At 66.8% G+C, this 55,976-nt stretch carries 54 protein-coding genes (1 of these 54 cut by a window edge); 27 read left to right on the top strand and 27 right to left on the bottom strand.

Annotated elements, in window-relative coordinates; all coding sequences use genetic code 11:
- Positions 1–330: 330 nt before the first annotated feature.
- The gene (locus CXQ90_RS08145; RefSeq protein WP_258064414.1) at positions 331–801 is read right to left on the bottom strand and encodes a hypothetical protein; all 471 of its coding nucleotides are present in this window, start codon (positions 799–801) and stop codon (positions 331–333) included.
- Positions 802–1,356: 555 nt separating this feature from the next.
- Positions 1,357–1,905, bottom strand: a complete 549-nt coding sequence (locus tag CXQ90_RS08140) for a YceI family protein (protein ID WP_104138292.1) — start codon at positions 1,903–1,905, stop codon at positions 1,357–1,359.
- 205 nt (positions 1,906–2,110) lie between these two features.
- On the opposite strand from CXQ90_RS08140, the gene CXQ90_RS08135 reads away from it, so the two are divergent.
- The 5 genes from CXQ90_RS08135 to ccsB are packed head-to-tail and all read left to right on the top strand — an operon-like array spanning position 2,111 to position 7,074.
- The gene (locus CXQ90_RS08135; protein ID WP_104138291.1) at positions 2,111–2,776 is read left to right on the top strand and encodes a histidine phosphatase family protein; all 666 of its coding nucleotides are present in this window, start codon (positions 2,111–2,113) and stop codon (positions 2,774–2,776) included.
- Between the two features lie 3 nt (positions 2,777–2,779).
- Positions 2,780–3,391 (top strand): TlpA disulfide reductase family protein, encoded by a 612-nt coding sequence (locus CXQ90_RS08130; protein ID WP_181038486.1) that lies wholly within the window; start codon positions 2,780–2,782, stop codon positions 3,389–3,391.
- Between the two features lie 16 nt (positions 3,392–3,407).
- Positions 3,408–4,163, top strand: coding sequence for a cytochrome c biogenesis CcdA family protein (locus tag CXQ90_RS08125; protein WP_104138289.1), 756 nt, complete (start codon positions 3,408–3,410; stop codon positions 4,161–4,163).
- Positions 4,163–5,962: a cytochrome c biogenesis protein ResB gene (locus CXQ90_RS08120; protein ID WP_104138288.1), complete on the top strand. Its 1,800-nt coding sequence runs from the start codon at positions 4,163–4,165 to the stop codon at positions 5,960–5,962. Before CXQ90_RS08125 ends, CXQ90_RS08120 begins: the two co-directional genes overlap by 1 nt.
- Entirely contained in the window at positions 5,962–7,074 is a 1,113-nt protein-coding gene (gene ccsB / locus CXQ90_RS08115) for a c-type cytochrome biogenesis protein CcsB (RefSeq protein ID WP_104138286.1), read from the top strand. Before CXQ90_RS08120 ends, ccsB begins: the two co-directional genes overlap by 1 nt.
- 501 nt (positions 7,075–7,575) lie before the next feature.
- On the opposite strand, the gene CXQ90_RS08105 is transcribed toward ccsB, so the two are convergent.
- The gene (locus CXQ90_RS08105; protein ID WP_104138284.1) at positions 7,576–8,010 is read right to left on the bottom strand and encodes a PLD nuclease N-terminal domain-containing protein; all 435 of its coding nucleotides are present in this window, start codon (positions 8,008–8,010) and stop codon (positions 7,576–7,578) included.
- Positions 8,011–8,288: 278 nt separating this feature from the next.
- On the opposite strand from CXQ90_RS08105, the gene CXQ90_RS08100 reads away from it, so the two are divergent.
- Positions 8,289–8,597: a DUF4229 domain-containing protein gene (locus CXQ90_RS08100; protein WP_181038485.1), complete on the top strand. Its 309-nt coding sequence runs from the start codon at positions 8,289–8,291 to the stop codon at positions 8,595–8,597.
- Positions 8,598–8,710: 113 nt separating this feature from the next.
- On the opposite strand, the gene CXQ90_RS08095 is transcribed toward CXQ90_RS08100, so the two are convergent.
- The 5 genes from CXQ90_RS08095 to CXQ90_RS08075 all read right to left on the bottom strand — a co-directional run bounded on the left by CXQ90_RS08095 (position 8,711) and on the right by CXQ90_RS08075 (position 13,246).
- Entirely contained in the window at positions 8,711–9,592 is an 882-nt protein-coding gene (locus CXQ90_RS08095) for a 1,4-dihydroxy-2-naphthoate polyprenyltransferase (RefSeq protein WP_104138281.1), read from the bottom strand.
- Positions 9,593–9,731: 139 nt separating this feature from the next.
- Positions 9,732–10,916 (bottom strand): AMP-binding protein, encoded by a 1,185-nt coding sequence (locus CXQ90_RS08090; RefSeq protein WP_104138280.1) that lies wholly within the window; start codon positions 10,914–10,916, stop codon positions 9,732–9,734.
- Positions 10,917–10,976: 60 nt separating this feature from the next.
- Positions 10,977–11,930 carry a 1,4-dihydroxy-2-naphthoyl-CoA synthase gene (locus CXQ90_RS08085; protein WP_104138278.1) on the bottom strand — a complete coding sequence of 318 codons (954 nt, stop codon included), beginning with the start codon at positions 11,928–11,930 and terminating at the stop codon, positions 10,977–10,979.
- Between the two features lie 21 nt (positions 11,931–11,951).
- Entirely contained in the window at positions 11,952–12,392 is a 441-nt protein-coding gene (locus tag CXQ90_RS08080; RefSeq protein WP_104138277.1) for a VOC family protein, read from the bottom strand.
- Between the two features lie 92 nt (positions 12,393–12,484).
- Positions 12,485–13,246 (bottom strand): CPBP family intramembrane glutamic endopeptidase, encoded by a 762-nt coding sequence (locus CXQ90_RS08075; RefSeq protein ID WP_104138276.1) that lies wholly within the window; start codon positions 13,244–13,246, stop codon positions 12,485–12,487.
- An 88-nt stretch (positions 13,247–13,334) separates the two neighbouring features.
- On the opposite strand from CXQ90_RS08075, the gene CXQ90_RS08070 reads away from it, so the two are divergent.
- The 4 genes from CXQ90_RS08070 (at position 13,335) to CXQ90_RS08055 (ending at position 18,227) form a co-directional block, all read left to right on the top strand.
- Complete coding sequence (locus tag CXQ90_RS08070) at positions 13,335–14,369, top strand: metal ABC transporter substrate-binding protein (protein ID WP_258064413.1); 1,035 nt, start codon at positions 13,335–13,337, stop codon at positions 14,367–14,369.
- A complete protein-coding gene (locus CXQ90_RS08065) occupies positions 14,366–15,199 on the top strand; it encodes a metal ABC transporter ATP-binding protein (RefSeq protein WP_104138274.1) in 834 nt (277 codons plus the stop codon). Before CXQ90_RS08070 ends, CXQ90_RS08065 begins: the two co-directional genes overlap by 4 nt.
- 2 nt (positions 15,200–15,201) lie before the next feature.
- Entirely contained in the window at positions 15,202–16,077 is an 876-nt protein-coding gene (locus tag CXQ90_RS08060) for a metal ABC transporter permease (RefSeq protein ID WP_181038484.1), read from the top strand.
- Positions 16,078–16,373: 296 nt separating this feature from the next.
- Positions 16,374–18,227 (top strand): ABC-F family ATP-binding cassette domain-containing protein, encoded by a 1,854-nt coding sequence (locus CXQ90_RS08055; protein ID WP_104138273.1) that lies wholly within the window; start codon positions 16,374–16,376, stop codon positions 18,225–18,227.
- Between the two features lie 164 nt (positions 18,228–18,391).
- On the opposite strand, the gene CXQ90_RS08050 is transcribed toward CXQ90_RS08055, so the two are convergent.
- Both CXQ90_RS08050 and CXQ90_RS22080 read right to left on the bottom strand, forming a co-directional pair.
- Positions 18,392–20,326, bottom strand: a complete 1,935-nt coding sequence (locus CXQ90_RS08050) for a hypothetical protein (protein ID WP_104138272.1) — start codon at positions 20,324–20,326, stop codon at positions 18,392–18,394.
- Positions 20,323–20,790, bottom strand: a complete 468-nt coding sequence (locus CXQ90_RS22080; RefSeq protein ID WP_146068861.1) for a hypothetical protein — start codon at positions 20,788–20,790, stop codon at positions 20,323–20,325. Before CXQ90_RS22080 ends, CXQ90_RS08050 begins: the two co-directional genes overlap by 4 nt.
- A gap of 371 nt (positions 20,791–21,161) precedes the next feature.
- On the opposite strand from CXQ90_RS22080, the gene CXQ90_RS08040 reads away from it, so the two are divergent.
- A complete protein-coding gene (locus CXQ90_RS08040) occupies positions 21,162–22,622 on the top strand; it encodes an amino acid permease (protein WP_104138268.1) in 1,461 nt (486 codons plus the stop codon).
- Between the two features lie 186 nt (positions 22,623–22,808).
- Here the strand turns inward: CXQ90_RS08040 and CXQ90_RS08035 are convergent, their stop codons facing one another.
- Positions 22,809–22,985: a CsbD family protein gene (locus tag CXQ90_RS08035; protein WP_104138267.1), complete on the bottom strand. Its 177-nt coding sequence runs from the start codon at positions 22,983–22,985 to the stop codon at positions 22,809–22,811.
- 121 nt (positions 22,986–23,106) lie between these two features.
- Between CXQ90_RS08035 and CXQ90_RS08030 the strand changes: the two genes are divergently transcribed.
- The 7 genes from CXQ90_RS08030 (at position 23,107) to CXQ90_RS08000 (ending at position 28,519) form a co-directional block, all read left to right on the top strand.
- Positions 23,107–23,565 carry an SRPBCC family protein gene (locus tag CXQ90_RS08030; protein WP_104138265.1) on the top strand — a complete coding sequence of 153 codons (459 nt, stop codon included), beginning with the start codon at positions 23,107–23,109 and terminating at the stop codon, positions 23,563–23,565.
- On the top strand, positions 23,565–24,254 hold the full coding sequence (locus CXQ90_RS08025; RefSeq protein ID WP_104138264.1) for a pentapeptide repeat-containing protein: 690 nt from the start codon (positions 23,565–23,567) through the stop codon (positions 24,252–24,254). The genes CXQ90_RS08030 and CXQ90_RS08025 overlap by 1 nt, the downstream gene beginning before the upstream one ends.
- A gap of 120 nt (positions 24,255–24,374) precedes the next feature.
- A complete protein-coding gene (locus CXQ90_RS08020) occupies positions 24,375–25,586 on the top strand; it encodes an acetyl-CoA C-acyltransferase (protein WP_104138262.1) in 1,212 nt (403 codons plus the stop codon).
- Entirely contained in the window at positions 25,586–26,422 is an 837-nt protein-coding gene (locus CXQ90_RS08015) for an enoyl-CoA hydratase/isomerase family protein (RefSeq protein ID WP_104138261.1), read from the top strand. The genes CXQ90_RS08020 and CXQ90_RS08015 overlap by 1 nt, the downstream gene beginning before the upstream one ends.
- Entirely contained in the window at positions 26,419–27,273 is an 855-nt protein-coding gene (locus tag CXQ90_RS08010; RefSeq protein ID WP_104138259.1) for a 3-hydroxyacyl-CoA dehydrogenase family protein, read from the top strand. Before CXQ90_RS08015 ends, CXQ90_RS08010 begins: the two co-directional genes overlap by 4 nt.
- 343 nt (positions 27,274–27,616) lie before the next feature.
- On the top strand, positions 27,617–27,808 hold the full coding sequence (locus tag CXQ90_RS22075) for a hypothetical protein (protein WP_146068860.1): 192 nt from the start codon (positions 27,617–27,619) through the stop codon (positions 27,806–27,808).
- Between the two features lie 102 nt (positions 27,809–27,910).
- A complete protein-coding gene (locus CXQ90_RS08000) occupies positions 27,911–28,519 on the top strand; it encodes a GNAT family N-acetyltransferase (protein WP_104138256.1) in 609 nt (202 codons plus the stop codon).
- Between the two features lie 158 nt (positions 28,520–28,677).
- Here CXQ90_RS08000 and CXQ90_RS07995 read toward each other — a convergent pair whose 3' ends face one another.
- Entirely contained in the window at positions 28,678–29,544 is an 867-nt protein-coding gene (locus tag CXQ90_RS07995) for a GDSL-type esterase/lipase family protein (RefSeq protein ID WP_181038483.1), read from the bottom strand.
- 257 nt (positions 29,545–29,801) lie between these two features.
- Between CXQ90_RS07995 and CXQ90_RS07990 the strand changes: the two genes are divergently transcribed.
- Positions 29,802–30,515: a tyrosine-protein phosphatase gene (locus tag CXQ90_RS07990; protein WP_258064412.1), complete on the top strand. Its 714-nt coding sequence runs from the start codon at positions 29,802–29,804 to the stop codon at positions 30,513–30,515.
- Complete coding sequence (locus tag CXQ90_RS07985; protein WP_104138251.1) at positions 30,512–32,818, top strand: S1 family peptidase; 2,307 nt, start codon at positions 30,512–30,514, stop codon at positions 32,816–32,818. Before CXQ90_RS07990 ends, CXQ90_RS07985 begins: the two co-directional genes overlap by 4 nt.
- An 85-nt stretch (positions 32,819–32,903) precedes the next feature.
- Here the strand turns inward: CXQ90_RS07985 and CXQ90_RS07980 are convergent, their stop codons facing one another.
- From CXQ90_RS07980 to CXQ90_RS07970, 3 genes are all read right to left on the bottom strand, one after another.
- Positions 32,904–34,235: a hypothetical protein gene (locus CXQ90_RS07980; RefSeq protein ID WP_104138357.1), complete on the bottom strand. Its 1,332-nt coding sequence runs from the start codon at positions 34,233–34,235 to the stop codon at positions 32,904–32,906.
- Between the two features lie 274 nt (positions 34,236–34,509).
- On the bottom strand, positions 34,510–35,259 hold the full coding sequence (locus CXQ90_RS07975; protein WP_104138250.1) for an ABC transporter permease: 750 nt from the start codon (positions 35,257–35,259) through the stop codon (positions 34,510–34,512).
- Between the two features lie 90 nt (positions 35,260–35,349).
- Positions 35,350–35,787, bottom strand: a complete 438-nt coding sequence (locus CXQ90_RS07970; RefSeq protein ID WP_104138248.1) for a PaaI family thioesterase — start codon at positions 35,785–35,787, stop codon at positions 35,350–35,352.
- A 184-nt stretch (positions 35,788–35,971) separates the two neighbouring features.
- Here CXQ90_RS07970 and paaZ point away from each other — a divergent pair, with 184 nt between their 5' ends.
- Both paaZ and CXQ90_RS07960 read left to right on the top strand, forming a co-directional pair.
- Complete coding sequence (gene paaZ, locus CXQ90_RS07965; RefSeq protein WP_104138246.1) at positions 35,972–38,083, top strand: phenylacetic acid degradation bifunctional protein PaaZ; 2,112 nt, start codon at positions 35,972–35,974, stop codon at positions 38,081–38,083.
- An 83-nt stretch (positions 38,084–38,166) separates the two neighbouring features.
- Entirely contained in the window at positions 38,167–38,574 is a 408-nt protein-coding gene (locus CXQ90_RS07960) for a VOC family protein (protein ID WP_078027559.1), read from the top strand.
- A 190-nt stretch (positions 38,575–38,764) separates the two neighbouring features.
- On the opposite strand, the gene CXQ90_RS07955 is transcribed toward CXQ90_RS07960, so the two are convergent.
- The 6 genes from CXQ90_RS07955 to CXQ90_RS07930 all read right to left on the bottom strand — a co-directional run bounded on the left by CXQ90_RS07955 (position 38,765) and on the right by CXQ90_RS07930 (position 44,300).
- Complete coding sequence (locus CXQ90_RS07955; protein ID WP_104138245.1) at positions 38,765–39,607, bottom strand: DUF427 domain-containing protein; 843 nt, start codon at positions 39,605–39,607, stop codon at positions 38,765–38,767.
- A 144-nt stretch (positions 39,608–39,751) separates the two neighbouring features.
- Positions 39,752–40,369 carry a TetR/AcrR family transcriptional regulator gene (locus tag CXQ90_RS07950; protein ID WP_104138243.1) on the bottom strand — a complete coding sequence of 206 codons (618 nt, stop codon included), beginning with the start codon at positions 40,367–40,369 and terminating at the stop codon, positions 39,752–39,754.
- Positions 40,370–40,486: 117 nt separating this feature from the next.
- Entirely contained in the window at positions 40,487–41,845 is a 1,359-nt protein-coding gene (gene paaK / locus CXQ90_RS07945; protein WP_104138242.1) for a phenylacetate--CoA ligase PaaK, read from the bottom strand.
- Positions 41,846–41,854: 9 nt separating this feature from the next.
- Positions 41,855–42,316, bottom strand: a complete 462-nt coding sequence (locus CXQ90_RS07940; RefSeq protein WP_104138240.1) for a hotdog fold thioesterase — start codon at positions 42,314–42,316, stop codon at positions 41,855–41,857.
- Between the two features lie 36 nt (positions 42,317–42,352).
- Entirely contained in the window at positions 42,353–43,351 is a 999-nt protein-coding gene (locus CXQ90_RS07935; RefSeq protein ID WP_104138238.1) for a CPBP family intramembrane glutamic endopeptidase, read from the bottom strand.
- The gene (locus tag CXQ90_RS07930; RefSeq protein WP_146068859.1) at positions 43,329–44,300 is read right to left on the bottom strand and encodes a type II CAAX endopeptidase family protein; all 972 of its coding nucleotides are present in this window, start codon (positions 44,298–44,300) and stop codon (positions 43,329–43,331) included. Before CXQ90_RS07930 ends, CXQ90_RS07935 begins: the two co-directional genes overlap by 23 nt.
- 264 nt (positions 44,301–44,564) lie before the next feature.
- Between CXQ90_RS07930 and pta the strand changes: the two genes are divergently transcribed.
- From pta to CXQ90_RS07915, 3 genes are read left to right on the top strand one after another with little or no spacing between them, the layout of a single operon-like run.
- Positions 44,565–46,775, top strand: a complete 2,211-nt coding sequence (gene pta, locus CXQ90_RS07925; protein WP_104138235.1) for a phosphate acetyltransferase — start codon at positions 44,565–44,567, stop codon at positions 46,773–46,775.
- An 8-nt stretch (positions 46,776–46,783) separates the two neighbouring features.
- The gene (locus tag CXQ90_RS07920; protein WP_104138234.1) at positions 46,784–47,938 is read left to right on the top strand and encodes an acetate kinase; all 1,155 of its coding nucleotides are present in this window, start codon (positions 46,784–46,786) and stop codon (positions 47,936–47,938) included.
- Between the two features lie 27 nt (positions 47,939–47,965).
- Positions 47,966–48,526, top strand: a complete 561-nt coding sequence (locus CXQ90_RS07915) for a GNAT family N-acetyltransferase (protein WP_104138232.1) — start codon at positions 47,966–47,968, stop codon at positions 48,524–48,526.
- A gap of 61 nt (positions 48,527–48,587) precedes the next feature.
- Here CXQ90_RS07915 and CXQ90_RS07910 read toward each other — a convergent pair whose 3' ends face one another.
- Genes CXQ90_RS07910 through CXQ90_RS07900 form a run of 3 tightly spaced genes read right to left on the bottom strand, consistent with a single transcriptional unit; the run spans position 48,588 to position 51,603 of the window.
- Positions 48,588–50,123, bottom strand: a complete 1,536-nt coding sequence (locus tag CXQ90_RS07910) for a bifunctional diguanylate cyclase/phosphodiesterase (protein ID WP_104138230.1) — start codon at positions 50,121–50,123, stop codon at positions 48,588–48,590.
- Positions 50,113–50,547: a hypothetical protein gene (locus CXQ90_RS07905; protein WP_104138229.1), complete on the bottom strand. Its 435-nt coding sequence runs from the start codon at positions 50,545–50,547 to the stop codon at positions 50,113–50,115. Before CXQ90_RS07905 ends, CXQ90_RS07910 begins: the two co-directional genes overlap by 11 nt.
- Positions 50,548–51,603: a tol-pal system YbgF family protein gene (locus CXQ90_RS07900; RefSeq protein ID WP_104138227.1), complete on the bottom strand. Its 1,056-nt coding sequence runs from the start codon at positions 51,601–51,603 to the stop codon at positions 50,548–50,550. It abuts the gene before it with no gap.
- 199 nt (positions 51,604–51,802) lie between these two features.
- Here CXQ90_RS07900 and CXQ90_RS22350 point away from each other — a divergent pair, with 199 nt between their 5' ends.
- Positions 51,803–51,952, top strand: coding sequence for a hypothetical protein (locus tag CXQ90_RS22350; RefSeq protein WP_181038482.1), 150 nt, complete (start codon positions 51,803–51,805; stop codon positions 51,950–51,952).
- A gap of 132 nt (positions 51,953–52,084) precedes the next feature.
- Here CXQ90_RS22350 and CXQ90_RS07895 read toward each other — a convergent pair whose 3' ends face one another.
- Positions 52,085–53,731: an ATP-binding protein gene (locus CXQ90_RS07895; RefSeq protein ID WP_104138226.1), complete on the bottom strand. Its 1,647-nt coding sequence runs from the start codon at positions 53,729–53,731 to the stop codon at positions 52,085–52,087.
- A gap of 137 nt (positions 53,732–53,868) precedes the next feature.
- On the opposite strand from CXQ90_RS07895, the gene CXQ90_RS07890 reads away from it, so the two are divergent.
- The gene (locus CXQ90_RS07890; protein WP_104138224.1) at positions 53,869–54,246 is read left to right on the top strand and encodes an STAS/SEC14 domain-containing protein; all 378 of its coding nucleotides are present in this window, start codon (positions 53,869–53,871) and stop codon (positions 54,244–54,246) included.
- On the opposite strand, the gene CXQ90_RS07885 is transcribed toward CXQ90_RS07890, so the two are convergent.
- Both CXQ90_RS07885 and CXQ90_RS07880 read right to left on the bottom strand, forming a co-directional pair.
- On the bottom strand, positions 54,243–55,064 hold the full coding sequence (locus tag CXQ90_RS07885; RefSeq protein ID WP_104138223.1) for a class I SAM-dependent methyltransferase: 822 nt from the start codon (positions 55,062–55,064) through the stop codon (positions 54,243–54,245). The genes CXQ90_RS07890 and CXQ90_RS07885 overlap by 4 nt on opposite strands.
- Before the next feature lie 113 nt (positions 55,065–55,177).
- A protein-coding gene (locus CXQ90_RS07880) for a hypothetical protein (RefSeq protein ID WP_104138221.1) crosses the window boundary here: on the bottom strand, positions 55,178–55,976 show its final stretch. The gene runs 1,760 nt beyond the window's last position; only the last 799 of its 2,559 coding nucleotides appear in the window; the start codon falls outside the window, past its right edge — the gene reads right to left on this strand; the stop codon is at positions 55,178–55,180.

Raw genomic sequence — 55,976 nt, 5'->3', positions numbered from 1 at the left:
GCGGTCCTTTGCGAATTGACGTCGGGATCGGCCACCGGGTTCAGAAGCCTGCCCTGCCCCCAGCATGGTTCACTTCCACCGTACCCCTCTGCGGGCACGGTGAAGATCATTCCGCAGAGGTATTCTTGCGGCGCGTCCGCACGCCGGGAGGCCGGACGAGCGACCCGCGTAAGGGGGCTTCAAACGAAGCCCGACGGCGTAACACCCCGCTGCTTTCACGGAGACTTGAGCGCCGCATGGCACCGGCCCCGGCAGTGCATCGCACGGGTGACGGCCCGAGCCCCGACGGCGCCTGCCGCCGTGACTCTGACTGCAATCGTCTGGCTGCACTCAGACCGATCCCCGTGCGGCGGCAAACCAGTTCTGGGATTTCGGCACCCACATGAGCACGGTTGCCACGAGGCTGATCAGGAATCCCAGCCAGTTTCCGTCTTGGCCGGCGGCGAAACTCGAATTGATGACTGCCAGCAGCAGCGACACGCCTGCGACAATTGTCAGCGCCAGCCGGGCCCACTCCCGGCCTTCCTTCATCTTCATGGCAAGGACAATCTGCGCAGCGGCCAGCGCAATTGCCATCAGCACCAGCAACAGCACCAGGATGGCCACGCCCGGAAGGATGGCAAAGAGCACCAGGGCTCCGAACAATCCGATCACGCCGCCCAAGAGTCCGAGCAGGCCGCCGATCACCCAGATCCAGTAGGACACCTTCAGCTCCGTGGGGAGACCTGCCACTTCGAAGATGCCGGAGAAGCCGCCATTGGGCATGACTTCGTAGAAGCTGCGCGGGCGGTCGGCGGGCATCTCGAAGCGTCCGGCGCCGCCTTGCGGCCCCGCCTGCCAACCCTGCTGTCCGGACGGCTGCCCGTCCGGGTGCCCTGTGTCCTGCCCGTAGCCATATGTCGGTTGCGCGCCGTCCTGCTGCCCCGGCGGCTGGAATCCTTCGGCAGGCTGGCTACCTGTTGGAGGTTGCGACCCCGCCGGCTGTGACCCCGCCGGCTGTGAACCTGCTTGCTGTGACCCGGTTGGCTGCTGTCCTGCTGCAGGCTGCGGACCGGCTGGCTGCTGACCCGCAGGTGCGGGATGGTCCTCAGGCGGCGGCTCGGAGCCCGGCTGTTGAGGCTTCGGTTCATCGCTTGGGTTGCTCATGGCTCTCACTGTAGACCCGCGATTTGGCGAATTCTAGGAGGTCCAGGGCCATGTCCGAGCCGCCTCGGAACGCCAGTTTGGAGACGGCTATTGTGCCCGTTCCCGCATGCGAAATCCCCGGCCCGCGGCAACGCAAAACGCCCCGCCCGTGGTGTTCACGGGCGGGGCGTCGGCTTTGCATTACGTGGCTGGGAACCCAGCCGCGGCAACCTAGGCCGCGGGGGCGATGAAGGCCAGTTCCAGGTTGATGGCAACCTTGTCGCTGACCAGCACGCCGCCGGCTTCCAGCATGGCGTTCCAGGTCAGGCCGAAGTCCTTGCGGCTGATGGTGGTCTCAGCCGAAACACCGGCGCGGGTGTTGCCGAACGGGTCCACGGCTACGCCGTTGAATTCGGTCGCGAGGGCCACCGGGCGGGTAACACCCTTGATGGTGAGGTCGCCCTGGAGTTCGTAGCCGTCGCCGGCGGCAACCAGCCCGTTGGATACGAAGGAGATTTCCGGGAACTTCTCGACGTCGAAAAAGTCTTCGCCGCGGACGTGGCCGTCGCGGTTCACATCGCCGGAGTCGAAGCTCGCGGTCTGGATGGTGGCGTTGATCTGGGAATCAGCGACGTTCTCAGCGAGGTCCAGGGTTGCGGCCGCGTCCTTGAACTGGCCGCGGACCTTGCTGATGCCTGCGTGCCGAACAGTGAATGCGATTTCGCTGTGCGAGTTGTCGAGGGTCCAGGTGCCGGGGGTGACGTTGGTGGGAAGTGCCATGATGGTTCTCCTTGGATCTGTGGACGAAGCGGGACGATCTAGAGTTGAAGCTCCATTGGTTGAAGTATCAACTAACTGCTGCATCCAGTATAAACATGCATTTGCATCTTTTATTCCATCGCCGGGGAACATTTCGGAAAATTCATGAGTTCTACTAGATGTAGAAGATTTCCGATCGTCCGACATCTTTGAGAAACTGGTACTCATGCCCCAAGCCACTGTTCATTTGCTCCGCCACGGCGAGGTCTACAACCCCGAGGGCGTCCTGTACGGCAGGCTGCCTGAGTTCCACCTCTCCGAGCTTGGCCAGCAGATGGCGCAGACCCTCGCGGAGCACTTCCGCGACCGTGCCTCTCACGGTGCAAAGATTGTCTATCTCGTCGCCTCCCCGCTGACCCGCGCGCAAGAGACGGCCGAGCCCACGTCCCGGGCGCTCAGCCTGGACATTCATACAGACCAGCGCATCATCGAGGCTGAAAACCACTTCGAAGGCCTCAAGGTCACCAAGGCCGAGCTGCGCAGGCTCAGGCATTGGCCCAAGCTCGTGAACCCGCTGAGGCCGTCATGGGGTGAGCCGTACAAGGATCAGGCCGCCCGAGTGAGGGAAGCGGTCCAGGACGCCCGGGCCAAGGCAATAGAACTCGGCGGCGACGGCGCGGAGGCCATCATGGTCAGCCACCAGCTTCCCATCTGGGCCACCCGGCTCAGCGCTGAAGGCAAGCCCCTCTGGCATGATCCGCGCAAGCGCGAGTGCACGCTGACCTCGCTCACCTCCCTGATTTTCGACGGCGACGGGACCCTCCTGCGCGTCGAGTACAGCGAACCGGCCGCAGCCCTCCTGCCGGGCGCCTCCACCACTCCCGGAGCCTGAACCATGCCCAACAGCCCCATAAGTTCCCGGCGCAGCGTGCTTGCCGCCGGCGGCCTAGCCCTGACGGCGCTCACGCTGGGGCTGTCCGCGTGCGCGCAGGAAGACGCCCTGGCGAAGCAGGCCAGGGCCGGGGATAACAAGAACTATGTGGCTGGCGACGGCTCCGTGACGGAATTCGCCGCGACCGACCGCAAGTCCGCCGTCGACATCGAGGGCAAGCTTTTCGACGGCACCGCCGTGACGGCCAAGGACTTCCTGGGCAAGGTGACCGTGCTGAACTTCTGGTTCGCTGCCTGCGCGCCGTGCCGGGTGGAAGCGCCCTCGCTCGAGGCCCTTCACCAGGAATTCAAGAGCAAGGGCGTGCAGTTCTTCGGCGTGAACCTGCGCGACGAGAAGGCCACCGCTGACGCCTTCGACAAGACCTTCGGCCTCACGTACCCGAGCTTCAACGACAAGGACGGCGCCGTGCTGCTGGCCGTGTCCGGACTGGTGCCTCCGGGGGCGGTCCCCACCACGCTGGTGGTGGACAAGCAGGGCCGGGTGGCCTCGCGCGTGCTGGGGGAGATCCAGAAGGGTACCCTCAAGGCCCTCATCCAGTCCGCCGTGGCAGAGTAGCGGCGGTCTCCCCAACGTGAACAGCCCCTTCGCCGAAGCCATCCTGAACGGTTCACTCCTGCTTGCCATCCCGGTGGCGCTCCTGGCAGGCTTCGTGTCCTTCCTCTCGCCCTGCGTGCTACCACTCGTGCCCGGATACCTGGGCTATGTCACGGGGCTGACCGGCGTGGACCTGCAGAAGCAAAAGCGCGGCCGCATGTTCGCCGGAATCGGCTTGTTTGTTCTCGGATTCTCGGTCATCTTCGTGCTGCTCGGCGGGGCCTTCGGCCAGCTGGGGACGCTGATCACCGGTTCGCAGAACGCCTGGATCACGCAGTTGCTGGGCGTCCTCGTGATCATCATGGGCGTCGTGTTCATGGGCGGTTTCGGCTGGCTTCAGCGCGACGCCAAGATTCACGCCAAGCCGCCGGCAGGCCTTTGGGGCGCACCGCTGCTCGGGATCACCTTCGGCCTCGGCTGGGCGCCCTGCATCGGACCCACATATTCGGCCGTGCAGCTGCTAAGCCTCTCCGGCGGCTCCTCTGCCGCGAAGGGTGCGTTCCTGGCGTTCGTCTACAGCCTGGGCCTGGGCATCCCGTTCCTGCTGATCGCCCTCGCGGTGCGCCGCGGCGCCGGCGTGCTGTCCTTCTTCCGCACTCACCGGGTGGCCATCCAGCGGACCGGCGGCGGAGTCCTGATAGCCCTCGGCCTCCTGATGGCCACGGGAGTCTGGGGAGCCTGGGTCACCGAGTTGCAGTACTGGTTCCAAAACGATGTGAAGTTGCCGATCTGATGAGCGAGCGTGTGAAGCCAACCAAGAAATCCCCCGGAGCGGCCGGCCCTAAGGCTGCGCCCGAAGGTCCCCGCAAGGACCCCGTCAAGGCGGCCAAGGCTGACGCGGCGCTCCCTGCGCTCGGGATCCTCGGCATGCTCCGCTGGGCGTGGACCCAGCTGACCAGCATGCGCACCGCCCTGTTCCTCCTGCTGCTGCTCGCGGTGGCGGCGGTGCCCGGATCCCTGTTCCCGCAGCGTCCCGCCAACCCGTCGGTGGTCACGCAGTACATCAAGGACCACCCCGACTACGGCAAGATTCTTGATTCGCTCCAGCTCTACGACGTGTACTCGTCGGCCTGGTTCTCGGCCATCTACATCCTGCTGTTCATTTCGCTGATCGGTTGCGTCGTTCCCCGCGCCATCGCGCACTACCGGGCCATGCGCTCCCAGCCGCCGCGCACCCCGAAACGCCTCTCCCGCCTGCCGGAGTACGGCACTCTGGTGGTGCCCGCGGAAGCCGGCGTCCCGGCGTCGGACGCCATTGAAGACGCTGCCGCGCTGCTCAAGAAACGCGGTTACCGCGTTGAAGTACGGCACGACGACGGCGCGCGGCCGTCTTTGGGGGCGGAGCGCGGCTTCCTCAAGGAGGTGGGCAACCTCGTCTTCCACACCTCGCTGATCGGCGTGCTCGTGTCCGTGGCCCTCGGCGGACTGTTCGGCTACAGCGGCCAGCGGATCCTCGTGGAGGGCGATACTTTCGTGAACACGCTGGTGGGCTACGACCAGTTCACGCCGGGCACCAACTTCCAGAGCAGCCAGCTCGAGCCCTATTCCATCCAGCTGGACAAATTCCAGGCGACGTTCGACCGCGAATCAAAGGGCAAGTTCGGCCAGCCCATCGACTTCACGGCGGATGTCACCACCAAGGAAAACCCCGGGGCGCCGGCCAAGAAGGAAGTCCTCAAGGTCAACGATCCCGTGACCCTCGGCGGGACCAGCATCTACCTGACGGGCAACGGCTACGCCCCGGTGGTGACGGTCCGGGACGGCAAGGGCAACATCGCCATGCAGGGTCCCGTGGTGGCGAAGCTGCAGGGCGAGAACTACTACTCGTCCGTGGTGATCAAGGTTCCCGACGCCAAGCCGGAGCAGCTCGGGTTCGCCGGCTTCTTCCTTCCCACGGCGTTCGTGACGGACAAGGGAATCTCCTTCAGTGGGGACCCGGACCTCATCAACCCGCAGCTGAGCCTGAACTCGTACTACGGTGACCTCGGCCTGGACAACGGCGCCCCGCAGAACGTGTTCGAACTCGACGTGAAGGACCTGAAGCCCCTTAATAGCCGGGACCTCGCGGCCGGCGGCATCACACTGGCACCGGGCAGCACCTACACCCTGCCGGACGGCAAAGGCTCCATCAGCTTCGACGGTGTGAAGAAGTACATCGGCGTCGACATCCATCATAATCCGGGCCAGCTCTCGGCTCTGATCTTCGCGCTGCTGGCGGTGGCCGGGCTCGTCGTGTCGCTCTACGTCAACCGGCGGCGCGCCTGGGTCCGCACCGGCACGCACGAGGACGGCAGGACCATGGTGGAATACGGCCTCCTGGCCCGCGGTGAGGACCACCGGCTGGCAGGCGAGGCCGTGGCGATCCGCGGGCTGCTGGCAGGCGCGTGGGGCCTGGACTCCCAGAAAGCTGCCAGCGGACGGGCGGATAATGGGCCGGCGGACACCTCTGGCGCCGACGGTCCCGCGGGAAAGCCCTCAGAAGACTTCATCCAGTCAACAGCAGGCTCACACGAGTCAAAGAAGGACCAGTAATGCCTCCCATCAACGAAACCATGGGCCAGTACAGCGAGCTCTTCATGTTGCTGGCGGCCGGCACGTACACGGTGGCGTTCATAGCCTTCGCGTGGGACCTCGCCAAGAGCAGCAAGGCGCTCCGGACCGTGGACCTCAAGGCTGCCGCGGCTGCAGGGACGCCGGCCGCCGGCACAAAGGTCCCGGTGGCCGCCGGCTCGGTCCGCGGTGCGGCCGCGGACGCCGACCGTGTAGCGGGGCACCTGGCCGGGCCTGCGGGCCGTGCCGAGCGGCCGTCGTCGTCCGTTTCTGCGGGAGGGCCCGGCAGCGGAGCGGGGCAGACCGCCGATGCCAGCATGAAGTACGACGCCGAGCGCCGCGTTCCTGCCCGCGTGGCCGTCGCGCTGACAGTGCTGGGCGCCGCCATCCACGCTGCCGGCGTCCTGACCCGTGCCGTGGGCGCAGGCAGGGTGCCGTGGGGCAACATGTACGAGTTCCTGACCACCGGTGCATTCGTGGCCGTGGCGGTGTTCCTTGTGGTGCTGATTCGCCGCGACCTGCGCTTCCTGGGCACGTTCGTGGTGGGTCTGGTGATCATCATGCTGGTGGCTGCCTCCGTGGCCTACTGGACTCCGGTGGGACACCTGGTGCCTGCGCTGCAAAGCTACTGGCTGGTCATCCACGTTTCCATCGCGGTGCTCTCCTCCGCACTGTTCACCCTGACGTTTGCCATGTCCGCGCTGCAGCTCGTGCAGTCGCACCGGCAGAAGACCATCGCAGCCGGGGGAGCGGACAAGCTGGGCTTCATGCGCTTGGTGCCGTCCGCCCTGAGCCTGGAGAACCTGTCCTACCGGATCAACGCCATCGCCTTCATCGGCTGGACGTTCACCCTCATGTTCGGCGCCATCTGGGCTGAGAAGGCCTGGGGCCGCTTCTGGGGCTGGGACACCAAGGAAGTGTGGACGTTCGTGATCTGGGTGGTCTACGCCGGCTACCTGCATGCCCGAGCCACCCGCGGCTGGACCGGGACCCGCGCGGCCTGGCTGTCGATCGTGGGCTACCTGTGCGTGGTCTTCAACTTCACCATCGTGAACCAGTTCTTCAACGGCCTGCACTCCTACTCGGGGCTGTAGCGCAGGCGGGGCTACTTGCTCCGTTCGCCCATTCGACCGTTGGACCGGTCGCCAGAAGTGGCCGCTCAGCACATGCATTGGGCGGCCATTTTCGGCGATTCGGCGGGGCGGCACACGGTTGGGCATCGGATCGTGGCTTCTCCTGGCGGACTTGCGACGTGAACTTCCTCTGCGGGCCTAGCGTTTGCAGGCCTAGTGCCCGGGCTTCCAACCCCGGCGAATCAGCGCCTGCCGCACCCTGGTCGCGGCGTTGGGCTCCATGCCGGGAGCGAACGGGTCCAGATCCCACTGAGTTAGGACCACCACCAGCCAGCCGAGCCCGCGCGCGTTCTCGTCACGGAAAATGTCGCTCCGCCGCTGGGTGGGGGGGTGGCATGGTGGCCGCCGTCGTACTGGATGGCGATCTTGTACTTCTCATAGGACATGTCGGGGTCCTGGATCCAGCCGGCGGTTTCATCTAGCAGCGGCAGGTCCTGGCCGGTCCGTACTAGCTGGTAGTTGCTACTTGATCTCGGGGTTGCCCTCGGCGCTGGCATCTCCAGCGCCAGGAGTGCCGGGGTTCCCGGTGCTGGGGCTACCGGTTCCATGCGGGCCGGCGCCGGGCTTGGGCTTCTTCGAGTCGAGGTCGTCCTTCAGCTTCCTGAGGCGCTCGGCTTCGGCCTGGTTGCGGCGGCGCAGCTCCAGGTTGCGGAGGAAATCGGGGTCGTCGTCTGGCGCAGTGGGGTGGCGGTACGTCTGCTGCTGTGCCGGGACCGAGTAGCGGGGGCGTCCGATCAGGAACCACAGCGCGGCACCAACGATCGGCAGGAAGACAACAATGATGATCCAGGTTGTTTTGGAAAATCCCCGGGTGAGATGCGCATCAGTCCGGATCACGTCCACAAGTCCGTAGACGTATATGGCAAGAATGGCGACTGCAATGGCAACACGGAGCATGCAATCAGTCTAGCCTCCGGACGCCCCAGCGGAGATTACAGTATGCCCACAGAACCCGCCACCAAATAGCCGGTGAACTTTGTCCGGACCGCGGACGCAAGAGGTCAAGGGCCGGGGCCGGCTTTGCGACCCGGGGCATAGGAAGAGCCGACACCAGCCTTACAAGCGCCTAGGGCGCCGGGGGATCGCAGTGGATGCCCGGTGACAGTGAGGCGGCTTGCTCAGGAAGGGGCACCGGGGCGGAGCGTACGTTCAGGGACGACGGCTAAACTTGGATAGTGGCTTTCTTGAAATACTCCCTGATCCGGCTCGCCCTCTTCGTACCGCTGTTTGCGCTGTTCGTCTTCCTGCAGCTGGGATGGCTCCTCGCCGTCATCTGCGCGGGGCTGATTTCCTTTGCCATCAGCTACCTCTTTTTCCAGAAGCAGCGCGATGCCGCTGCGGCCTCCCTGCACGCCCGCTTCTCTGGCCGCGCCAAACCCCTGCGTACCGCGGGTGAAGTGGACGACGCCGAAGCCGAGGATCACCTGGTCGATTCCAACCCGGACATTACAGTCCGCAATGATCTCCGGAACAAGGAAGCCTAGCGAGCCACCGGCACCGGCCTCAAAGCCCGCACGGACCTCAAAGTCCGCACCAGCCCCTAAGGTCCGGCGCCAGCCCTAAAGCTCGCGCAGCCCCTAAGGCCCCGCGCCGTTCCCTAGATCCCGTGGCTCAGCACGAGTCCGAGGGAGAACAGCAGCGCATAGCCGAGGTTGATGAGGCCAGTCTGCTTCAGGACCGGGATGAGGCTCTTGCGCTTCCGGCCGTTGATCATGAGCCACGCTGGCATCAGGCAGGCCGGGATGAGCAGCAACACGATCAGCATCCAGGGCCGGCTGGGCGCGAGGATCACCACCAACAGGATGGCGACGGCGAGCATCAGCACGTAGCTTTCACGGGCGTGCTTGTCGCCCAGCCGCACGGCCAGCGTGCGTTTCCCGGCCTGGACATCGGACGGGATGTCGCGGACGTTGTTGGCCATCAGCAGGGCGCACGCGATCAAGCCTGTGCCGATCGCCCCCACAACGGCCGGCAGGCTGATCTGGCCCGCCTGCGTGTATGTAGTGCCTAGCGTGGCCACCAGCCCGAAGAAGACGAACACGAATACGTCGCCCAGGCCCATGTAGCCGTAGGGATTTTTGCCTCCCGTGTAGCCCCAGGCGGCCATTACGCAGCCGAGTCCCACCAGCAGCAGCCACCATGTCTGCGTGATGATGATGAGCATCAGCCCGAACAGCATGGCCACGGCGAACGCACCGAACGCGGCGTATTTGACGTGCTCCGGGCTAGCGGCGCCCGATCCCACGAGCCGCAGCGGCCCCACGCGGTTCTCGTCCGTGCCGCGGATCCCGTCCGAGTAGTCGTTGGCGTAGTTGACGCCCACCTGCAGCAGCAGTGCCACCACGGCCGCCAGGATGGCGTTGAGCGGGCGGAAGGCGGCCATCTCATAGGCCGCCGCAGAGCCGATCAGGACGGGGGCGATCGCGGCCGGCAGGGTGCGGAGCCGGGCGCCTTGGATCCATTGTGCGGCTGTGGCCACGGTGAGTACCTCGTGTTGGTTCGGTGGAGCGTTCGGTTAAGCGTTGGGTGGAGCGTTCGGCGCAGACAATGCCCGTGCTGGAAGCGTAGCTTCGGTGATTCAATGCGCGCCGCATCAACGGGGCGCGGCGGGAACCAGTCTATTTTCCCCGATGGAGGGCGTTGAGCCGTTCAATCATCGCGAGCCGGTCAGGTTTCCCGTTCGGCAGCATGATCAGCTCGCTGGCCGGAAGGACGGTCTTGGGGGCCATTAGTCCCAGCGTGCGGTGCCAGCGCTCAACCCAGGCCACCCCGTCGGCGGCAGTCGATAAGGCACCGGCAGAAGAAGAAGAGGCAGCAGAAGAAGAAGAAGAAGACCCGCCGGCCACGGCCACATAGGCTGCCACGGCCTGGCCCCACTTCGCAGACTCGACGCCGGCCACGAACGCCGCGGTTACGCCGTCGGACTTTTCCAGCTCGGCCTGCACGTGCGCGGCGGAGACTTTGACCCCGCCGGTGATGATGACGTCGTCCGCGCGGCCGAGGACGGTGAGGCGGCCGTCGGAGTCCAGCGCGCCAAGGTCGTTGGTGCGGTACCAGCGCACGCCGTCTTCCTCGGTGAATGCCTCCCTGGTCAGGCTAGGTGCGTCCAGGTAACCGGCGGACAGCGTGGCCCCGCCCAGGTGGATGCGGCCGTCTTCGGACAGCCGGACTCCGACGCCCTCTAGCGGAAAGCCGTCGTACACGCAGCCGCCGCAGGTCTCCGCTGCGCCGTAAGTCGTGATCACGCGGATCCCGGCCTCGCGGGCGGACTCGAGGAGCGCAGCAGGGGCCGGTCCGCCGCCGAGCAGGATGCCGTTGAAGCGCCGCAGCACCGCCAGGGTGTCGGCCGACGGCTCCTCCAGCAGCCGCTGCAGCTGCGCGGGAACCAGGGACGTGAAGCGGATCTTGTCCGTCAGCTCCAGGGCCGCGGCGGTGAAGCCGTCCGTGGTGAACCCGTTGGACAGGTCCATGGCCCAGGGCCGCGTTCCGGCGAAGAGCGACCGCACCAGCACCTGCACGCCGGCCACATACTGCACCGGCAGCGCCAGGAGCCACTGGCCTTCCCCCTTGAGCGCGAACGCGGTGGCCATGGAGGACGCCGCCAGGGCGTCCACCGTCAGGACCGTCGCCTTGGGCGTGCCTGTGGACCCGGAGGTGCGCACCACCACTGCGGCGTCGTCGATCCCGGGGGTTTCGACAAGCCGGACCACCGGTTCGCCGTTGTGGCCGGAGGAAAGTTCGACGGCGGGACCTTCACCGTGGAGGGCCGCCGCGAGCGCCTTGAGCGCGGGTTCGATGTTCACTTCGCCTGCCTTGGAAACGTGGGCCTGGGAATCATGGGCTGCCTTTGGCTAGTGGGGTGCTCAGAAGTAATGCGGGAACCTGGACCAGTCCGGATCGCGCTTTTCAAGGAAGGCCTCCTTGCCCTCCACGGCTTCGTCCGTCATGTAAGCCAGCCGCGTGGCTTCGCCAGCGAAGACCTGCTGGCCGGCGAGGCCGTCGTCGGCGAGGTTGAAGGCAAACTTCAGCATGCGGATGGCCTGCGGGGACTGCCGGGCGATGTCCGCGGCGTACTCCAGGGCCACTTCCTCGAGCCGTTCGTGGTCCACGGCCTCGTTCACGGCGCCCATCCGGACCATGTCGTCGGCCGAGTATTCGCGGGCCAGGAAGAAGATTTCCCGGGCAGATTTCTGGCCGATCTGGCGGGCGAGAAGCGCTGAGCCGTAGCCGGCGTCGAAACTGCCCACGGTGGCGTCGGTCTGCTTGAACTTGCCGGATTGGCGGGAGGCGATGGTGAGATCCGAGACGACGTGCAGGGAATGGCCTCCGCCGGCGGCCCAGCCGTTCACGACGGCGATGACCACCTTGGGCATGGTCCGCATGAGCCGCTGCACCTCCAGGATGTGGAGCCGGCCGGCGCGGGCGGGGTCGATGGTCTCCTGGGTTTCACCGTCCGCATAGCGGTACCCGTCCCGGCCGCGGATCCGCTGGTCCCCGCCGGAGCAGAACGAGTGCCCGCCGTCTTTGGGCGAGGGGCCGTTCCCTGTGAGCAGGACCGTGGCGACGTCCGGAGTCATCCGGGCGTGATCCATGGCGCGGTACAGCTCGTCCACCGTGCCGGGGCGGAAGGCGTTCCGGACCTCGGGGCGGTTGAACGCGATCCGGACGGTGGGCAGGTCCCGGACCACGGCGCCGTCCTCGGAGCGCTCCACCTGCCGGTGGTACGTCATGTCCTGGAAGTCGTCGAAGCCGGACACGGTGCGCCAGCGCGACGGGTCGAACACATCGGATACCTTGGCGGGGATTTCGTTGCTCACCGTCCAAGTCTAGTAATCGCGTCAGCTGATGCAGAACTCGTTGCCCTCGGGGTCCGCCATGGTGTGCCATTCATGCGGGCCTTCGTTGGCGGTCCAGAGGAACGTGGCGCCGCGGGCCTCAAGCTCGGTGCGGACCTCGTCCTTGTCCCGGCCCTCAAGGCGCACGTCCCAGTGCACCCGGTTCTTGACGGTTTTCTGCTCCGGAACCGTCTGGAACAGGATGCGGCGCGCAGGCTGCTTGGCGTCGAGCTCCTCATCTGGGCGAATCGCTGCACCGGTAGCCCAGACGAGCTTGCCGTTGTGGGTCGTGGTTTCAGCCTCCGTGGCGTAGCCCTGCTCAATCATGGAGCGGATGAAGGCCTCGTCCTGGGGTTCCGGGGACCAGCCCAGCGTTTCTGCCCACCAGTCGGCGAGATCATGTGGATTCTTACAGTCGACGACGATCTGAATCTTGAGTCCCATGGGACAAAGCTACGACGACGGCGGCCTCCCTGAACAGGGTGGTGCTGAACAGGGTGGTACAGAACAGGCAGCGCCCGTGGCGTCGCGGGAGGTTACCCCGGGACCTGCTGCAGCTGGTCGAGCAGTTCCGGCGGGATCGTGTAAAGGAAGATCGCGGCCAGCAGGTTCTTGGCCGCGTGGACGAAGTAGGAGAACATCAGGTTCCGGCCGGTCCACACATACACGAACACCAAGGTTGCCCCCATGGCCAGGTACGGCATGAGTGCGGCGACGGTGAGGGCTTCCTGGCCCACGATGTGCAGCGCGGCGAAGAGCAGCACGGACAGGGCGCAGCAGATCCAGATGTTGATGCGCCTGCTCAGTTTGCCGATCAGCAGGTGCCGGAAGATGTATTCCTCCACGAACGGCCCCACCACAACCACGAGCGGCACCATCAGCCAGGCCGGCACCTGCCGCATGAGCGCCTGCAGCCCGGCCTGGTTGGCGGACGTCTCCGTGGTGCCGCCCACCATCACCAGGACGGCGGTGAAAATCATCATGGCAATCACCGAGACCGGCACCATTGCGGCTGTGAACCACGGCCTGGTGGCCAGCACCTTGAGGTCGCGTGCCACCACGTGGCGGGCGGCGAACAGCGCCAGGATGCCCAGGCAGCCGTAGAACAGAAGGTTTATTCCATACGACGCGACGGCGGGGGACGGGGCAATCTGCCGGAGCAGAGGCAGGAGCAGGTTCCCGGCCACGGCAAAGAAAGCGGCCAGAGTCACGTAGAGGCCCACCGTCGTGAAGTCCAGCGGCGAAAAACGGTAGAGGTCCGGGCGCGGCGGGGGAACGGTGCGTCGGATAGTCGCCATGCTTCTAGCGTAGTCCGGCAGGACCGCGCGGGAGCCCGACGGCGGACCCGCGTTGCAGGGGCCTGTCGCCGCCGGTAGAATATTCGGCATGCCTAACTTTGTGTTTCGGTGCGCCAAAGTAGTCCGCCGAACCTTCGCCCGCCGGCGTGCGACGACGCACGCTGGGTCCCACCCGTCCGTTTCCCGCCGTTCAGCGGCCGCCCGCGGGACTTCCCGCGCAACGGGTGCCGCCGCCGTCGTGCTTCTCTGCCTGGCCCTGGCCGCCTGCGGCGGCAACGCCTCCGGCAGGGGCGACGACGGCCGCCCCGTGGTGCTGACGACGTTCACGGTGCTGGCGGACGTCGCCCAGAACGTTGCCGGGGACAAGCTCCGGGTCGAGTCCATCACGAAGGCCGGTGCGGAAATCCACGGGTACGAACCCACTCCGGGGGACATCCGAAAGGCATCGCAGGCTGACTTGATCCTGGACAACGGGCTCAACCTCGAGGCGTGGTTCGGGCAGTTCGTGGAGGGCGTGGACGTGCCGCATGCCGTGGTGAGCGACGGCGTAGACGTGATGCAAATCAGCGAGGACTCCTACAAGGGCAAGCCGAACCCCCATGCGTGGATGTCGCCGGTCAACGTGCAGATCTATGTGGACAACATGGTGAAGGCCTTCTCCGAGCTGGATCCCCAGAACGCCGCGGTCTTTGAGGCGAACGGCAAGGCGTACAAGGCCAAGCTGCAGGCTGTGCAGGACGAGATGAAGGCCAAGCTGGCCGCTGTTCCCCAGAACCAGCGGGCGCTCGTGACCTGCGAGGGCGCGTTTTCTTACCTGACGCGCGATGCCGGCCTCGAAGAGGTGTACATCTGGGCGGTCAACGCGGAGCAGCAGGCAACCCCGCAGCAGATCACCGAGGCGATCGGCTTTGTCCGGGCCAACAAGGTACCGGCCGTCTTCTGTGAGTCCACCGTGTCCGACGCCCCGATGCGGCAGGTGGTGGAAGCCACCGGCGCCAAGTTCGGCGGCGTGCTCTATGTGGACTCGCTGTCCGAATCGGATGGCCCCGTGCCCACGTACCTTGACCTCATCCGGCACGACTCCCAGCTGATCACCACTGCGCTTACGGGGGCGGGCTCATGAGCGCCTCCGCGACCCACCGGCGGGCCACGGCTGAGCCGGCCGCCCCGCATCCCGCCATCCTGGTGGACAACGTCACCGTGCACTACGGCGAGGTCCTCGCCCTGGATGCCGCTTCACTGAGCCTCGACCACGCCCGGATCTGCGGGCTGATCGGCATGAACGGCTCGGGAAAGTCGACGCTGTTCAAGGCCATCATGGGCATGATCAAGCCGGATGCCGGCCGCGTGCTGATCGACGGAAAGCCGCCGTCCAAGGCCCGCAAGGAAGGCGGCATCGGCTACGTCCCGCAGAGCGAGGACGTGGACTGGCAGTTCCCGCTGTCCGTCCGGGACGTGGTGATGATGGGCCGCTACGGGCACCAGGGATTCACTCGCCGTCCGTCCAAGTTGGACCGCGCCGCCGTCGACGATGCTCTGGAGCGAGTGGAGCTGGCGGAGTTTGCCGGCCGGCAGATCGGCCAGCTGTCCGGCGGGCAGAAGAAGCGCGCGTTCGTGGCGCGGGGCATCGCCCAAGGGGCCACCATGATGCTCCTGGACGAGCCGTTTGCCGGCGTGGACAAGCGCTCCGAAGCCACCATCACCCGCCTGCTGCGGGAGCTTGCCGCGGACGGCTGCACCATCCTCATTTCCACCCACGACCTCCATGCCCTCCCGCAGCTCTGTGACGAAGCCGTGCTGCTGATGCGCAAGGTGCTCATGCACGGCCCGCCCGAGGTGGTGCTGCAGCCGGAGAACCTTGCCATGGCGTTCGGGCTCGACGTACTGAACCGGGACATTCCGGACCCGGACGTCCCCCGCCGTGCGGTTTCGAAGCAACAGGGCAGGAGCTGACCATGGACCTCCTGGATATCCTGCTTGAGCCGTTGAGCTATGACTTCATGGTCCGCGCCATCCTCACCACCGCGCTCGCCGCCATTGTCTGCGCGGTGCTCAGCTGCTGGCTGGTGCTGATCGGCTGGTCGCTGATGGGTGATGCCGTCTCCCATGCCGTGCTTCCCGGCGTGGTGCTTGCCTACATCGTGGGCGCGCCCTTCGCCCTCGGTGCCCTGGTGTTCGCCCTGATCGCGGTGACCCTCATCGGAGTGGTCCGGAACACCAGCCGGGTCAAGGAGGACGCGGCCATCGGCATCGTGTTCACGTCGCTGTTCGCCCTGGGCCTGGTGCTGATCTCCGTGACGCCGAGTCAGACCGATCTCAACCACATCATCTTCGGGAACCTGCTGGGGGTCAGCATTCCCGACCTCATCCAGGTCCTCGTGCTGGGAGTCGTGGCCTTCGCCATCCTGATCCTGAAGCGGCGCGACCTCACCCTCTACGCCTTCGATCCCACCCACGCCCACGCCATCGGGCTGTCGCCGAAACGGCTCGGCGCGCTGCTGCTGGGGCTGCTGGCACTGACGTCCGTGGTGGCCCTGCAGACGGTGGGCGTGGTGCTGGTGGTGGCCATGCTCATCATTCCGGGCGCCACCGCGTACCTGCTGACGGACCGGTTTTCGCGCATGCTGGTGATCGCTCCGACGGTCTCCGCGGTGTCCTCCATCGCGGGCATTTACTTCAGCTATTACCTGGACACGGCATCCGGCGCCATGGTGGTGCTCACGCAGGGCGCCGTGTTCGCCGTCGTCTATCTCTTCAGCCCGCGGCAGGGGCTGATCGGCACCCGGCTGGCAAAGGCCCGCCGCCGCAAGGCAGCTGCGCTCGCCGTCTAAGCCGCCTGGGTTGGTCAGGCCCGACGGCGGCTCTCGCCTTCGGTTGAGGTCAGGTCCGACGGCGGTGCGCGCCTTCGGTCGGGGTCAGGCCCGACGGCGGTGCGCGCCTTGACGGCACCGCCGCCGCCGGGCAGGCTTGACGCATGAAGTCCTAATTCGTGGCGCCGGCAGCTGGCCGCGCCGCATCCCGCCGACCGGGCCCCGCAGAGCAACAGTTCCGCAGCGGATCAGTTCCCCATGGACCAGGTCCCTTGGGACCGCCTCCGGGGCCGCCCTTCGGATTGCGAGGACTTCCCATGACTGAACACACGGCCCGCGCTGAACAGCTGCGCCTTTCCACTGTCTCCCACGGTTACGGGGACCGTGAACTCTTTGCCGGCGTCGAGTTGGCGATAGCCCCTGGAGAGCACGTGGCGATCGTCGGCGAAAACGGCGCAGGCAAGTCCACCCTGTTGCGCATCCTGGCGGGACGTGAGGCGCCGGACTCAGGCACGGCAGTCCGCCAGGGCCGGGTGGGATACCTTGCCCAGACCTCCGGGCTGCCAGCGGGGTTGACCGTTGGCGACGCCATCGACGACGCCCTCCGTGCACTGCGTGACATGGAAGCCGAACTCGAACGGCTGGAGGCGGGGCTGGCCACGGCCGGGCCGCACGAACTCGACGCATACGGGAGCCTGCAGACCCAATTCCAGCTGCGTGAGGGCTATGCCGCGGAATCGCGGGTGGAGGCGGCGCTGGACCGGCTGGGCCTGGGCGGCGTGGAGCGCGGCCGCATGCTGGGGTCGCTGTCGGGCGGGGAGCAGGAGCGCGTTGCGCTGGCGTGCCTGCTGGCCGATCCGGCGGACATCCTGCTCCTGGACGAGCCCACCAATCACCTCGACGCCAGCGGCACGGCCTGGCTGGAGAACCGCCTCGCGGCGCACCGCGGGACCGTGGTGGTGGTCTCGCACGACCGCGTGCTGCTGAGGAGAGTCGCGTCCACGGTGATTGAGGTGGATGCCGAACGCCGCACCGTGAACCGCTACGGCAATGGCTACGACGGCTACCTCAAGGAGAAGAGGGCCGAACGCCAGCGCTGGGTGCAGCAGTACCACGGGTGGATTGACGCCATGGCTGCGGAACAGCGGCAGGCCGCGACGGTGGCCACCAAGATGGGCTACGCCCGCCAGCGCGACGGCGACAAGATGGGTTTCGACTTCAAAGCCGGCACATGGGAGCGGGCCGCTACGAGCAAAATCCGCAACGCCCAGGAACGCCTCCGCCGCCTGGAGGCCAACCCGGTGGAGCGTCCGCCCGAGCGGCTGAAACTGGACGCGGGGCTGGCGGAAGGGCCGGCGGCCGGTTCGGACGCCTACGGCCTGTCGTCCCACGGAATGTCTGCCGACGACGGGGCGGGCGCGGGTTCGGCCGCTGGTGCGGGGGGTCGGGCGGGAGGCGGTGACACGTCCAGCATGGTGCTTAGGGCGCGCAAGGCCCGGCTGCCGGGCAGGCTGGACCTGTCCGAGTTCCGCGTGGACCGGGGCCAGAAGATTCTGATCACCGGCCCTAACGGTGCGGGGAAATCCACACTGCTTTCCCTCTTGGCCGGCACGCTGGAGGTCCCCGTGGGCGAGGTGGAACGTCGAGGGCGGATCGGCTATCTCCAGCAGGAGCTCGAGCCGCCGCAGTATCCGGCGCTGCGCCTGCTCCCGGCATTTGCCGCCGGCCTGGGTGGCAACATTGACGAGCATGCCGAGGCGCTGCTGCGTCTGGGGCTCTTCCGCGCCAGCGAGTTCCATGTGCCGGTGGGCGGCCTTTCTGCCGGGCAGCAGCGAAGGCTGGCGCTGGCCAGGCTGCTGCTCGGCCATAACGATGTCATGCTGCTCGACGAACCCACCAACCACCTGGCACCGGTGCTCGTGGAGGAGCTGGAGACGGCGCTCGCCGGATTCGGCGGAACACTGGTGATGGTGAGCCATGACCGCGCACTGCGCCAGTGGTTCACCGATTGCGCGGACCGGTCCAGGGAGGACCGGTCGAGGCAGGACCCGTCCCGGGACCGGCCGGGCGAGGGGGGTCACCCCTTGGGACTGGTGCCGCCGCCCCGCGGCACGTGGCTGAGGTACACCATGGACGGCGGAATTCTCGAGTCGGCACCCGCGTCTGCCTAGGTCGCAGGCACGGACGGCGGCCGGACAACCGCGAACTCGGCCGGCAGGACGTCGGCAGCGCAAGAACCCGTCCGTCAACAGCTGACGCCAGGTGCCGGCGGCTGGCGGCCGCCGGCACCTGGCGTCAGGGTGCCTTACTACCTTTGCGGGAACTACCGTCCGGTTTACCGGAAGATGTCGTTGTAGGTTCCCATGATGATCCGGTCGCCGGGTGTCGACTTCCTGATGTAGTCAACAACTGCCCAGTCGTCCAGCGAGATGCATCCCGCCGTCGGGACCTTGTTCATATGCAGGAAGATTGCGAAGCCAGCGTCCTGGACTATCGTGGGGCGGTTGTAGTTGACCACCACGCCCTGACGGTAGTCGTGGGTTCCGCGGGTGGCGAAGTACCACATGTTCTCGTCCCAACCCACCCACGAGGAGGATTCGAAGTACTTGTTGTACGTCGCGGTCCAGGGGTTTCCGCCCCAGCGGGAGCGGGGGTTCAGCGTGCGGTAGGCAAGCTTGGTTCCCGGGTTGCCCAGGCCGAAGGCTTCAGTGACCGAGTAGGAGCCGGTGGGTGAGTAGAGGTTGCGGGTGGGCCCGGACGGGACTCCCGGCGGCTTGAATCCGGATGCGCCCACGTAGCCGTCGGTCTTCCAGTCCGGGACGTACGTGCCTGCGATCCGGACGCAGTAGATGTTGGTGGCGTAGGACAACCCGTAGCCCTGCGTGAACGTGAGGAGAACGCGGTTGGCGCCGTACGTGGAGTACTTGGACCGCCCGTTGTTCAGTTTCTGGCACTCGGTGATGCCGTACGTCCGGGTGCCGGCCGCTGACGTCCAGCTGATGAAGCCGCGCTGGAACGACTGGATGCACTGTCCGGCCGAGCACCTCTCGTTGGCCGTGGGATAGCCGAGCGTGCCGCCGGCTCCACCGCTGGCAGCGAACTTGCTGGCGATTCCGCCCCGGACAATCCAGGCGCTGGTCGCAGCGGACCAGTGAATTGTGCCGCCTTGGAATCGCTGGAGGCAGCCGCCGGCCGGCTGGCCGCAGGCCTCGTTGGCCACCGGGTATCCGAGGTAACCGCGGTTTGCGCCAGCAGAGGCGTAGCGGCTGCCGATGCCGGCCCGGGTGATCCACGTTCCCGTGGCGGGCGACCAGTAGATGGTTCCGCCCTGGAACCTCTGGCTGCAGCCTCCGGCAGCCTGGCCGCAGACCTCGCCGGCGGTGGGATAACCAAGGACGCCATTTTGGGCTCCTGCCGCGCGCCAGCGCCCGGCGATGCCGCCACGGACGGCATGCGCACCGGTCTGCGGTGACCAGAAGATTGCTCCCTTGTCGAAGGCCTGCGAACAGCCGCCGTTCCTCAGCCCGCAGATTTCAGCGGCCAACGGCAGGCCCAGCACGGCTTCGGCTCCGGACGCCGCCCAGCTGCTGCCGATGCCGGTCCTGGTGGAGAAATTCAGGATCTGGGTGCCGGACCATACCAGCACTTTTCCGCTGGAGAACTTCTGCAGGGACTTGGCGCCGATGACTGTTTCATCCGTGATCGGATACCCGAAAGTGGGCAGCGCGCCGGCCGTATGCCACTGCGGCCCGGTGCGGCCGGAGGTCCGGAGGACGGGATGGGCGCCGGTGCCGGATGTCCAATAGATTGAGCCGCCCGTAAACGTCTGGACGCAAAGGCCTGCCGAGCACTGTTCGTTGGCCGTCGGCGCACCGAGAACGCCGTCCTCGCCGCCAAGGGCGAGCCACTTGGTGCCGATGGCGCCGCGGGTGACGAACTCCGGAGCGGGGTCGGGTGCGGGCGGCTCGTCGGCGGGAGCCGGGTCGGGCGCCGGGTCTGGGGCAGGCGCGGGGTCGGGCGCCGGATCGGTCAGCTGGGTGTCCGTGGTTTCCCCTGCTCCGGGCGTCTCGGCAGGGGCTGCCGGGGTGCCGGGCTGCGGGGTGGTTTCGTCCGTTGCGGGCAGGCTCCCCGTGTCTGTGCTCGGTGCTATATTCGCGCTCTCTACCGCCGGCGTAGTCGGCACGCCCTCATCGGCGAGGGCGGGTGAGGGCGCAAAGGATCCGGCCGCGAAGCTCAGGAGCAGGGCAGCCGCAAGTATTGTTTTTTTCACGAAGCGTCCTCCACCGAGACAACGGGTTCACACGTGCCCTGTTGGCCCGCGGTTTTCGCAAAGTTCACGGCTGATACGTCCGCCGACTTACCCGGCTGGACTGTTTCCGTGATCAGTGCGTGGCCCTGGACTGCGGCGCCGACGGTGACCGCGAGGGCCACCGTGTAGGTCTTTGCCTTGTCCGAGGAGTTGACCAGCGTTCCCTTGAACGTCCACGATCCGTCCGCGCCGGCCACGCAGGTGTGCTCCTGCAAGTCGTCGATCGCGTTAAGCGACGTGGACACGTCGGTGGGCAGGGAGGGGGCAGTGGTGGGAGGTGACGTTACTGACGGCGTCTGGGGCGCCGCCGTCGTGCTTGATGGTGAAACGCTGGGGCCCGTTCCGGTAGGGTTCGTGGCCCCGCCGGAACACCCCGCAACTGCCAGCAGTAAAGCAGCTGGCAGCAGTAGTGCTCTCTTTCTCATAGTCCCCCCTGAAAAATGGCGCGAGTGCCGGCGCCCGCATGAGACGGTGCGGACGCCATGGCCGGGAACGCCGGCCATGGTGCTTAGGGTAGCGGCAATCCGGCCTGCAGAGCAGTCTTTTGTCCATTCGAATTACTTTGTTTCGGGAATGTCCGCGGTTCCGCCCGAGGGCGGGAATGTTGCCCGCGTCACGGAGCACTCCGGAAATCTTGTAAGATGGATGAGCCGCGCGAACCTTCGATGCTTCGCGAGTTTTTGTATACATACGGCCCTTATAAGGGCCGTAGCGCGAATTATCGGTACAAAAACTCCAGGTTCCGGAACCGGCAGTGCCCCACCTTTGGCATCCCCCCGACCTACAAGGAACAGCTGTGCCTACTAGTACCCCCACCGAACTTAGGAGCCCGACGGCGCAATCCGCCGTCGTCGACTCCACCCTCAGCGCCGAGGGCTACAAGAAGTCCCTGAGCGGCCGCCAGGTCACCATGATCGCCATGGGCGGCGCCATCGGCGTCGGCCTCTTCATGGGTGCCGGCGGACGCCTGGCCTCCACGGGCCCCGCGCTGATCTTCTCCTACGCCATTGCCGGCGTCATCGCTTACCTGCTGATGCGCGCACTGGGCGAACTCATCATGTACCGCCAGACGTCGGGTTCCTTTGTCAGCTATGCCGGCGAAATGTTCGGCAAGAAGGGCGCCTACCTGTCCGGCTGGATGTACTTCATCAACTGGGCAATGACCGGCATCGCCGAACTCATCGCGATCGGCCTGTACTTCCAGTTCTTCTTCCCCAACGTGCCTGTTGAACTGTCCGCCATCGCAGCGCTGCTGCTGCTCGTTGGCGTCAACCTCCTGAGCGTCAAGGCGTTCGGCGAATTCGAGTTCTGGGCCTCCTGCCTCAAGGTGGGCGCCATCGTGATCTTCCTGGCCGTGGGCACCTTCATGGTGGTCACCAACGCCCAGGTGGGCGACGGAAACGCTTCCGTCAGCAACCTCTTCGCAGCCGAAGGCGGAATGTTCCCCAAGGGTGCGCTGGTCATGATCCTGGTTCTGAACGCCGTAATCTTCGCCTACAACGGCATTGAGCTCGTGGGCATCACGGCCGGCGAAATGCAGGACCCGGCCAAGGAAGTTCCCAAGGCGATCCGCGCCGTCGTCTTCCGCATCGTGGTGTTCTACGTCGGTTCCGTGACCCTCCTGGCCATGCTGCTGCCCTCGGACCAGTACGTGGCCGGCACCTCTCCGTTCGTGACCGTGTTTGGCCAGATGGGCCTCGGCTGGATGGGTGACGTCATGAACATGATCGTCATCACCGCCGCGCTGTCCTCTTGTAACTCGGGCCTGTACTCGATCGGCCGGATTTTCCGCACCATGGCCAACAATGGGCACGCTCCGGAGTGGCTGACCCGGATGTCCAAGAGCCACGTGCCGTACGCTGCCATCCTGGCCATCGGCGCCGTGTACCTCGTCGGCATCCTGCTGAACATCTGGCTGGGCGGCTCACACGCCTTCGACCTCGCCCTCAACTCCGCATCCATCGGCGTGATCTTCACGTGGGGCGCCATCTTCGCTAGCCAGATCGCGCTGCGCAAGCAGAAGGGCAAGGTCTCCGCCCTGCCCGCGCCCGGCGGAACCTGGAGCAGCTGGGCCGGCCTAGTGGCCCTGCTGGCCATCACGGTGCTGATCGGCTTCGACACCATGACCAGTAAGACCGGCGAGGTCTTCCACCTCGGCCTCTGGACTTTGGCCACCATCCCGTTCTTCGCCCTGGTGCTGTGGCTCGGCTGGCAGAAGGTCAAGAACAACGAACCCAAGAGCGAGCTGTTCAGCTAGTTCCGTTTAGCTAAGCAGCCCGACGACGGCGGTCACCTTCTGGAGGTGGCTGCCGCCGTCGTCGTTCTGCTGTCAAGTTCTGAGGGCGCACATCTTGCAGACGCAAACAACGACGGCGGGCTCCCCCCAAGGAGAGTCCGCCGTCGTTGCATGTGCAGATCCGTGAGGACCTGGTGTCCGTGGGCGCTAGTCCCGCTTGAACTCGTCTTTGACGTCTTGGCCGACTTTCTTGGCGTCCGCAACAACCTGGTCCTTCTGGCCCTCGGCCTTGAGACGATCGTTGTCCGTGGCGTTGCCGGCGGCTTCCTTCGCCTTGCCGCCGAGGTCCTGGGCGGCGTTCTGAATCTTGTCTCCGATACCCATGACGGGGACCACCTTCCGTTGCCGGTTGATCTGACAAAGCCGTTTCAGCCTAACACGAAGCATGCTTACTAATTCAAGGTTGGGCGTGCTCATTGTCGGTCCCCGGCACTAGGCTCGGAGCATGGATCACAGCACCAGCCTGACGCAGCATGTAAACGCAAGCCCGGAAAAGGTCTGGGCGGTGATTTCGGACATCCCGGGCTCGGCGGCCACCCTTTCGGGCGTCGAATCCATCCAGATGGTCAGCGAGGGCACCTATGGCGAAGGGACCCGCTGGAAGGAAACCCGGTCCATGATGGGCCGGCGCGAGACGGTTGAATTGTGGGTGTCCCAGGCCGACCCGCCGCGCAGCACCACGGTGAAGGCGCTGCAGGGCGGAGCCGACTACACCTCCAGGTTCACGCTGGCGGAGCGCGACGGCGGTACCGACCTCACGCTGACCTTCGGTGCGGAGGTGCTCAGGCCCACCGTCCTCAGCCGGATCATGATGGCCTTCTTCGGCAAGATCGGCATGAGCATGACCCGGAAGGCGCTTGCGAAGGATCTCGCCGAGATCGCAGCGAAGGCAGAGTCGCTGTAGTGGCGGGGCGGCCGGCGGGAAAACCGGCGCACGGCAAGGCTTTGAAGGTCACCCCGCCGCGGCTCACGGCTGTCCGCCTGGACGGGCTGCGGGATGACGACGCGCCGGATTTCCGGCGCGGGGAAAGATACGACGGCGTTCGCTACAGCAGGGCGGACGCGGACGGCCTGGAGCTGAGCGGCATTATCTTTGCGGAGTGCGAATTCGCCGGGGTTTCGTTCAACGAGGCGCAGCTGCGCGGCGCCAGCTTCCGCGACTGCATTGTGAACGAGGCCTACGCCCCGGTCCTCAGGGCGGCCCGGTCCACCCTGCATGACGTCGAGTTCAGCAACCCCCGCTGGGGCTCGGCTGAACTGTATGAAGGCGGGTGGCAGTCCGTGAAGATCGACGGCGGCAAGCTGGACTACCTGAACCTGCGCGGGTCCCGCTTGGCGGACGTCATGATCACCGACTGCATCATCAACGAACTGGACCTTGGTTCTGCCACGGCGGCCCGGGTCGCGCTGAAGAACTGCACCATCGGAACCCTGGACCTCAGCGGGGCCAAACTAAAGGACTTCGACCTCCGCGGCACGGATTTCCGGACCATTAGCGGCCTCGGAAGCTTGGCGGGCGTGGTGATCGACGACTATCAGCTCGGCCTGATCGCCCCGCTCCTGGCGGCGCATATGGGGCTGGTGGTGGCGTAACCGGGAGCGTCGTTGGAGGGCGCTGGTTGACCGTCCGGGCTTGCCGTGTAATCTTTATAGAACGAACGGTCGGTAATTTATTCGTGTTCCGGCCCAGCTCCCTGCGAAAAGGATGTTCTCATGGTCGAGGCTTTTCTGGTTGGCGGTGCCCGCACCCCGGTAGGGCGATACGGCGGTGCGCTCTCGGCGGTCCGGCCGGATGACTTGGCCGCGCTGGTGGTCCGCGAGGCCGTGGCGCGGGCGGGGGTCGATCCGGACGCGATCGACGAAGTGATCCTCGGCAACGCCAACGGCGCCGGCGAGGAAAACCGCAACGTTGCGCGGATGGCCACCATCCTGGCCGGGCTTCCCCTGCACATCCCGGGCATCACCGTGAACCGGCTGTGCTCCTCCGGGCTGAGCGCCATCATCATGGCCAGCCAGATGATCAAGTCCGGCGCCGCGGACATCGTGGTGGCCGGCGGCGTTGAATCCATGAGCCGCGCGCCGTGGGTGCAGGAAAAGCCGCAGGCGGCCTTTGCGAAGCCGGGGGAAATTTTCGACACCTCCATCGGCTGGCGCTTCGTGAATCCGCTGTTCAAGAAGGGCGAACTGTCGCGGGACGGCAAGATGACGTTCTCCATGCCGGAAACCGCGGAAGAAGTGGGCCGGGTGGACGGCATCTCCCGCGAGGACGCTGACGCCTTCGCCGTCGGCTCGCACGAAAAGTCCCTTGCAGCCATCGCGGCGGGCCGCTTCAAGGACGAGATCGTCCCGGTGACGGTCAAGACCCGGAAGTCGGAAACCGTGGTGGACACGGACGAGGGCCCCCGCGCCGGCACCACCATGGACGTGCTCGCAGGTCTCCGGCCGGTGGTTCCCGGCGGCTCCGTCGTCACGGCAGGCAACTCCTCCACGCTCAACGACGGCGCCTCGGCCATCATCGTTGCCTCCGAAGCGGCCATCCAAAGGCTCGGCCTCACGCCGCGGGCCCGCATCATTGACGGTGCCTCCGCCGGCTGCGAGCCGGAAATCATGGGCATCGGCCCGGTCCCGGCCACCCAGAAGGTGCTCAAGCGGAGCGGGCTCAGCGTCGGCGACCTTGGCGCCGTCGAACTTAATGAAGCTTTTGCCACGCAATCGCTGGCCACCATGCGGCGGCTCGGCCTGGACCCGGAGATCGTGAACAACGACGGCGGCGCCATCGCTTTAGGGCATCCGCTGGGTTCCAGCGGATCGAGGATCGCCATCACCCTGCTGGGCCGGATGGAACGCGAGGATGCGCGGATCGGCCTGGCCACTATGTGCATCGGCGTGGGCCAGGGCACCGCGATGCTGCTGGAGCGCGTCTGATGGCGGGTCCGGACGGCGCGAACGGACACTTGAGCACACTGGATTTCACCACCCTCCTGGTCGACGAGCGCGAGGACCGCGTGGTGGTGCTGCTGAACCGCCCCGAAGTCCGTAACGCCATCGACCAGCAGATGGTGGACGAGCTCCATGCTGTGTGTGCCGCGCTGGAGCAGGATCCGAAGGTCCTGATCATCGCCGGCGTCGAGGGCGTGTTTGCCTCCGGCGCGGACATCGCGCAGCTGCGCGAACGCCGCCGGGACGACGCCCTGCAGGGCATCAATTCCACCATCTTTGTCCGGATCGCCAAGCTGCCCATGCCCGTGATCGCGGCGCTGGACGGCTACTGCCTGGGCGGCGGTGCCGAGCTGGCCTATGCGGCGGACTTCCGGATCGGCACGCCGAGCGTGCGGATCGGCAACCCCGAAACGGGCCTGGGAATCCTTGCCGCAGCTGGTGCCAGCTGGCGGCTGAAGGAGCTGGTGGGGGAGCCCGTTGCCAAGGAGATCCTCCTGGCGGGCCGCGTCCTGCGTGCGGAAGAGGCGCTCAGGGTCAACCTGATCAGCGAAATCCACGAGGCTCCGGTGCTCATGGATGGAGCGCACCAGCTCGCGGACCGCGTGGCACGGCAGGATCCGCTGGCAGTGCGGATCACCAAGTCCGTGTTCCACGCCCCGGCGGAAGCCCACCCGCTGATCGACCAGCTGGCGCAGGGCATCCTCTTCGAATCGCAGGCCAAGTTCGACCGCATGCAGGCGTTCCTCGACAAGAAGGCGACCGGTAAAGAGGCAGCCGGCAAAAACTCAGACAAAGACAGCACAGACAGGACCAAGCCATGACCGCCATTCCCCAGCACGTCGGAGTTCTCGGCGGTGGCCGAATGGGCGCGGGAATCGCCCACGCTTTCCTCATCAAGGGCGCCAAAGTTGTGGTGGTGGAGCGCGACGACGACGCTGCCGCCGGTGCCCGCACGCGCGTGGCCGACGCTGTTGCGAAGTCCGCAGTCCGCGGGGTGCTTGACGGGTCCGCCGAGGACGTCCTATCCCGGTTCAGCACGTCCACTGACTACGGGTCATTTGCCGGCTGCGACCTGGTGGTGGAGGCCGTCCCGGAGGACTTTGAGCTGAAGGTGAGCGCGCTGAAGGCTGTGGAGGAGCAGTTGGCTCCGGGAGCGTTCCTGGCCTCCAACACGTCGTCGCTGTCGGTGACGGACCTCGCGGCCCAGCTGCAGCGGCCCGCGGACTTCGTGGGGCTGCACTTCTTCAATCCGGTGCCTGCGTCGACGCTGATCGAAGTCGTGCTGGCCAAGGAGACGTCTCCCGCCCTGGCCACCGCGGCGAAAGGCTGGACGGAAGCGCTGGGCAAGACCGCCGTCGTCGTCAATGACGCTCCGGGGTTTGCTTCCTCACGGCTGGGCGTGGCGATTGCCCTGGAGGCCATGCGCATGGTGGAGGAGGGAGTGGCCTCCGCGGAGGACATCGACGCCGCCATGGTGCTCGGCTACAAGCACCCCACCGGTCCGCTCAAGACCACCGACATCGTGGGTCTGGATGTGCGGCTCGGCATCGCGGAATACCTGCACTCGACCCTGGGCGAGCGCTTTGCGCCGCCGCAGATCCTGAAGGACAAAGTGGCCCGCGGTGAATTGGGCCGGAAGACTGGCAAGGGCTTCTTCGACTGGGCGGACTGACAGGGTCGGGCTCGGTAGCTGGGGCCGGCGGGCCGTGAGCAGGGTGCCGTTACGGAAGGCTCAGCGCACTTAGACTCAGGGGATGTCGGCGTCAGAGAGCAGTCCCGTGTCCTGGCCCCTCGCATCTGTTCGCCGGCCTGATCGATGCAGTGGTTTTCTGGGCTGGGCCCGTGCTCGCCGCGACGCTGGGGGCAGAACGGTATGGGCAGGGTGCCGTGCTCCTCGCAGCGACGTCGTGGATGGTGCTTCTGCTGGCTTTCTGGCTGATGCACGCGAAGGGACGGACGCCGGGCTCTGCCGTGTCGGGTTCCGCTTCCTGACCTGGAAGAACCGGCTTCCGGGCGTGAAGTATGGACTTGTGCTCGTGCTCGGGCGGGTCGTGGCTCCTCCGCTGTGGGTGGCGGTCGCCGTGATCGTGTCGCTGCCTGGCAACGCGCCGCTGCCCGGTCCCGAGGGTTTCCCCATCATCGGCGAACGGACGGGCCGGCGGCGGTTCCTCGAGGCCGCGGACGATTACTGGGCGCGCTGGAGCTAGCCGGGCACAGGTTGCCGGGGCGTCCTTGACGGTGCCGCCGTCCTGGAAGGTGCTGCTGCGCGGCTCATGCGATGCCGCCCGGCGAGTGCGAGGATGGTGCGGGTGAACGCGATCCAACCAATCACCCTGACCGGCACCTACGTCACCCTCGAGCCGCTGGACCACAGCCACCATGATGGCCTTGTGGACGCAGCCCGGGACGGCGATCTCTGGAAGCTCTGGTACACGTCCGTGCCCGCACCCCATCAGATGGCCGCCGAGATTGACCGCCGGCTGGCGCTCCAGGAGCAGGGTTCCATGCTGCCGTTCACCACGCGGCTGGCGGACCCGGCCGCTGGCGGCCCGGGGCGGGTGATCGGCATGACAACCTACATGAACATCGACCCCGTCACGCCCCGTCTTGAGATCGGCTCAACATGGAATGCGGCGTCAGCGCACGGCAGCGGCAGCAACCCGGATTCCAAGCTGCTGCTCCTGCGTCATGCCTTTGAAACCCTGGGATGCCCCGCCGTCGAATTCCGCACCCACTGGCTGAACCACCAGTCCCGCGAGGCGATTGCTCGGCTGGGCGCCAAACAGGACGGCGTGCTCCGCAGCCATTCCCGGACAGCGGACGGCGTGCTGAGGGACACCGTGGTGTTCTCGATCCTCGAACACGAGTGGCCCATGGTCCGTAACGGCCTTGAATTCAGGCTTGCCAGGCAGCGGTAGCTCCCCGGTTGTTGGCCCCGACTTTTGGCACGTCCGGCCGGACTGGGCCCGGTTTTCACCCCCGAAGGCGCAAAAACCGGGCCAGGTCCACGCTCGGCAGAAATGAAATCCGCGCCAGTTCGGCAGGAACCTCGCTAACCCCGGCAGCAAAGCCAGCGCTAGGGCGCCAACGCCGCAGCTACGGCCGCCCTGTAACCGGAGGTGTACCCGGTTGCGGTTGGGTGGAACGTGTCCAGCGGCCGGGTTCCCGGCGCGCAGGTGACCGTGAGCTGACATGCCGGCTGAAGCCCCACAATCCAGGGATCGGCAGAGCCCACCCCGTGGTTGGTGAACTGGTTGGTGACACTGACGTACTTCGTCCGGGTAGCCAGTGCCGAGAAGGCAATGGTGGCATTCAGCAGGTCGGCTGCGGAGTTCATGGTCTTGGCCGCGGCCTTCTGATCAGCCGTCATGAAATTGCTGACCGTGAACAGCCGGGGGTAGCCGGTGAGCACTACCTTGGCGCGGGGAGCCTTCTGCTTGATCAGGGCAACCATGGCCTTGATCTTCGCGGGCAGCTTGGGCAGCTTCACCGCCAGCGAGTTGAACAGCGCGGCCTTGCACCCGGCGGTGGCTGTGGACGGGACGCAGTTGGCTGCCACCGCTCCGGTGTCGATGTCGTTGCCGCCCACGGTCACGGTGATGACGGACGCATTCGCCAGGACTGGTGCGGTAGCCGGATCGAGAGAGGCGCCGGTTACCACGGCGGAGACGCCCTCTGTGGTGTAGCCAAAGCAGCCCCAGTTGGCGCCGCGCAGCTGGGTGGAGTAGGCCGAGACCGTCTGGCGGCAGTCGGTGGGAGCGGGGAACGAGTTGGGCAGGTATTCCCCGCCGCCGGTTCCGGCGGCGTAGGAGTCGCCCAGCCCGATATAGATCGGCTCCGGTTCAGCAGCGGCCGGAGCGGCAAAGCCTGCCGTGAGCGCCAGCGCGGCGAGGACACCGGTAAATCGGGCGGTACGACGCCGAAGCGGAATTTTGGTTAACACAATGAAACCCCCTCATTCAGGGAAAACCATGGCACACAGGCGCAGGGAATGCTGCGGGAGATCGGCAAGCGATGACGAGTGCCCACCCTGAGGCAGGCACGGAATCTGACGGCGCGGTGCGGCGCTCATTGCCCAAGGGTACGCCGGGCGGAAGGTCCTGAACCGTCCAGCCGGTACTCGCTTTTTGGATGGCTTGTACTTGTATTACTTGGACCCGCTCCGTGCCGCAGCGGCGCAAGGTGTGGTTAGCTGGCACCGTGAACGCGACGGAACAGGCACCTGTGGGCTGGGACGGGGCGGTGAACGCCTGGCGCGTCGCAGGCTCCGTTTACCGGATGGGGCGGCGCGAATGGGTCACCGAGGCCGGCTGGAACGAGGCCTACGACGACGGCGTCCGCACCATCATCGACCTCCGCAATGCCGCTGAACGGCAGCCTCGCCCCACCGATCCGGACGTGGGCGAGGCACTCGCTGCGTTCGACGTCGTGTTCACCCCCACCGAGGACCCGGACAACCCCGAGTTCAAGGCTCTGTGCGATCCGTACCTGAACGATCCAGCCCACTACGCCGCCAATGCCCGCATGTTCCCGGACAAATTGGCCGCTGTGTTCAAGGCCGTGGCAGCGGCGTCCGGCGGCGTGGTGATCCACTGTTCGGCCGGACGGGACCGCAGCGGCATGGTCGCGGCCATGCTGCAGGACCTGGCCGGTGCCAGCGATCACGACATCGTGGCAGGCTACCAGGCCGGCATGCGCGGCATCAACGAACGCCACCGAACCCTCTGGCCGCCGCACCCGCACGAGCGCTTCCTCGACGAGGACGCGTTAGCGCGGCTCCTCAAACGCCGTGGGGCGGTCGTCTTGGATTTCGTTCGGGGGCTCAACACGCGGGAGTATCTGTTGCGGCATGGCGTCTCCGAGCGGGAGCTCGGAGCGGTTTTGTCTGCCCTCGGCGCTAGGGTTGCCCTGTGACTTCTTCCGCATACTCGGCCGCAGCCCGGCGCACGCTTGCCCTGGGGGCGGCCGCGGCGGTGGCGCTCGGAGCCGTTTTCGCTTCCGTGCCGGCTTCCGCTGCGCCGGGAAGCACGACGCCGGCAGCCAGCGGAGGTTCCGCCTCGCCGTCCGCTTCGTCCCCGGCATCCGGGGACTCAGAGCCTACGGGGGCCGCTGACCGGGCCGATCCGGCCGGTGGGATCACGGGGGGAAATGTAGCCGATGAAGGGCTCGCGGAGGCGGTCGAGCGGGATCTGGGAATGACTCTGGCGGAGTTCAACGCCGCAGGCGCCCAAGGCAAGCGTGCAGCCGACGCCGCGGCCGCTCTCCGCGAGCTGCCGGGATTCGTGGCGGTGCGCCTCCAAGACGGCACGATCCTCGTCGAAGGCGCCGGGCCCGAACTTGAGAAGGCGATGGGGGCCCTCGACGCGGCCGCCCCCGCCGGCCCGGGCGAATTTGTGCTCGTCCCGCCAGGCACGGATCTTGAATCAGGGGCACGGGAATCAGTGCCGCCGGCGGATTCGACGGAGGCATCACCCGCAGAGACCCCGGCGGCGCAGGACGTTTCTGGGCAGAGTCCTTCGGCGCAGGACGTTTCGGCGCAGGCGTCGACGGCTCCGCCTGCCGAACCAGCTTCCGCTCCGGGGGAACCAGCGCAGGACGCTCCTGGGCAGAGTTCTTCGCCGCAGGCGACTGACGAGGCCGGCTCGCTTCGGGCCACCAGCGCGGAGCAGCTCTATCAGGCCTACGTGCGGGATGTAGGGGCAGCGGGTCTTCAAGCTGTGGCCTCCGCGGACGGCAAATTCGTCATCCGCACCGGCGGCGTGAATGCGACCGAAACCGGGACCACCAACGGGACTGATACCGCCCCTGCAGATGAGTCCGGCGAGCCCCCCATGTCTCCTTCGGAGTTCGTGGCCCGGTACGCCAATGTGGTGCTGGAAAAGGGCGGTCCCATCGCCAGCGAGGAGGACTTCCTCGGCGGCCAGGGGTACCGGATTGACGGCGGAATAGTCTGTTCCGCGGGATTCAGCGGCTTCAGCCCGGACGGCAAGCCCCTCGTGCTCACGGCGGGCCACTGCGCGGACGATGGCGCGGCAAGGCTGGCCGAGGTGACCCTGCCCGCGGGCGAACCGGCTGGCGGATACCTGTCGGAGAGCGCGGTTACCGGAGAGCTTGGGACGTTCGGTTTCAGCCAGTTCGGCGGGCCCGGCAACTCACGGATCACGGATCCTGCCAACCCCGGGGCGCCGGGTACCGACATCGCGGTCATTGCGTCCATCCGCGCCGGACTGGACCTGATCCCTGCCGCCACCAGGTGGGAGGATCCCGCAGACCTCGGCGCCGCTTCTGTCCCGATCGTGGGCACAGCGGCACCGCTTGAAGGCCAGGCCGTCTGCCGCTCGGGGCGGACCGACGGCTGGTCCTGCGGCACCGTGGACGAGGTGGGCATCTACGTCGTGGGCGGAAGCTCCGGCGATCCCGATGACCTCCGGTCTTTCCGCGGGTTCCTTTCCACGTCCGTGCAATCCAGCGGCGGCGATTCCGGCGGCCCTTGGATCAGCGGAAACTACGCCGTCGGGACGCACTCGGCCGGGAATGCGAGGTCGTCCACAGACAACTTCGCCGTTGCGGCCACGCTGGAGCAGTCGCTCGCGGTCCTCCCGGGCGTTCAGCTCAGGCTGTTCTTGAACAAACCCCTGCTCGCGGGGCCACTGCCCGTCGGACCCATCGTGGCGGGCCAGCGCATCGCGGGCAGGCTCGCCGCGGCTCCGGCCACCGACGTGCCTGCCGGTACCCAAGTCCGGATCACCCTGCCGGGCCGTGAACCGGTGGACGTGGCCCCGGACGCGGACGGCAACTGGTCCTTCACCGCGCCGGAGTCAGCCACGCAGTTCACGGCGCAGGCCATCAACGGCTTCAGCCGGTCGGGCCTCAGTACCTTCAATACGGATCCCAGTCCTGCCGCGCCGGAGCCGGGCACGCCGTCGCAGCCGCCCGGTGCGGTCCAGCCTGCTGCCCCGTCCCAGCCGGCGGCGGCGCACGGCAACCTGCCCGCCGTCCTCACTCCGGCGCCGGAGCCGTCAGTTGTGGCGGCATTGCCTGACAGGCTCACCCATGCCGCGACCGGGGATGGCGCCGCAATCGCGGACGGCGCTGTCTCGGCAGGGCTGGCAAACACGGGCGCATCCGGCCTGCTCGTCGCCGGCGGGCTCGCCGGTGCCGCGTTGGTGCTCGGCGGCGTGCTTCTGGTGGCACTCAGGCGCTGCGGCAGGCGCTAGGAGTTTGTAGCCGCTGCTCAGCCGACGGCGACGGTCTCATCGGAGTGGCGCAGCACCCGGCCCGTTCCCCGGCGGGGGAACGGGGCTAACAGTTCGGCGAATCGTATTCGAAGGCGCCGGCGTCGGCCTTGCCGGTACCGGCACAATGCCCGTCCTGCGGCAGCGGCAGCCGGTCCAGGTCCTCCCCGAACGGGCTGCTTCCCACGCGGTCGATGGCCGGGCTGCCACGGGTCAAACGAAGGTTCGTGGGGGCCTTCACGAACCGCGCGGGAGCGGTGCTGGAGGTTGGGTGTAGGGTGACGTTGCTTGGCCCGTTGATCACGTTGGCCCGCTCGGTCCAGCCGGAGCCGTCCGCCCACAGGGCGTAGGTCACAGCGACCAGGATGTTGCCCCTGATCACGGTCGACGCAGGGCACTTTGCGTGACAGACCACTCCCCGGGATTGGACGCCGTCCAGCCAGACCGTGTTGAATTCAAAGACCGTGTTGTTGGTCGGACCGAACTCCGAATCCGGTCCGCGAATAATCAGGCCAGTCGCCTCGTCGCACTTCGCGCCGCACGATGCGCGCACCAGGTTATAACGGAATGTATTGCCGTCCGCGGTTCCGTCCGAGCGGCCAATCTCGGAGAACCCGTTGTTGTCGATCGCAGTATTGTGGTGGATCCTGTTTCGGCTGCCGTTGTAAATTTCGAAGGCGGAGCCGTCGCGGCCGAAGTCATATGAAAAGGCGGTGGAACCGGTGACCGTGTTGCCGGAGAACTCATTGTCGCTGCCGTTGATAAGCGCGCCGAATGCGCCGGAATCGTCGCTGCAGTCCGCAGCCTGGGGCGTACCGCACTTCGAACCCCGAGTCTTCACATTCATGACATTGTTGCCGGTCAGGATGTTGCTGGCGTAAATGCCGAAATCGGAACCGTCACCCACATTGATGCCGGCGGTGTTGCCGGAGGCCTCGGAGTTCCTGACAGTGTTGTTGTCGCCGAAAATGCGGAAGCCCGAGTAGCCGCAGGCAGTGGCGCGCAATCCGTCCACCACGATGAAGTTGCCGTTGAGCCGGAAGCAGTCCCCGCCCTCGCCCTCGCCCCCGGAGACGGTCGGCAATTTTCCGGTTCCGTAGCTGTTGAGCGTGATTGCTGTCGCAGCCGTCCCGCTGTGGTCCAGCACCACGCTGCCGGTCCACTTGTCACCCCTGCGGAAACTCACGGAGTCACCCGGTCTCAGGGTGGTTTCAGTAATCTTCGCCAGCGATTGCCACGGCGCCCCGGCGGACGCCCCGGAGTTGCTGTCACTGCCCTCCGCGCTGAGGTAATAGTGGGTTCCGCCGGTCGACGACGCCAGCGTAGACACGCCTGCCAGTAGGACACCCACAAAGAGGACAACCGCCAACACTGTGGCCGTTGTGGAATTCGTGCTCATGATCACCTGCGATGACGCGGACAATGCGGACTTCGGCGCAGCACCGTCGCTGGCCGCCGTCCGGGAGTGGCCTCCGTCCGGATCGTGATCCGCGCGGCGGCTGTAGTTGAAGACGCGGCCGAATGCAGGGCAGGCCACCGCCTGGCATCCATCCGGATGAGCCAGCGTATAGAGAGTCCGGGGCAAAAGTCAACGGTCCGAGGAGCCTCACAAAAACCCGCGCCGGGGGTGTTTTCGCCGGAGTCGGTCCTCGAACGGGCGGGGGAGCGTGGCCTCACAACAGCCGTGCAGGCCTCACGCGGACCGGAGCAAGCAGGCGGATGAGCAGCATGGCGGTCACTGAGCCGGCGGCCATGATGGAGGCCAGCACCACGATCTGGAAACGCCCCGCTTCGAGCGGCGAGAGGCCACCGAAGATGGCACCGACGAACGCCCCAGGCAGCGTGACCAGCCCCGTGGTTTTGGTCTGGTCAATCGACGGTATGAGTGCCGAGTAAACGGCGCGGCGGGCCATGTCGCGGGTGGCTAGCCGGGGAGAGGCGCCCAGGGCCAGCCATCCTTCCACTTCGTCCCACCGCTCGGTAACTGCCTCGTTGAACCTGCGCCCGGCCAGCGCCGCGATGGCCATGGAATTTCCGATCACGATGCCGCCCAACGCTAGGGCATAGCGCGGCGTGAAGTCGATTGCACCTGTGGCGAAAACGATGACCAGGGAAACCGCGACGCCTGCAGCCATTGAACCGGCAACCATCGCCAGATGCCACCAGCCCCAGCCCAGGCGGCGGGCGGCGGTCATGGCGGCCACCGCGAACATGACCGCCAGCGCCACCGCCACCCAGCCTGCGCTGGCGATTACTGCTCCCAGGATCAGGCTGACAGCGGCGAGCTGCGCCGCTCCGCGGAGGATCGCCAACGCGGGTGCGGCGGGATGCGGCACCCGGGAACCCATGAGGACGGCGGCCGACACGGCCATCAGGAGGCCAACCGCGGACAGGGTCGGTGCCAGGTCGCCAAACTCAGTCACGCGTTCAGCCTAACCGGGTGAGTCGCGGAACCGCTCGAAGCACGGAAACCCGCGAATCAGCTATGCCGCGAACCAAAGAACCGTGGCGGTTCAGTCCTTCCGGCCCAGCAGCAGGTTGGTGATCCGCAGCGTACACAGCCGCTGGCCGGCGTCGTTGGTGATCAGCACCTCGTGGGTGGTGAGCGTCCCGCCCAGGTGGATGGGGGTTGCCGTGATGGTGATGAGGCCGCTGCGCGCGGACCGGTGGTGCGTGGCCGAGACGTCAACGCCTACGGCCGTCTTGCCCAGCGTGCTCGCATGGATCACCGCCGCCCATGACCCCACGGCCTCGCCCACGGCCAGGGAGGCGCCGCCGTGCAGCAGGCCGAAGGACTGCCGGTTCCCTTCCACGGGCATGGTGGCCACGACGCGCTCGACGGATTCCTCGAGAATCTTCACGCCCATCTTCTCGTCGAGTTCACCCAGGGTGATCTTCCACAGCTCAGGTTGTTTGGTTTTCAGCTCGGCTTCGCGGGACTCGGGCGTCATAGGGTCTCCTCAGAACAGTGTGGGAACGCGGCAGGTGGCCCGGCCGGTGTGCTCCGCTCCTAGTGTGCAGCAGGACACATTCATGTACTGTAGACATATTACCGAACGGACGGTCAGTAATGCGCTGGCCGGTTTGCCGGATCGCCCGGATTTCTTTGTTCCGCGTTGGAAGGACCCGTCAACGATGACCACAACCGCTACCGCTCCCAAGCCCTCCCTGGACACTGTTGAGACCGTGCCCAGCTTTGTGCAGGACTCCTGGTGGACGCCCGACGCCGGTTCGACGGCTTCCGCCGTACCCGTGCGTGATGCGAGCACCGGGGAGATCCTCGCGAAAGTGAGCAGCGACGGCCTGGACCTGGCCGCCGTCGTGGATTACGGCCGCACCATCGGCCAGACGGAACTGGGCAAGCTCACATTCCACCAGCGCGCCCTCAAGCTCAAGGAGCTGGCGCAGTACCTGAACGCCCGCCGCGAACACTTCTACGCGTTCTCCGCGCAGACCGGCGCCACCAAGATCGACTCGATGATCGACATCGACGGCGGCATCGGCGTGCTGTTCACCTTCGGCTCCAAGGGCCGGCGCGAGCTCCCCAACTCGCAGGTTGTGGTGGACGGGCCCATGGAGGTGCTGTCCAAGGACGGCTCGTTCGCCGGCGAGCACATCTACACCCGCATCCCGGGCGTCGCCGTGCAGATCAACGCCTTCAACTTCCCGGTCTGGGGCATGCTGGAAAAGCTCGCGCCCGCGTTCATCGCCGGAGTCCCCACCATCGTCAAGCCCGCCACGCCCACCGGCTACGTCGCCGCGGCCGTGGTGAAGGCCATCATCGAGTCCAACATCCTGCCCAAGGGTTCGCTGCAGCTCATCTCCGGCTCGGTCCGCGGTCTCCTGGACGTGCTGGATTACCGCGACCTCGTGGCGTTCACGGGCTCGGCGTCCACCGCGCAGTCGCTTAAGTCGCACCCCAACGTGCTCCAGGGCGGCGTCCGCTTCACGTCCGAGACCGACTCACTCAACGCCGCCATCCTCGGCCCGGATGCCGTCGAAGGCACGCCCGAGTTCGATGCCTTCATCAAGTCGGTCGTCACCGAGATGACCGTCAAGGCGGGCCAGAAATGCACCTCGATCCGCCGCGCCATCGTGCCACAGGACCTGGTGCCCGCAGTGATCTCCGCCATCGGGGCCCGTGTTGAGCAGCGCGTAGTGCTCGGCGATCCGCGTGCCGAAGGCGTCACCATGGGCGCACTCGCCTCGCTGGAGCAGCTCGCCGACGTCCGCGCCGCCGTGCAGTCCATGCTCGACGCCGGCGGCGAGCTTGCGTACGGAACCCTGGATTCGCCGTCGGTCACCAGCGCGGACGGCGCAACAGGCGTCGTCGACGGCGGCGCCTTCATGTCCCCGGTGGTCCTCAGCTGGGCGGACGCGGAGGCCGAGCAGGTCCACTCGCTGGAGGCGTTCGGCCCGGTGTCCTCGGTGATCGGGTACAAGGACATTCCCGACGCCGTCCGGCTCGCCGCCCGTGGCGGCGGCTCGCTGGTCGCCTCGGTCTGCACCAACGATCCGGACGTCGCCCGCGAACTCGTCACCGGCATCGCGGCCCACCACGGCCGCGTGCTGATGCTCAACCGTGAGGACGCCCGCAGCTCCACCGGCCACGGCTCCCCGGTGCCGCACCTGGTCCACGGCGGACCCGGACGGGCCGGCGGCGGCGAAGAGCTGGGCGGCATCCGCTCGGTGATGCACCACATGCAGCGCACGGCGATCCAGGGTTCGCCCAACATGCTGACCGCCGTCACGGGCGTCTGGCACGCCGGCGCCGACCGCAACTTCACCGTTGACACGGAGGGCACCCACCCGTTCCGGAAGTCACTGGAGACGCTGCACATCGGCGACGCCGTCCGCTCCGAGCTGCGCCGGGTCACACTGGAGGACATCACCGCGTTCGCCAACTCCACCGGCGACACCTTTTACGCCCACACCAACCAGGAAGCCGCCGAAGCCAACCCGTTCTTCCCCGGCATCGTGGCCCACGGCTACCTGCTGCTGGCCTGGGGTGCGGGGCTGTTCGTGGAGCCGGCTCCGGGCCCCGTCCTGGCCAATTACGGGCTGGAGAACCTGCGCTTCATCACCCCCGTGGCGGCAGGTGACTCCATCCGCGTCACGCTCACGGCCAAGAAGATCACGCCGCGCGAGACGGACGAGTACGGCGAGGTGGCCTGGGATGCCGTCCTGACCAACCAGAACGACGAGATCGTGGCCACCTACGACGTCCTGACCCTCGTCGAAAAGTAGGCGCAGGGGAGCAGGAGGAGCAAATTTGGCCTGATCCTTCGCGGGCTGCCGGGCGTAAAATGTGCTCCGTAGGAGGTGGCGAAATGACCCTAGTACTAAATACAGCCACAACCGTCCTGCCCGTGGATGACAAAGAGCGCGCACGTCGTTTCTACGCGGAAACACTTGGGCTCCCTCATCGCGGCGTGGCGGACGACGGAAGCGAATTGTTCGGCAGTGAAGGCGGCCCCATGCTGCAGCTGATGCCTGTCAGGGACGGCAGGCACTCCGAGCACACCACATTGAGTTTCGAGGTCAGCGACATCGAGCGGACCGTCCAGGACATGGAGTCCAGGGGCGTTCGGTTCCAGGACTATGACCGCCCGGATCTCAAGACGGAGAACCACATCTGTACAACCGACGCCGAGAAGTGCGCGTGGTTCATGGACACCGAGAACAACATTCTGTGCGTCCACGAGAGGCTCGGCACGCAGGCTGAATACCAGCTCTGATCTCCAGCGCCGTCAACCGAACCCTTCCTCACCAATGTGAGGGAGGGTTTGGTTTTGGGCGGCGGGATGTGAAAGAGGGTCAGGACCACGGCGGCGGGATGTGAAAGAGGGTCAGGACCACGGCGGCGGGATGTGAAAGAGGGTTCCGCTTTTGGCGGCACGGTTGAATCTGATGCCGGGGCCGCGGGGATCAGGACCAGGGCGTGACCGGGTGCCCCTGCGGTTCGCCGTCCACGGCGATGTCCGCGCGCTCGTTGAAGAAACAGATCAACCCGTGGATCTGCCGGGCGTCCACATACCGGGAGTCGTAGGCCCACGCGATGTTCTTGCCGCGGGCCGATTCCGGGTAGCTCCAGTACTTCGCCTCACCCTTGTAGGGGCAGACGGTCCGGTGCAGGCTGGTTTCCAGCAGGTCCAGCCGGACGTCAGCGGGCGGGATGTAGTAGCGGACCGGAAGTAGTGTTTCGTACAGCAGCTGCGCCCCCACGGTGTCGGCGAGCTTCACGCCGTCGAGCGTCACCTCCACGCGCTTCAGCGTGTTCCGGACGTCCACGCGGTGGAAAGGATCGCGGGGGTGGCCGATGATTTCCTCGTGATCCTCAAGCCAATCGAACACCCCGAAATCCAGGATCACGTAGCCCGCCAGGTCCGGATCAGACGGGCGGAACGCGGCATGCGGTGCGGTGAAGGCCGCGGCCACGACGTCCAGCTCTTCGCCCGGGGTGGTGTGCCGCCGGAAGCCGGTCCTCGGATCGAACCCTGACGGAGCGTCCTGTCTAATGCGAATGGGGAACTCGTCCGTTCCCTGGCCGTCGCCTCTCCCATCGTGGACCGCTGGCTGAAGCCTGGCCAGCAGGTCCTCCTCCGGGACGGCATACACCGGGGTGACCCGCTTCGGCTCCCACACCAGGCGCGCCCGCTGGGTGTCGACGACGGGACTTCCGTCGAGGCTGGCGCGGACCCTTTTGGCGGTGGGTTCGTAGCGGAGATCAGGGAATGCGCCGAGCAGGAGTTCGGATACTTTCGTAGCCATGCACTTAGCGTGGGCGCGGCAGCGAGCCGGCGTCAACGCCTAATTGATGGCCTTCGACGGCCACATGTTCCGAGAGCTGTCGCGGCCCGGAGCAGGCCCTGAGCAGGCCGGCCCGCAGCGCCAAATGGAGCGGCGGCCGGACGGTCAGGGCTGCGCGTGGAGGCCGTCGAACGCGATGGTGATGACGTCGTCTGCGAGCTTTTCCGGTGAGAGCGAGCCGCCCGGCTTGTACCATTCCACGATCGAGTTGATGGTGCCGAACAGAAGCCGGGTGACGGTGCGCGGGTCAATGTCCTGGCGGAGCGATCCCTCGTCCCGGGCAGCGGAAATCAGCCCTGCCACCTTGTGGTCGAAGGACCGCCGGCGCTCCATTGCATCGCGTTCGATGTCCGTATTTCCGCGGAGCCGCAGCAGCAGCGTGACGAACGGCAGCCGCTCCACCAGCACGGCGATGGTCTGGCGCAGCACGAACTCCAGCCGCGCGTCGGCGGCCCCGGACGTGGCCCCCGGCTGGTCAAGAATGGCCTCGAGACCGCCCAGTGCATGGTCCAGGGCCAGCTTTAGGAGATCGCCCTTGGACGGCACGTGGTGGTAGATGGCCGATTTTGAGATGCCCAGGTTCTCGGCGAGGATACCCATTGAGGTGGCATCGTAGCCGTGGCGGTTGAAGACGTCGACGGCGATCAGCAGCACCGATTGCTGGTCGTATCCGGGGCGGCCGCGCTTGGTGGGGGCTGCTGTACTTGCTGCTGTGCTGGGCATACCGGCTATTTTCTCATGAACGTTCGGTCAACATGCGCTTCCTGGTTCGGTCAGGCCGCGCGGGCACGTCCGTGGCTGGCGGAAACCGGCCGCGGACGTGCCTGCGCAGGGCACCGGCTACCCCTTCGGGCGCAGGTCGTAGATCCGGCGCAGCTTGCCGCTGGAACGCTCAAGCGACCCGGGCTCCACCACATCCACCGTGCACGAAGAACCCACATGGATCTTGATCTGCTCGCGCAGGGTGCGGGCCGCCGTCGTGGTTGCCTCTGCCGGGACGGATTCCCGGCGTTCGATCTTCACCGTCAGTTGGTCCATCCGCTGGCCCTCGGGCCGCGTGAGCACCAGCTGGAAGTGCGGGCTGAGTTCGGGGATGCGGAGGGCGATTTCCTCGATCTGGGACGGGAAGAGGTTTACGCCGCGGAGGATGATCATGTCGTCGCTGCGGCCGGTGATGCGGCCCATCCGCCGGTGGGCCGGGCGGGCGGTGCCGGGGAGCAGGCGCGTGAGGTCCTTGGTGCGGTAGCGGATGATCGGCAGGGCTTCCTTGGTGAGCGAGGTGAACACGAGTTCGCCGTGCTCGCCGTCGGCCAGGACATTTTCCTTGCCCGGTGCGGGGTTGAACGGATCGATGATTTCCGGGCGGAAGTGGTCCTCCCAGATGTGGCTGCCGTCCTGTGTTTCCACGCATTCGCCGGCAACGCCCGGGCCCATCACCTCGGACAGGCCGTAGATGTCGCAGGCCTTGATGTTCATGGTGACCTCAAGCTCGTGGCGCATTTCCTGCGTCCACGGCTCGGCGCCGAGCACTGCGTACTTCAGCGACGTGGAGGTGGGGTCGACGCCCATGTGCGCCATGGCGTCGGCGATGGTGAGCAGGTAGCTGGGAGTGGCAAGGATGACGTCCGGCTCGAAGTCCTGGATCAGCTGAATCTGGCGCTCGGTCTGGCCGCCGGACATGGGAATCACGGTGCAGCCCAGCGCTTCGGCACCGGCATGCGCGCCGAGGCCGCCGGTGAAGAGGCCGTAGCCGTAGGCGTTGTGGACCTTCATGCCGGGCCGGACGCCGGAGGCGCGGAAGCAACGGGCCACGAGCTTGGCCCAGTCGGCCAGGTCCTTCTTGGTGTAGCCGACCACCGTGGGCCGGCCCGTGGTGCCCGAGCTGGCGTGCACGCGGGCTACTTCGCTCTGCGGCACGGCGAACATTCCGAACGGGTATTCCTTGCGCAGGTCGTCCTTGGTGGTGAAGGGGAAGTTGCCCAAATCTGACAGTTCCCGGAGATCCGACGGGTGGATGCCGGCGTCGTCGAACTTGCGCTTGTAGAGCGGCACGCGGTCGTAGGCGTAGGCCACGGTGTGCTGCAGGCGGCTGAGCTGGAGCGCCTCGAGCTCGTCCCGGGACATAGTCTCCTCGGGGTCCAGCACGGCGTCGGTGGTGTGCGCGGATGCGGCGTTGGGATCAGTGGCGTGGAGGGTCATGATGTGTTCCTACTTCTTGGGGATGGTGCGGCTGCGCCCGCGGAACTCGGCTATGAGCTCGCCCGGCAGTTGGGTGCCGGGGTCGGCGGCGAAGATTTGGATGTCGTACAGGCCGCTGCGGCCAGCGCTTGAGCGGCGGTCGGCGACGGCGGTGATCACCTGCCCCTGGAAGGCCGGCTTGAGGAAGTTGATGTCGACGCCGGACGCAACAGTGATGCTGTCCGACTCGGTCCCCGCCGCGCCGGGTGGCGGGGTGGCGGGGTTGCAGGCGAGGGCGAAAGCGGTATCGCCGAAGGCGAAGATCATTCCGCCGTGGGCCATGCCGAAGCCGTTGAGCATCTCCTGCCGCAGGGTCATGCGGATGGTCGCGTGGCCGTCGTCCAGCTTGAGGACTTCGATGCCCATCCATTCCGAGGCATAGTCGTCCTTCAGGATCTGGTGGGTTACACCGGGAATTGTCGTTTCAGCCACGCGTCATTGCCTCCAGCTTTATTTACCGAATGTTCATTAGGTAATCCCATTGGGGGCCTTCGTGTCAAGGGTGCGTGCCAGTCTCACGGGTCCCGCGTAGGCAATCACTGCGAGCGCGGCCAGCACGTGGAGCAGTGCCAGGGTCCACCACAGCGTGAGGTAATCCGGGCCGGCCAACGCCGGGAAAAGAAGTGCCCCCGACGTGTTGAACGAGGCATGGAACAGCATGCAGAGCGGCACGCTGCCGGCGCCGGGGGAGTGTTCTTCGGTGGCAGGGAGGGCGGCGCTTTGGGTAGAACTGGTGCTGTTGTAGATCCAGGCCAGCAGCACGGACTGGGCGATCACCATGAGCATGAACGGAACCGGCGGCCGTTGCCCGGTGGGGTCCGAGGCGAGCTCCGGCAGGTGCCAGAGCGCCCACACCACGCCGAGGAGGAGGGCTGCGGCGAGTGCGGTATGGTTCTGCTGCATCAGGGGCAGGGCGTAGCCGCGCCAGCCCAGTTCCTCGAACAGGCCCACGATCACCAGGGTCGAGGTGAATGTGCCGACCAGCAAGAACCAGCCGGGATTCGGGCCTAGATCCGGTGCCGGGGCGCCGCCGGCAACCGTGAGGCCGGCGGCCGCTAGGACCAGCAGGCACGGCAACGCAAGGGCCACGACGTACCAGCGGACGGACACGCGCCACCGCGCGAGCCGGCGCAGCAGGCCGAGCAGGCCCTCCTTGCCGCCGCAAAGGAACGCCACCGCGACCGCCGCAAGTGCGGGCCCGAACGGGACCATCGGAGAGCTGGCCGGATTGAGCAGGGTCAGCGGCCAGACGCACCACGAAATGACAAAGGCAAGCCCGAAGAACACCGCGAGCCGCCGCCGGGCAGGCCAGCCGCGCCGGTTTTGCCACACGCGCGAGGCGGGCCAGTCACGCCGGGCGGGCCACGGGCGGAGGGCAGGCTTGGGGCGCGGGGAGGGGTGTGCCTGCTGATGCGGCTGGCGCGGAGGCTGGTGGTCTTGGCCGTCAGCCGGCAGATGATGAGCCATGGCCGCTCTCCTTCGCGGTGCCCTTCTCTGCCGCTTCGGTGGGGTGCTGAAGTGTGCGTTTGCGCTGGTCTGCCGCTTCGGTGGGGTGCTGAAGTGTGCGTTCGCGCTGGTCCGGGAGGGGCTTGCCGGTGGGGCGGGGACTCCGGAAGATCCGCAACGCAGCAACGACGCCGAGCAAGACGATCGCCGCGGCAATCTGCTGCCAGTCGCCGTCGAACGCGTCCAGCTTGGTCGCCGCGGAGGCGTTGAATGACGCGTGGAGCAGGCCCACGATCAGCAGGCTGTATCCCGTTCTCAAGTAAGTCAGGCCCATGAGCGCGCGGAAGAAGGGGGCAAACAGGAACAGAACCGCCCAGTAGGCTGCCGCGTCGGCCAGGGGCGTGTTGGCGAAGCCTCTCTCCGCGAAGGCAAAGGGCACGTGGATGAGCGCGAACGGGATGGCTGTCAGCACGGCGGCAACGAACGCTCCGTGGCGGTCCATGAGACGGTGCTGCACCACGCCGGTCCAGGCCAGTTCCTCCCAAATGTTGCCGAGGAGGGCGCCGATGACCACGGTGTTCAGCAGATAGGTGACCAGCAGCGGCGCCCAGCCATCAGCGGGCGAATGGAAGGTGCCGGTGGCTGCGGCAATGAGCAAGGTCAGCGCGGGCAGGGCCAGCAGCGCCGCCACGTACCAGCCAGGTGCCACGCGCCAGCGGAAGGCCCGGCGGACGAGGTCACGCACGGCTGGCCGGCCGTCGGCGGCGCCCGTGACAAGAACGGCCGTTCCCAGCAGGATCAGCAGTTCGGCGAGGATTCCCGGCAGGATGTTCCCGAGCAGGAGGATGGACAGAACCTGGGCCGCCCAGGAGAGCGTGATGGCAACGACGAGGAAGGCCGCTACGGGATGCTGTCTGATGCGGGACGCAGCAGCCGAACGGGAAGTTGCAGGGGATCCACCAGGGTTCATCAGCAGCACCGTGGTTCGAATCGCCGGTTAGGGAGGGGTCTCGAGGCGTTGGCACGCCACGTGCCCGCTGAAGCGCTGAGCCGCTGACGTGGGAATCAACACCATTGTCTGCTCCCGAAAGTCCGCGAACAAGTGAAAGTATGGAGGAGCGGCGGGCTCTGGTGCTTAGGCGGAACCTGAAGGGGGTACGCCTTAAGGAACACCTCCTGGGCGCACGCCGTCGCAGCACGCTCCGCGCAGGACCTTCCAACCAGAGGACTGATCATGGCCAAAGGTATATATGTCAGTGCGACGACCCCGGGTTCGGGCAAGTCGCTCATAGCGCTGGGCCTCGCGGACACGCTCCACCGGCACGCCGACCGGATCGGCTTCTTCAAGCCCGTGGTCCACGGGGACGACGCCGGGGCTGACCCCATGGTGGCGCTCATGAAATCCCGCTTCGACCTCGAGGACGAGCGCTGCCGCGGCGGCCTGACCTTCACGGAGGTCCGCAGCCTGCTCGCCGAGGGCAAGCGCGAGGACATCGACGCCCGCTGCGTAGAGATCTTCGCCGAGATGGGCCGGCACTGCGACGTGATCATCGTGGAGGGGACTGACCTCACCGGCCAGGAGGCCGCCGTCGAATTCGATCTCAACGCCCGCCTCGCCAACAACCTGGCCGCCCCCGTCGTGGCCGTGGTGGGCGCGAAGGGGCGCACCGTCGCGGAGACGTCCGCCGCCGTCGACGTCGCCCGGAAGGAGTTGGCGGCGGAGAAGTGCGCGCTGCTGGCCATCATGGTGAACCGCGCCGATCCGGAGGACGCCGACGCGATCGCTGCCGCCGTGAAGCCCGGCGCCTCCGGCCGTCCGGTGTACATTTTCCCGGAGCTCGAGGACATTGCCCGCCCCACCACAGGCGAGGTGGGCGCCGCCCTGGGCATCCGCCAGATCGCCGGCCGCGCGGACATGGAGCGCGACGTCCGGGACGTCAAGGTGGCCGCCATGAACGTGGGCAACTTCCTGAACGTGCTCGACGACGGCGCGCTGGTGATCGTCCCGGGCGACCGGGCCGACGTGATGGTGGCGTGCCTGGCATCATCATTCTCCCCGGAATTCCCCGTGCCGTCCGCGCTGATCCTCACCGGCGGCCTGGCCCCGGATGCCAACATCTACCCCCTGCTGGCGTCCGCCCCGTTCCCGGTCTTCGACACGACCGACGACACCTACACCACCGCCCGCCGCGTTTCCGAGGTCCGCAGTGAGATCTGGAGCGGGCACCGCCGGAAGGTGGCGTCCGCGCTTGGGCTGTGGTCCCGGCGCGTGGACGAGGCCGAGATCGTCGAACGCCTGCACCTGCCCCGGGCGGAGCGCATGACGCCGCTGCGGTTCCTGCATGACCTCATCGAGCGGGCCCGGTCCCAGCGCCGCCACATCGTGCTGCCGGAGGGCACGGACGTGCGGATCCTGCGGGCCGCCGAGATCCTGTACCGCCGCGACGTCTGTGACCTCACGCTGCTGGGACGCGAAACCGACGTCAGGGAGCTTGCGGCCAGCCGTGGCATCGACCTGTCCGGCATCAACATCGTGGATCCTGCCACCTCGGGGCTGCGCCAGGGTTTCGCGGAGAAGTACGCGGAGCTGCGGGCGCACAAGGGAGTGGACCTGGCCCGGGCGCTGGAAGTCATGCTGGACGGCAGCTACTTCGGCACCATGATGGTCCAGCTGGGCGTGGTGGACGGCATGGTGTCCGGGGCCGCGCACACCACAGCCCACACCATCCGCCCGGCCCTGGAGTTCGTGAAGACCCGCGAGGGCGTGAAGATCGTATCGTCGGTGTTCTTCATGCTCATGCCGGACCGCGTGCTGGTCTATGGCGACTGCGCCGTGAACCCGGACCCGAACGAGGAGCAGCTGGCAGACATCGCACTGGCCTCGGCGGAAACCGCGGCCCAGTTCGGCGTGGATCCGCGGGTGGCCATGCTGTCCTATTCGAGCGGCGGGTCCGGCTCGGGCGAGGCAGTGGAGAAGGTGCGGGTGGCCACGGAGCTGGTGAAGGACCGGCGCCAGGAACTGCCCGTGGAGGGTCCCATCCAGTACGACGCCGCCGTGGACGCCGCGATCGCCGCGTCCAAGATGCCCGGCTCGTCCGTCGCCGGCCAGGCCACCGTGTTCATCTTCCCGGACCTGAACACCGGCAACAACACCTACAAGGCGGTGCAGCAGACCTCCGGGGCGGTCGCCGTCGGGCCGGTCCTGCAGGGGCTCCGCAAGCCGGTCAACGACCTGTCCCGCGGCTGCACGGTGGAGGACATCGTGAACACAGTGGCCATCACCGCCGTCCAGGCCCAGTCGACGGCGGGCCAGTCGACGGCGGCCCAGCCGACGGCGCCGCAGTCCGCCGAAACCGGGCCCACCGAGGCCCAGCCCGCCGAAGCTCAGCCCACAACGCCGGAACCCGCGGCAGCAACCGTCCCGTCCGCAGAAGCCAAGGCTTAGGAGGCCCCATGCTCGTGCTCGTCATCAACTCCGGCTCGTCCTCGCTCAAATACCAGGTGCGTGACGTCGCGGCCGGCAGCATCCTCACGGAGGGGCTGATCGAGAGGATCGGCACATCCAACGGAGGTCAGGGCGACGGCGAAGTGGTGGGCCCGGCGGATCATGCCGAGGCCCTCGAACTGGTGGACGCCGCCATCCACGAGGTGCTGGGTGACCGGGAGCTGGACGCCGTGGGGCACCGCGTGGTCCACGGCGGCGAGCGGTTCGGCGAACCCGTGCTGATCGACAACGAGATCACCCGCGCCATCGAGCGGCTCAACCCGCTGGCCCCGCTCCACAACCCCGCCAACGTGCTGGGCATCCGCGCCATTGCCAAGAAGTGGCCGGAGATGCCGCAGGTCGCAGTGTTCGACACCGCCTTCCACCGCACCCTGCCCGAGCACGCCTGGCGCTATGCCGTGCCGGACGAGCTCTACGCCAACCACGGGATCCGCCGTTACGGCTTCCACGGCACCTCGCACGAATACGTCACGCACAAGGCCGCGGCGCTGCTGGACCTTCCGGCGGAGGAGTTCGACGGCGTGATCGCCCACCTGGGGAACGGCGCCTCGGTCACGGCGATCCGGGGCGGCAAGTCCGTGGACACCTCCATGGGCTTCACTCCGCTGGAGGGCCTGGTCATGGGCACTCGTTCCGGCGACCTTGACCCGTCCATCCTCGTGTTCCTGGCCCGCGTGGGGTGGAACGCGGAGGACCTGGACACCATGCTGAACCGCGAATCCGGGCTCAAGGGCCTGGCTGGCAACAACGACATGCGCTCGGTGGTGGAGGCCTCCGAGGCCGGCGACGCCAAGGCTGCCATGGCGCTCGCCGTCACGTCCTACCGGCTGGCCAAGTACATCGGTGGCTACCACGTGGCCGTGGGCGGGGCGAAGGCGCTGGTGTTCACTGCGGGGATCGGCGAGAACTCGCACCAGTTCCGTGCGCTGGTGGGGGAGCGGCTGGCGGCGCTGGGCATCGATCTCGACGCCAACCTGAACAGTGAGCGGTCCAAGGAACCCCGGGTGATTTCCTCCGCGTCGTCCGCCATTCCAGTGCTCGTGGTCCCCACGGACGAGGAGCGCGCCATCGCGGAGGCGACGGCCGCCGTCGTCGGGGGTTAACCTGTCCCAACCGCGTACCCTCGAACCATGCCCCACATCCCCCTGCCCATCCACACCGAGCGACTAAGGCTGCGCCGGTTCGAGGCCTCGGACCTGGACGCGTTCCATGCCTACCAGTCGCTTCCGGAAACGGCGCGCTTCCTGCTGCGGGATGCCAAGACCTACACCCAGTCCATGGAGACCGTGGGCAGGTACGCCAATTTCGCCTTCGAGAAGGAGGGCGACTGGATCTGCCTGGCCGTCGAGGCCAAGGACCTTCCCGGCCTACTCGGCGAGGTGGTGCTCAAGTGGCTGCCCGGCGAGGGGCAGGCCGAGATCGGCTGGATCATGGCGCCGGAGGGCCGCGGCAAGGGGTACGCCACCGAGGCCGCCCGCGCGCTGCTGGAACTTGGCTTCGGCGCACTGGGCTTCCACCGGATCGATGCCAAGCTGGACGCGCTCAACACCGGTTCGGCCAGGATCTGCGAGCGGCTGGGGATGCGGCTCGAGGCCACGCTCGTGGAAAACTGGCACTACAAGGGTGCGTGGTCCACGGAGCTGATCTACGCCATGCTCGCCGACGAGTGGCGCGCCGGCGTGCCAGCCTGAGGAAAAGCCGGATGGCACCCAGCCGAGGCGCATCGGCGGACAGGGATCAGCCGGGCCAGGATCAGCCGGGCCAGACGTCCTGCCGTGCCAGGCGGGCCGTGAATTCGGCTTCGGGCAGCGGCCGGCTGAAGTAGTAGCCCTGGCCGCTGACGCAGCCGGTGCTTCGCAGGTGCTCGGACTGTTCCGCGGTTTCCACGCCCTCCCACACCGCCTCCAGCCCGCAGGCGCGGATGAGCTGGTGGATTGCCGCAATCAGGGCCGGCTGGGCGGGGTCGCTGCCCAGCGCCGTGAGCAGGGTCCGGTCCACCTTGACGCGGTCCACCGGGAGCCGCCGCAGGTAGCTGATGGAGGAATACCCGGTGCCGAAGTCGTCGATCTCCAGGCCCACTCCGAGCTTGCGGAGGCTGGCCAGCGTGTACCGGTCGAGCTCATTGCCTTGGATGATGGCGCTCTCCGTCAGCTCCAGGACCAGCAGCGCCGGCTCCAGGTCCGCGGATGTGAGGGCGTCGCGGACGTCCTCGATGAATTCGAGGCGCTGCAGGTCGGCGGCGGAGATGTTGATGCGCATGGAGAAGTCGTGCCGCTTGGTTTCCGGATCCGCCCGCCAGCGCCGGAGCTGCTCCACGGAGGCCTTGAGCACCCACTTGCCCAGCTCGGAAATGAGGCCGGTTTCCTCGGCGATGGGGATGAACTCGTCCGGCATGATCAGTCCGCGGGTGGGGTGCTGCCAGCGCACCAGCGCCTCGACGCCCTCGATCCTGCCGGTGGCCAGCTCGATGACCGGCTGGTAGAACAGCACCAGCTGCGAGCCTGCGATGGCTTCGCGCAGTTCGCCCACCAGCTGGTTGCGGAGCTGCCGGGCATGCAGCATGGCCGGTTCGAACACCCGCAGCTTGTTGCGGCCGTCTGCCTTGGAGGCGTACATGGCGATGTCGGCCTCCATGAGCAGTTCCTCGGAGGTCTCGCCGGGGTCGGCCATGCGCAGCCCCAGGCTGGCCCCGCAGCGGATGTGCTTGCCGTCCACCTCGAGGGTTCCGTTGAGGGCATCCAGTATCCGGTTCCCCACTGCCACGGCCTTCGCGGGCGAGGTGGAGGTGAGCAGGATGGCGAATTCGTCTCCGCCCAGCCGGGCCACCATGTCGGAGTCGCGCACACATGACCGGATTCGCCTTCCGACGGCGGCCAGCACCTGGTCGCCGATGGAATGGCCCAAGGAATCGTTGACGCTCTTGAACGCGTCCAGATCCAGCAGCAGCAGCGCCGGCGGCAGCCCGCCGTCGGCCGCCTCCGCCTGGGCGTCGTTGACGGCGCTGACCAGCGCGGAACGGTTGAAGAGGCCCGTCAGGGAATCGGTGAGGGCCATTTGCTGCAGCTCCCGGTGCGCAGCGTTGAGCATCTGCGTGCGGGATTCAACCCGCTGCTCCAGCTCCTGGTAGATGATCTGGAGGTCTTCGGCGAGCAGGTTGGTGCCCATGATGACCGCGTCCAGCTCATCCCGGGCGTCGGAAATTTCAATGCGCGAATGGAGCTCCCCCGAGGCGAGCCGGACAATGCCGTCGAGGAGCCGCCCCAGCCGGGGATCGCCGTCAGAGAACATGGTCCAGGCGTTTCAACCAGTCAAGGGCTTCGCCATCCGACGTGAAATATCGTGCCGGGACCGAGCTGAACTCCCCGCCCAGGAGGAAATGCCCGAGCAGCCTATCCACCGGGCCCTCGCCAACAACCGCCCAGGCAGACACGAAGGGAATAGCCGCGTAGGCGGCACGCGCGGCGCGGCTCACGGACCCCACGCCGGTCAGTTCAAGTACGACGGCGACCCTCCGGTCACCGGCAAGCTCACCGAGTTGCTCGCGCAGCTGGGCGGCGGACGCTTCATCCAGGTCAGCGCCGCGGCGCAGCACGGCCTTGACGGCGACGTCCGGCAGTGCCGAAAGGGAGACATGGGATGCGGGCAGTCCGCCGGCCTCCCGCTGCAGCGGTTGCTCCGGCGGAGAGCCTGGAGCCACAGTTGTTTCGGACACTTACCCCCCTTGCAAGAACTGCTGCTGGTTCTCGACGGATGCCAGGAACGTTCGCACCGTTGCGCTCCGCTCCGGTGCAGCAGCCGTATCAAACAGCGTAGCCGCCTCTTGCAGTCTCTGCAGGGATTCGTCGTTTGATCCTTGGGCCATGAGCGCCTTGCCCAGGACGAAGGACGCCTCTGCGGCGGTCTGGGTTGCGAGGACGGGGAACTTGCTGCGGAGCGGCTCGAGGAGGTTGACGGCCGACTCCATGTCGCCCGTGAGGTAGTACCAGTGGGCCCGTACCAGGGACATTTCCAGCATGTCGCGTTCGCTGCCGCCCACAACTTCGGTGGCCAGCTCGGCCCGTTCGATGCAACGGAGGGTCGCGGCATCGCCGAGCTCGGCGTGCAGGCGCATCTCGGCCGAGCCACGGTTGAAGCGGGCCCAAAGATCCACGTCCTTGGATGGTGATAGCTGGCCCGCTGCGAGGTCATGGTAGTGGCTGCCCTCGGTGACCCGGTTGCTCAGGAATGCAACGTTGCCGATCACCCAGTAGGCCTTGCCGGCCGTGTCCTCGTCAACGTGGTCGGTGAGCAGCGATTCGAGGTCCCGGCACTCCCGCCATGCTTCCTCTAGCCTGCCGCTTTCGGCGAGGGCTGCGATGAGGGCCTGCTGGGCCTGGATGTGCAGGTACACGTTTTCGAAGTCGCCGGCCACGAGGCGGGCGGCGGCGGCCGCGGCCTGCACAGCGTCCGGAAGCCTTCCCACGCCCTGCAGGGCCACTGCCAGCACGACATTGGCCCGGGCCCCAAGGTCCGCAGAGGAGGCCGCGATCGGATGTTCGGCAAGTCGCCGCGCAAAATCCACGCATTCGTCGACTGACCCCTGGTCCAGCAGGCATTCCGCCTGGAGCAGCACCATCTTCCACCAGCGCAGGTCATCGCCGGCATCCCGGGCCAGCTCCGCTGCTTCCCCGGCCTGAGTGAAACCTGCACTGTAGTCGCGCCGCTTCCAGCTTTCGCGGGCAGCCAATTCTGTGATCACGAAGGGGGACAGATCGCGCGGCATAGGCATGCTGACAATTATCCATGCCGGGGCGCCGAACGCAGACGTTCGCTTGCGGAATAACGCTTGTTACGGCAGTTGCTGCGAGTGCCAGGAATTCTGCGGAATTTCTTCGGAAATGACAGCAATTGACTTGACTAAAACTTGAGGTTGAGACCGTATACTGTGCCGGTAATAAGTAATTCACCTCACAACGAAAGGACAGCGGATGAAGAAAGTAGCCGCAACACTCCTCATGACGGGCATCCTGGCTGTGGCCGGTTTCGCTGCTCCTGCGAACGCCGCGCCGAAGAAGGACGCCACCACCTCGTCGTCGACGGAGACCAACTCCGCCCAAATCGGCTGGTGGCCTCACTAAATTGTCGTGGTCTCAAACGCGATTTTGGACTGCCCCGGACCATCGGTCCGGGGCAGTTTTCATTGTCGGGCGTATGAGCGGTTCCGCGCCCGTTAGATTGGGCCGCGCTTGTTAAGGCGGGCCCCGAGCCCGTTAGGGTCCGGTCAGCGGCAGGTGGACCGAAACGGTGGTTCCCGAGCCCAGAACGGACGTCAGGTCCAACGAACCGCCGTGGCGGTTCACGATGTCGTGCGCGATCGCCAGCCCCAGCCCGCTGCCCGGCACGGCCGCAGAGGAAGCGTTCGAAGCCCGGTAGAACCGGGTGAAGACCTGGGAAATCTCCTGCTCGGGAATGCCCACGCCGCTGTCCGCGACCCTGACGACGGCGGACGGCGTGCCTTCCCCGGCAGTCTCAGGCATGAAGCTGATACTGATGCGGCCGCCGTCGGGTGTGAACTTGATGGCGTTCGCCACGATGTTCGTGAAGACCTGCTCGAGCCGGGCTTCGTCGGCATGGATCTTGACGTCCTCGTGGGCATCGGCGCCGGTGATGGTGACGTTCCGCGAGTCGGCAAGCGGACGCAGCGCAGCCACTACGATTCTCAGCACCTGGCCCAGTTCCACCTGCTTGAGGTTCAGATTTCCGGAGCCGTCCCGCTGCGACACCGTGAGCATGTCCTCGATGAGGCGCCGGAGCCGGTCCGAGTTCCGCGAGATGACGTCCATCATGGACTCGATGCCTGGAGGCACGGGGCCGCCGGCGCCGTCGCGGATCATGTCGAGGTAGGCCGTGATGGACGTCAGCGGCGTGCGGAGCTCGTGGTTGACGGTGGCGAGGAAGTCAGTCTTGGCCTTGTCCAGTTCCCGGAGCTGGTGCAGTACCTGCACCTGCGCACTGATCAGGTGCCCCTGGATGAGGCTGTGGGCGAGGTTTCCCGCCACGTGCTGGATCAGGGCGATCTCGGCCCGGGTCCATTCGCGTGGCGCGTCCAGCTGGGTGATCCAGATGATGCCCAGGGCAGTCTCGCCGTCGCCCACGGGAACCGCGATCGATGACCGGACCGAGGGCAGCCCGCACCAGTTCTGTAGCCCTTCGGCGAGCGGAGATGCCTGATCGGTCTCGTGATCCACCACGGCAAGGACCTCGGCGTCTGCCCAGAGCGAGGTGGCCAGTTCGCGGGCCGCCTCCTCATAGGATCCAAGAGTCTTGGGAAGCGGCGCCCGCCCGGGCTTGCACCACTGGGCGCTGATCCGGGGCACGCGGGTGTCCTGGAACGTGGTAAACCAGACGTGGTCCGTGCCCAGTGACTCTCCGAAGCCCCGCACGAGGTGCTCGGCCATCTGCTGGGGGCTGTTGGTGCCGCGGATGGCTGCGGAAACGTTGCGGAGGCTCTCGCGCAGGAATTCCGCTTCAGACCGGATCCTGCGGCGTTCACTGGCCCGGCCGATCAGCGTTTCAACGCGGTGGGCCACTTCCTCCACGTCGGTTTCGCGGGAAACGTAGTCCGCGATGCCCCACGACTCAAGCCGGGCCAGGTCAAAGTCTTCGGCGAGATCCACAATGAGGAGCACCGGCGTGCCCTCCCACATGTACCCGTCAGCAAGTGCCGTATCAAGAAGCACGACGGCGGCGTGGTTGCGTTCCAGCGCGGCAGCGAGGGCTTCGGCGTCGGACGCCGTCCGGACCGTGTAGCCGGCATCCGCGAGGACGGAAGCGGTGGATTTCAGGCGTTCCGCATCGGGTATGGCGATGATTGCGTCGCGCGCTGCGGAAAGATGTTCCGGCGATGCCTGGACCACTGTGCCCCCTGTTGTGCGCCAGCCCTTGCGGCTACCCGTGATTTTCGACTCACATTATCAGCCCGCGGACCGCATTGGTCGCGGGCGCATGGGCCTGTAGCTTGATAATTGTCCCAATAGCCACCGCGGAGGTCTTGATGGTGAATGCCGATGTCAGCGGCCGCAACAGGCTCTTCGATTTAGCACTGGACCCCGAGGGGCTCCTGCGTCTGACGTGGGTCCGGGGAGCGGTCATTTCCGAGGCGGACGCCGAGGCCGCCATGGAGCGGGTCAATGCCCTCTGCGGGGAGAGCCGCCATCCCATGCTCGTGGACATGGCAACCACCGCGGACGTGAGCCGTGCCGCGCGGGCCGTGTTCGGCCGGCCCTGCCAGGCGTCGAGGATTGCGCTGCTCGGTTCCTCACCCGTGGACCGGGTGATTGCCAACTTTTTCCTGGGCATCACCAAGGTGCCGTGTCCCACGAAATTCTTCACGGTGGAGCGGGAAGCCCTCGCCTGGCTCAAGGGATCTTAGCCTGCCACCGGTTGGCGGGCCTGCAGCACGGCGAAGTAGCCCGGGATCTGCTCGGACCCGGTAGCGGACGTCAGCGGACGGGTTTCGATGCTGGCCGGGCCGTCCTCCACCACGTCCCACCGCAGCTCCGGAAATGCCCGCTTGCGCTGTACCGGACCGAAGCGGCCGGGCATGGGCAGGCCGCGGATTGCCCTCTCCAGCGGGGCCGGGATGGAGTGCAGTGTGGCCCCGAGGTGGCTCACGTATTCGATGGCGTTGCCGCGAAAATCCGTCTCGGCGAGGAACACGCGCCCGCGTTTTCCCACCAGCGGCTGGAGCTGCTCTGCCAGTGCGGCCTGCGCCGGTCGCTTCAGCACATGCAGGACACCCCGGATGAAGATGTTCGCTTCTCCGGCCATGCCGGCGGCCGCCAGGGCCTCCATCACCATGCGCGATGCCCCGGGGGCGGTCATGTCGGCCGCCAGGTACGACACCCGCTCCAGGTCGGCGGATTCGGCGTGCGCCCGGGCGATCGCATTGGGGGAGACATCCACGCCCAGTACATGCGGGAAGTGCGCCGCTAGCCTCCGGCTGAAGGTGCCGTTGCCGCAGCCGACGTCCACGATCGGCAGGTCCGGGTTCAGCTGCCGCTTCAGCTGTTCCACGTAGCCCAGCATCTCGTGGTCGTCGCCGGAATCCCACAGCACGTCGCCGCGGGCGCCGCTGGTGCGGACGCTGCCCCAGAACTGGTCCCAGGCCTCCCGCGGATCCTTGGGCGCCGCGGAGGACAGTTTCACCAGTTTGGGGACCAACAGGTACTTCTTCAGCGCCGAGAGCATCGTCCAAATATATGCGCTGCACCCCGGAGTTCCGCCGGTTCACCAAAAATGGTCGCCTGGGCGTCACCGTATGCGGCCATTTTTGGTGAAGGGCTATCCGGTGAAGGGCCATCCTAGGGCGCGGCTGCGGCCTGGCTGGGTGTTGCCGGATCCGCGCCCTCAGCTGGAGCGGCCGCCGGATCAGTCGTGGCCGCCTGGCTGGGAGTCGGCCCAGGAACCGTGCTTCCGGGAGCGGGCTCGCCCGGATCAGTCGGCGCGGTTGACGGGACAGGTTCCGGTGTCGCGCCGGGTGTCGGCGCGACCGGGGCCGAGGTGCCGGAACCAGGCCCCGTGCCGGGCTCAGAACCGGGCTCAGAACTGGGCTCAGAGCCGGGTCCGGAGCCGGGTCCGGGCGTAGCCGTCGAACCGGGTGACGGCTCGGTGCCCGGCGCGGCGGTGCCTGTGGAAGCACTGGGGTCGTTCCGGATGAGCTCCATGAGCTGTTCCTTGTAGGCGGTCAGCCGCCCCTGGATTTCGGAGAGGGGGACATCCTGCAGCCCGCGCCCGAATTCCGCGATTTCCTGCCACAGGGTGGTGAGCCGGGCCATGCCGTCGTCGCTGAGGGGTCCGTCCAGGGTCAGGACCAGCTGGCTGGCCAGGGCATACGTCAGGCACCGCACGCAGTTGTAGTTCGCGGCCGCGGACAGATTCTCGGGCACCACCACGTCCGCCTGGCCCACGATCAGCACCACCTGGAAGCCGACAGCAACCGCCGCGCAGTCTGTGCAGTTGGCGAAGGCGTAGGCCTCGTTGCGCGTATCCACGGGTCCGCCGTCAGCCCACACGAGCGCGAAGGCGACGTCGTAGGTCACCGAGCCGTCGGTGGTGTTGACGGCGAGGGCCTGGTTGCCGTCCTCGTCCGGGCCGGCGGGT

The sequence above is a fragment of the Arthrobacter sp. ZGTC131 genome (assembly GCF_002929275.1).
GTDB lineage: Bacteria > Actinomycetota > Actinomycetes > Actinomycetales > Micrococcaceae > Arthrobacter.
Note: the sequence above shows the minus strand (reverse complement) of the source record. Positions and strands in the feature narration are given on the sequence as shown.

Bases quoted from the DNA above. Each gene is read 5' to 3' on its own strand.
- CXQ90_RS08145 (WP_258064414.1), bottom strand. From the start codon at position 801: ATGCCCGCCGACCGCCCGCGCAGCTTCTACGAAGTCATGCCCAATGGC.
- CXQ90_RS08140 (WP_104138292.1), bottom strand. From the start codon at position 1,905: ATGGCACTTCCCACCAACGTCACCCCCGGCACCTGGACCCTCGACAAC.
- CXQ90_RS08135 (WP_104138291.1), top strand. From the start codon at position 2,111: ATGCCCCAAGCCACTGTTCATTTGCTCCGCCACGGCGAGGTCTACAAC.
- CXQ90_RS08130 (WP_181038486.1), top strand. From the start codon at position 2,780: ATGCCCAACAGCCCCATAAGTTCCCGGCGCAGCGTGCTTGCCGCCGGC.
- CXQ90_RS08120 (WP_104138288.1), top strand. From the start codon at position 4,163: ATGAGCGAGCGTGTGAAGCCAACCAAGAAATCCCCCGGAGCGGCCGGC.
- ccsB (WP_104138286.1), top strand. From the start codon at position 5,962: ATGCCTCCCATCAACGAAACCATGGGCCAGTACAGCGAGCTCTTCATG.
- CXQ90_RS08105 (WP_104138284.1), bottom strand. From the start codon at position 8,010: ATGCTCCGTGTTGCCATTGCAGTCGCCATTCTTGCCATATACGTCTAC.
- CXQ90_RS08080 (WP_104138277.1), bottom strand. From the start codon at position 12,392: ATGGGACTCAAGATTCAGATCGTCGTCGACTGTAAGAATCCACATGAT.
- CXQ90_RS08075 (WP_104138276.1), bottom strand. From the start codon at position 13,246: ATGGCGACTATCCGACGCACCGTTCCCCCGCCGCGCCCGGACCTCTAC.
- CXQ90_RS08070 (WP_258064413.1), top strand. From the start codon at position 13,335: ATGCCTAACTTTGTGTTTCGGTGCGCCAAAGTAGTCCGCCGAACCTTC.
- CXQ90_RS08065 (WP_104138274.1), top strand. From the start codon at position 14,366: ATGAGCGCCTCCGCGACCCACCGGCGGGCCACGGCTGAGCCGGCCGCC.
- CXQ90_RS08060 (WP_181038484.1), top strand. From the start codon at position 15,202: ATGGACCTCCTGGATATCCTGCTTGAGCCGTTGAGCTATGACTTCATG.
- CXQ90_RS08055 (WP_104138273.1), top strand. From the start codon at position 16,374: ATGACTGAACACACGGCCCGCGCTGAACAGCTGCGCCTTTCCACTGTC.
- CXQ90_RS22080 (WP_146068861.1), bottom strand. From the start codon at position 20,790: ATGAGAAAGAGAGCACTACTGCTGCCAGCTGCTTTACTGCTGGCAGTT.
- CXQ90_RS08035 (WP_104138267.1), bottom strand. From the start codon at position 22,985: ATGGGTATCGGAGACAAGATTCAGAACGCCGCCCAGGACCTCGGCGGC.
- CXQ90_RS08030 (WP_104138265.1), top strand. From the start codon at position 23,107: ATGGATCACAGCACCAGCCTGACGCAGCATGTAAACGCAAGCCCGGAA.
- CXQ90_RS08020 (WP_104138262.1), top strand. From the start codon at position 24,375: ATGGTCGAGGCTTTTCTGGTTGGCGGTGCCCGCACCCCGGTAGGGCGA.
- CXQ90_RS08015 (WP_104138261.1), top strand. From the start codon at position 25,586: ATGGCGGGTCCGGACGGCGCGAACGGACACTTGAGCACACTGGATTTC.
- CXQ90_RS08010 (WP_104138259.1), top strand. From the start codon at position 26,419: ATGACCGCCATTCCCCAGCACGTCGGAGTTCTCGGCGGTGGCCGAATG.
- CXQ90_RS07980 (WP_104138357.1), bottom strand. From the start codon at position 34,235: ATGAGCACGAATTCCACAACGGCCACAGTGTTGGCGGTTGTCCTCTTT.
- CXQ90_RS07970 (WP_104138248.1), bottom strand. From the start codon at position 35,787: ATGACGCCCGAGTCCCGCGAAGCCGAGCTGAAAACCAAACAACCTGAG.
- paaZ (WP_104138246.1), top strand. From the start codon at position 35,972: ATGACCACAACCGCTACCGCTCCCAAGCCCTCCCTGGACACTGTTGAG.
- CXQ90_RS07960 (WP_078027559.1), top strand. From the start codon at position 38,167: ATGACCCTAGTACTAAATACAGCCACAACCGTCCTGCCCGTGGATGAC.
- CXQ90_RS07955 (WP_104138245.1), bottom strand. From the start codon at position 39,607: ATGGCTACGAAAGTATCCGAACTCCTGCTCGGCGCATTCCCTGATCTC.
- CXQ90_RS07950 (WP_104138243.1), bottom strand. From the start codon at position 40,369: ATGCCCAGCACAGCAGCAAGTACAGCAGCCCCCACCAAGCGCGGCCGC.
- paaK (WP_104138242.1), bottom strand. From the start codon at position 41,845: ATGACCCTCCACGCCACTGATCCCAACGCCGCATCCGCGCACACCACC.
- CXQ90_RS07935 (WP_104138238.1), bottom strand. From the start codon at position 43,351: ATGGCTCATCATCTGCCGGCTGACGGCCAAGACCACCAGCCTCCGCGC.
- CXQ90_RS07930 (WP_146068859.1), bottom strand. From the start codon at position 44,300: ATGAACCCTGGTGGATCCCCTGCAACTTCCCGTTCGGCTGCTGCGTCC.
- pta (WP_104138235.1), top strand. From the start codon at position 44,565: ATGGCCAAAGGTATATATGTCAGTGCGACGACCCCGGGTTCGGGCAAG.
- CXQ90_RS07920 (WP_104138234.1), top strand. From the start codon at position 46,784: ATGCTCGTGCTCGTCATCAACTCCGGCTCGTCCTCGCTCAAATACCAG.
- CXQ90_RS07915 (WP_104138232.1), top strand. From the start codon at position 47,966: ATGCCCCACATCCCCCTGCCCATCCACACCGAGCGACTAAGGCTGCGC.
- CXQ90_RS07910 (WP_104138230.1), bottom strand. From the start codon at position 50,123: ATGTTCTCTGACGGCGATCCCCGGCTGGGGCGGCTCCTCGACGGCATT.
- CXQ90_RS07900 (WP_104138227.1), bottom strand. From the start codon at position 51,603: ATGCCTATGCCGCGCGATCTGTCCCCCTTCGTGATCACAGAATTGGCT.
- CXQ90_RS22350 (WP_181038482.1), top strand. From the start codon at position 51,803: ATGAAGAAAGTAGCCGCAACACTCCTCATGACGGGCATCCTGGCTGTG.
- CXQ90_RS07890 (WP_104138224.1), top strand. From the start codon at position 53,869: ATGGTGAATGCCGATGTCAGCGGCCGCAACAGGCTCTTCGATTTAGCA.
- CXQ90_RS07885 (WP_104138223.1), bottom strand. From the start codon at position 55,064: ATGCTCTCGGCGCTGAAGAAGTACCTGTTGGTCCCCAAACTGGTGAAA.